At 70.7% G+C, this 57671-nt stretch carries 54 protein-coding genes (1 of these 54 running past the window's edge); 37 read left to right on the top strand and 17 right to left on the bottom strand.

What is annotated here, in order from left to right; all coding sequences use genetic code 11:
* Positions 1–193: 193 nt before the first annotated feature.
* Both GWK61_RS10520 and GWK61_RS10525 read right to left on the bottom strand, forming a co-directional pair.
* On the bottom strand, positions 194–1036 hold the full coding sequence (locus tag GWK61_RS10520; RefSeq protein WP_194907809.1) for a site-2 protease family protein: 843 nt from the start codon (positions 1034–1036) through the stop codon (positions 194–196).
* Positions 1037–1191: 155 nt separating this feature from the next.
* A complete protein-coding gene (locus GWK61_RS10525) occupies positions 1192–3729 on the bottom strand; it encodes a DEAD/DEAH box helicase (RefSeq protein ID WP_194907811.1) in 2538 nt (845 codons plus the stop codon).
* Between the two features lie 158 nt (positions 3730–3887).
* On the opposite strand from GWK61_RS10525, the gene GWK61_RS10530 reads away from it, so the two are divergent.
* Together GWK61_RS10530 and GWK61_RS10535 are read left to right on the top strand one after the other, a co-directional pair.
* Positions 3888–4466, top strand: coding sequence for an HIT family protein (locus GWK61_RS10530; RefSeq protein WP_323747490.1), 579 nt, complete (start codon positions 3888–3890; stop codon positions 4464–4466).
* Between the two features lie 4 nt (positions 4467–4470).
* A complete protein-coding gene (locus tag GWK61_RS10535; RefSeq protein ID WP_194907813.1) occupies positions 4471–4875 on the top strand; it encodes a thiol-disulfide oxidoreductase DCC family protein in 405 nt (134 codons plus the stop codon).
* A 155-nt stretch (positions 4876–5030) separates the two neighbouring features.
* On the opposite strand, the gene GWK61_RS10540 is transcribed toward GWK61_RS10535, so the two are convergent.
* Complete coding sequence (locus tag GWK61_RS10540) at positions 5031–7220, bottom strand: elongation factor G-like protein EF-G2 (RefSeq protein WP_194907815.1); 2190 nt, start codon at positions 7218–7220, stop codon at positions 5031–5033.
* 200 nt (positions 7221–7420) lie between these two features.
* Positions 7421–8101: a FadR/GntR family transcriptional regulator gene (locus GWK61_RS59410; RefSeq protein ID WP_194907817.1), complete on the bottom strand. Its 681-nt coding sequence runs from the start codon at positions 8099–8101 to the stop codon at positions 7421–7423.
* Between GWK61_RS59410 and GWK61_RS10550 the strand changes: the two genes are divergently transcribed.
* The 4 genes from GWK61_RS10550 (at position 8089) to GWK61_RS59415 (ending at position 11444) form a co-directional block, all read left to right on the top strand.
* The gene (locus tag GWK61_RS10550) at positions 8089–8430 is read left to right on the top strand and encodes an alpha-isopropylmalate synthase regulatory domain-containing protein (RefSeq protein WP_194907968.1); all 342 of its coding nucleotides are present in this window, start codon (positions 8089–8091) and stop codon (positions 8428–8430) included. The genes GWK61_RS59410 and GWK61_RS10550 overlap by 13 nt on opposite strands.
* Positions 8431–8578: 148 nt before the next feature.
* Positions 8579–9196: a phosphatidylinositol phosphate synthase gene (gene pgsA, locus GWK61_RS10555; protein WP_194907819.1), complete on the top strand. Its 618-nt coding sequence runs from the start codon at positions 8579–8581 to the stop codon at positions 9194–9196.
* Positions 9193–10260, top strand: coding sequence for a phosphatidylinositol mannoside acyltransferase (locus GWK61_RS10560; protein ID WP_194907822.1), 1068 nt, complete (start codon positions 9193–9195; stop codon positions 10258–10260). Before pgsA ends, GWK61_RS10560 begins: the two co-directional genes overlap by 4 nt.
* Positions 10257–11444 carry a glycosyltransferase family 4 protein gene (locus tag GWK61_RS59415; protein ID WP_194907824.1) on the top strand — a complete coding sequence of 396 codons (1188 nt, stop codon included), beginning with the start codon at positions 10257–10259 and terminating at the stop codon, positions 11442–11444. Before GWK61_RS10560 ends, GWK61_RS59415 begins: the two co-directional genes overlap by 4 nt.
* Before the next feature lie 10 nt (positions 11445–11454).
* On the opposite strand, the gene GWK61_RS10570 is transcribed toward GWK61_RS59415, so the two are convergent.
* The gene (locus GWK61_RS10570) at positions 11455–12162 is read right to left on the bottom strand and encodes a hypothetical protein (RefSeq protein WP_194907826.1); all 708 of its coding nucleotides are present in this window, start codon (positions 12160–12162) and stop codon (positions 11455–11457) included.
* Between the two features lie 37 nt (positions 12163–12199).
* Here GWK61_RS10570 and GWK61_RS59420 point away from each other — a divergent pair, with 37 nt between their 5' ends.
* From GWK61_RS59420 to GWK61_RS10645, 15 genes are all read left to right on the top strand, one after another.
* A complete protein-coding gene (locus GWK61_RS59420; RefSeq protein WP_194907828.1) occupies positions 12200–12721 on the top strand; it encodes a CGNR zinc finger domain-containing protein in 522 nt (173 codons plus the stop codon).
* Between the two features lie 228 nt (positions 12722–12949).
* Positions 12950–13492 (top strand): LemA family protein, encoded by a 543-nt coding sequence (locus GWK61_RS10580; protein WP_194907830.1) that lies wholly within the window; start codon positions 12950–12952, stop codon positions 13490–13492.
* A gap of 209 nt (positions 13493–13701) precedes the next feature.
* Positions 13702–14613 (top strand): pyridoxal 5'-phosphate synthase lyase subunit PdxS, encoded by a 912-nt coding sequence (gene pdxS, locus GWK61_RS10585; protein ID WP_194907839.1) that lies wholly within the window; start codon positions 13702–13704, stop codon positions 14611–14613.
* Positions 14614–14617: 4 nt separating this feature from the next.
* Positions 14618–15232, top strand: coding sequence for a pyridoxal 5'-phosphate synthase glutaminase subunit PdxT (pdxT, locus tag GWK61_RS10590; protein WP_194907841.1), 615 nt, complete (start codon positions 14618–14620; stop codon positions 15230–15232).
* 28 nt (positions 15233–15260) lie between these two features.
* Entirely contained in the window at positions 15261–16016 is a 756-nt protein-coding gene (locus GWK61_RS10595; protein WP_194907842.1) for a YebC/PmpR family DNA-binding transcriptional regulator, read from the top strand.
* A 150-nt stretch (positions 16017–16166) separates the two neighbouring features.
* Positions 16167–16679 (top strand): crossover junction endodeoxyribonuclease RuvC, encoded by a 513-nt coding sequence (gene ruvC, locus GWK61_RS10600; RefSeq protein WP_194907844.1) that lies wholly within the window; start codon positions 16167–16169, stop codon positions 16677–16679.
* Between the two features lie 126 nt (positions 16680–16805).
* The gene (gene ruvA, locus GWK61_RS10605) at positions 16806–17432 is read left to right on the top strand and encodes a Holliday junction branch migration protein RuvA (protein WP_194907845.1); all 627 of its coding nucleotides are present in this window, start codon (positions 16806–16808) and stop codon (positions 17430–17432) included.
* Positions 17433–17491: 59 nt separating this feature from the next.
* Complete coding sequence (ruvB, locus tag GWK61_RS10610; protein WP_194907851.1) at positions 17492–18505, top strand: Holliday junction branch migration DNA helicase RuvB; 1014 nt, start codon at positions 17492–17494, stop codon at positions 18503–18505.
* 294 nt (positions 18506–18799) lie between these two features.
* Positions 18800–19321, top strand: a complete 522-nt coding sequence (yajC, locus tag GWK61_RS10615; protein ID WP_194907859.1) for a preprotein translocase subunit YajC — start codon at positions 18800–18802, stop codon at positions 19319–19321.
* A gap of 169 nt (positions 19322–19490) precedes the next feature.
* Positions 19491–21434 (top strand): protein translocase subunit SecD, encoded by a 1944-nt coding sequence (gene secD, locus GWK61_RS10620; RefSeq protein ID WP_228562073.1) that lies wholly within the window; start codon positions 19491–19493, stop codon positions 21432–21434.
* A complete protein-coding gene (gene secF / locus GWK61_RS10625) occupies positions 21434–22606 on the top strand; it encodes a protein translocase subunit SecF (RefSeq protein WP_194907862.1) in 1173 nt (390 codons plus the stop codon). The genes secD and secF overlap by 1 nt, the downstream gene beginning before the upstream one ends.
* 79 nt (positions 22607–22685) lie before the next feature.
* Positions 22686–23249, top strand: coding sequence for an adenine phosphoribosyltransferase (locus tag GWK61_RS10630; RefSeq protein WP_194907864.1), 564 nt, complete (start codon positions 22686–22688; stop codon positions 23247–23249).
* A 578-nt stretch (positions 23250–23827) separates the two neighbouring features.
* Positions 23828–26536 carry a RelA/SpoT family protein gene (locus GWK61_RS10635; protein WP_438939761.1) on the top strand — a complete coding sequence of 903 codons (2709 nt, stop codon included), beginning with the start codon at positions 23828–23830 and terminating at the stop codon, positions 26534–26536.
* Positions 26537–26612: 76 nt separating this feature from the next.
* Positions 26613–27476 carry a hypothetical protein gene (locus GWK61_RS10640; protein WP_194907868.1) on the top strand — a complete coding sequence of 288 codons (864 nt, stop codon included), beginning with the start codon at positions 26613–26615 and terminating at the stop codon, positions 27474–27476.
* Between the two features lie 456 nt (positions 27477–27932).
* The gene (locus GWK61_RS10645; protein WP_194907870.1) at positions 27933–28490 is read left to right on the top strand and encodes a DUF3592 domain-containing protein; all 558 of its coding nucleotides are present in this window, start codon (positions 27933–27935) and stop codon (positions 28488–28490) included.
* A 342-nt stretch (positions 28491–28832) separates the two neighbouring features.
* Here the strand turns inward: GWK61_RS10645 and GWK61_RS10650 are convergent, their stop codons facing one another.
* Both GWK61_RS10650 and GWK61_RS10655 read right to left on the bottom strand, forming a co-directional pair.
* Complete coding sequence (locus tag GWK61_RS10650) at positions 28833–30077, bottom strand: DUF349 domain-containing protein (protein WP_194907872.1); 1245 nt, start codon at positions 30075–30077, stop codon at positions 28833–28835.
* Positions 30078–30341: 264 nt separating this feature from the next.
* Positions 30342–31166, bottom strand: coding sequence for a peptidylprolyl isomerase (locus GWK61_RS10655; protein WP_194907874.1), 825 nt, complete (start codon positions 31164–31166; stop codon positions 30342–30344).
* Positions 31167–31374: 208 nt separating this feature from the next.
* Between GWK61_RS10655 and GWK61_RS10660 the strand changes: the two genes are divergently transcribed.
* The 5 genes from GWK61_RS10660 (at position 31375) to GWK61_RS10680 (ending at position 36527) form a co-directional block, all read left to right on the top strand.
* The gene (locus GWK61_RS10660; RefSeq protein ID WP_194907876.1) at positions 31375–32070 is read left to right on the top strand and encodes an MBL fold metallo-hydrolase; all 696 of its coding nucleotides are present in this window, start codon (positions 31375–31377) and stop codon (positions 32068–32070) included.
* A gap of 17 nt (positions 32071–32087) precedes the next feature.
* On the top strand, positions 32088–33350 hold the full coding sequence (gene hisS / locus GWK61_RS10665; protein ID WP_194907972.1) for a histidine--tRNA ligase: 1263 nt from the start codon (positions 32088–32090) through the stop codon (positions 33348–33350).
* Positions 33347–35155, top strand: coding sequence for an aspartate--tRNA ligase (gene aspS, locus GWK61_RS10670; protein ID WP_194907878.1), 1809 nt, complete (start codon positions 33347–33349; stop codon positions 35153–35155). Before hisS ends, aspS begins: the two co-directional genes overlap by 4 nt.
* Positions 35156–35270: 115 nt before the next feature.
* The gene (locus tag GWK61_RS10675; protein ID WP_194907880.1) at positions 35271–36029 is read left to right on the top strand and encodes a hypothetical protein; all 759 of its coding nucleotides are present in this window, start codon (positions 35271–35273) and stop codon (positions 36027–36029) included.
* A 27-nt stretch (positions 36030–36056) separates the two neighbouring features.
* Positions 36057–36527, top strand: a complete 471-nt coding sequence (locus GWK61_RS10680; RefSeq protein WP_194907882.1) for a pyridoxamine 5'-phosphate oxidase family protein — start codon at positions 36057–36059, stop codon at positions 36525–36527.
* Between the two features lie 96 nt (positions 36528–36623).
* Here the strand turns inward: GWK61_RS10680 and yczE are convergent, their stop codons facing one another.
* Positions 36624–37472 (bottom strand): membrane protein YczE, encoded by an 849-nt coding sequence (gene yczE / locus GWK61_RS10685; RefSeq protein ID WP_228562076.1) that lies wholly within the window; start codon positions 37470–37472, stop codon positions 36624–36626.
* 93 nt (positions 37473–37565) lie between these two features.
* Here yczE and yczR point away from each other — a divergent pair, with 93 nt between their 5' ends.
* Both yczR and GWK61_RS10695 read left to right on the top strand, forming a co-directional pair.
* Entirely contained in the window at positions 37566–39083 is a 1518-nt protein-coding gene (gene yczR, locus GWK61_RS10690; RefSeq protein WP_194907884.1) for a MocR-like transcription factor YczR, read from the top strand.
* A gap of 25 nt (positions 39084–39108) precedes the next feature.
* The gene (locus GWK61_RS10695) at positions 39109–39666 is read left to right on the top strand and encodes a GNAT family N-acetyltransferase (RefSeq protein WP_323747493.1); all 558 of its coding nucleotides are present in this window, start codon (positions 39109–39111) and stop codon (positions 39664–39666) included.
* A 40-nt stretch (positions 39667–39706) separates the two neighbouring features.
* Here GWK61_RS10695 and GWK61_RS10700 read toward each other — a convergent pair whose 3' ends face one another.
* Both GWK61_RS10700 and GWK61_RS10705 read right to left on the bottom strand, forming a co-directional pair.
* Complete coding sequence (locus GWK61_RS10700; RefSeq protein ID WP_194907888.1) at positions 39707–40375, bottom strand: hypothetical protein; 669 nt, start codon at positions 40373–40375, stop codon at positions 39707–39709.
* A gap of 133 nt (positions 40376–40508) precedes the next feature.
* Entirely contained in the window at positions 40509–41270 is a 762-nt protein-coding gene (locus GWK61_RS10705) for an ABC transporter permease (protein WP_194907890.1), read from the bottom strand.
* Positions 41271–41395: 125 nt separating this feature from the next.
* On the opposite strand from GWK61_RS10705, the gene GWK61_RS10710 reads away from it, so the two are divergent.
* Positions 41396–41860 (top strand): cupin domain-containing protein, encoded by a 465-nt coding sequence (locus GWK61_RS10710; RefSeq protein ID WP_194907892.1) that lies wholly within the window; start codon positions 41396–41398, stop codon positions 41858–41860.
* Positions 41861–41893: 33 nt separating this feature from the next.
* Here GWK61_RS10710 and GWK61_RS10715 read toward each other — a convergent pair whose 3' ends face one another.
* Both GWK61_RS10715 and GWK61_RS10720 read right to left on the bottom strand, forming a co-directional pair.
* A complete protein-coding gene (locus GWK61_RS10715; RefSeq protein ID WP_194907903.1) occupies positions 41894–42565 on the bottom strand; it encodes an ABC transporter ATP-binding protein in 672 nt (223 codons plus the stop codon).
* Positions 42562–43347 carry a GNAT family N-acetyltransferase gene (locus GWK61_RS10720; RefSeq protein WP_194907905.1) on the bottom strand — a complete coding sequence of 262 codons (786 nt, stop codon included), beginning with the start codon at positions 43345–43347 and terminating at the stop codon, positions 42562–42564. The genes GWK61_RS10715 and GWK61_RS10720 overlap by 4 nt, the downstream gene beginning before the upstream one ends.
* A gap of 65 nt (positions 43348–43412) precedes the next feature.
* Here GWK61_RS10720 and GWK61_RS10725 point away from each other — a divergent pair, with 65 nt between their 5' ends.
* From GWK61_RS10725 to GWK61_RS10755, 7 genes are all read left to right on the top strand, one after another.
* A complete protein-coding gene (locus GWK61_RS10725) occupies positions 43413–44804 on the top strand; it encodes a replication-associated recombination protein A (protein WP_194907907.1) in 1392 nt (463 codons plus the stop codon).
* 126 nt (positions 44805–44930) lie between these two features.
* Positions 44931–45356: a DUF948 domain-containing protein gene (locus GWK61_RS10730; RefSeq protein ID WP_194907910.1), complete on the top strand. Its 426-nt coding sequence runs from the start codon at positions 44931–44933 to the stop codon at positions 45354–45356.
* Between the two features lie 8 nt (positions 45357–45364).
* Positions 45365–45664: a hypothetical protein gene (locus GWK61_RS10735; RefSeq protein WP_194907912.1), complete on the top strand. Its 300-nt coding sequence runs from the start codon at positions 45365–45367 to the stop codon at positions 45662–45664.
* A 114-nt stretch (positions 45665–45778) separates the two neighbouring features.
* Complete coding sequence (alaS, locus tag GWK61_RS10740; RefSeq protein WP_194907914.1) at positions 45779–48448, top strand: alanine--tRNA ligase; 2670 nt, start codon at positions 45779–45781, stop codon at positions 48446–48448.
* A 257-nt stretch (positions 48449–48705) separates the two neighbouring features.
* Positions 48706–49233, top strand: a complete 528-nt coding sequence (ruvX, locus tag GWK61_RS10745; protein ID WP_228562077.1) for a Holliday junction resolvase RuvX — start codon at positions 48706–48708, stop codon at positions 49231–49233.
* On the top strand, positions 49233–51311 hold the full coding sequence (locus tag GWK61_RS10750) for an endolytic transglycosylase MltG (protein ID WP_194907916.1): 2079 nt from the start codon (positions 49233–49235) through the stop codon (positions 51309–51311). The genes ruvX and GWK61_RS10750 overlap by 1 nt, the downstream gene beginning before the upstream one ends.
* A 55-nt stretch (positions 51312–51366) precedes the next feature.
* On the top strand, positions 51367–52188 hold the full coding sequence (locus tag GWK61_RS10755; RefSeq protein ID WP_194907976.1) for a shikimate dehydrogenase: 822 nt from the start codon (positions 51367–51369) through the stop codon (positions 52186–52188).
* A 214-nt stretch (positions 52189–52402) separates the two neighbouring features.
* Here the strand turns inward: GWK61_RS10755 and GWK61_RS10760 are convergent, their stop codons facing one another.
* The gene (locus GWK61_RS10760) at positions 52403–53308 is read right to left on the bottom strand and encodes a class I SAM-dependent methyltransferase (RefSeq protein ID WP_228562078.1); all 906 of its coding nucleotides are present in this window, start codon (positions 53306–53308) and stop codon (positions 52403–52405) included.
* A gap of 71 nt (positions 53309–53379) precedes the next feature.
* Between GWK61_RS10760 and GWK61_RS10765 the strand changes: the two genes are divergently transcribed.
* Complete coding sequence (locus GWK61_RS10765; protein WP_194907918.1) at positions 53380–53961, top strand: TetR/AcrR family transcriptional regulator; 582 nt, start codon at positions 53380–53382, stop codon at positions 53959–53961.
* A 1-nt stretch (position 53962) separates the two neighbouring features.
* Here GWK61_RS10765 and GWK61_RS10770 read toward each other — a convergent pair whose 3' ends face one another.
* The 4 genes from GWK61_RS10770 to GWK61_RS10785 form a co-directional block, all read right to left on the bottom strand.
* Positions 53963–55759, bottom strand: a complete 1797-nt coding sequence (locus GWK61_RS10770; protein WP_194907920.1) for a serine/threonine-protein kinase — start codon at positions 55757–55759, stop codon at positions 53963–53965.
* 83 nt (positions 55760–55842) lie between these two features.
* A complete protein-coding gene (locus GWK61_RS10775; protein WP_369125576.1) occupies positions 55843–56796 on the bottom strand; it encodes an ABC transporter ATP-binding protein in 954 nt (317 codons plus the stop codon).
* Positions 56793–57572 (bottom strand): ABC transporter permease, encoded by a 780-nt coding sequence (locus GWK61_RS10780; protein ID WP_194907931.1) that lies wholly within the window; start codon positions 57570–57572, stop codon positions 56793–56795. Before GWK61_RS10780 ends, GWK61_RS10775 begins: the two co-directional genes overlap by 4 nt.
* Positions 57573–57639: 67 nt before the next feature.
* Positions 57640–57671, bottom strand: partial view of an ABC transporter permease gene (locus GWK61_RS10785; RefSeq protein WP_194907939.1) — the 3' portion only. Its footprint extends 763 nt past the window's final position; the window shows 32 of its 795 coding nt (coding positions 764–795); its start codon lies off the right edge, out of view — the gene reads right to left on this strand; its stop codon occupies positions 57640–57642.

The following is a 57671-nucleotide window of genomic DNA, read 5'->3' on the forward strand; positions in this document are numbered from 1 at the left end:
GGCCAGGGCGGCGGCGGTGGCCGCGGCGGCGACCGGCGTGGCGGCGGAAGCAGCGAGCCGCAGGGCGCGCTGGCCGACGCGCTGCGGCGGGCCGGGCTGGCGTAGCGTCGGCGCGACAAGCAGACTCGGCGCCCGCCGTGGACTTCGGTCTGCGGCGGGCGCTCTGCTACTGCTCTACCGTGCTACCGGGCCGTCACCCGTTGACGCTGCCCCAGAACTTGAACAGGTTGTACCCGTAGAAATAGCCGTTGGGCGGCGAATGCGGGGACAAGATGTCATGCGTCCACTGCGCGATGAAGTTCCGGTCCGGCCCGAGCGCGTACAGCAGCGCGAACACGATCAGGATCCCGTACGGCGCGATCTGCGCGCCGATCCGCCGCCAGTCCGCGCTCAGGAAGGGCTCGATGATCCCGTAGCCGTCCAGGCCGGGGATCGGCAGCAGGTTCAATATCGCGCTGGCGATCTGGATGTACGCCAGGAACGTCAGCGCCGACCACAGCGCGGCGTGGTCCGGGACGGTCGGCGTGAAGATAAAGGGCGGCCCCCACGTGCCCAGCACCACGAGCAGCACGATCGAGAACACCACGTTCACCGCCGGCCCGGCCGCCGAGACCAGCGAGTCCTTCCACTTCCCGCGCAGCCGGTGCGACTCGATCGCCACCGCGCCGCCGGGCAGCGGCAGGCCGCCGATCAGCAGGAAGAACAGCGGCAGCACGAACGTCAGGACCGGGTGCCCGTACGCGCGCGGGTCCAGGCGCAGGTACCCCTTGCGCGCCACGGTGTGGTCGCCGCCCCAGTACGCCGCGGCGGCGTGCATGAACTCGTGCAGGCACAGTGAGATCAGCCAGCCGCAGAGGACGAAGATGAACACCCCCGCGCGGTTGCTGCCGTATCCCTTGTACAGGGCGAAACCGCTGGCCGCGAAGCCGGCGAGGAGCGCCAGGAAGATCGGCGAGATGCCGCCGCCGCGCGCCGACTGCGACCAGTCGGGCCGGTATTCGCCGGGCTTGATCAGGCGCAGGTTCTTGCGGGCCATCGGGTCACTCACCTCGGGTTCGGCGGGGTCTTCGTCTCATCGCGGGCCGGTGTTCCTCGACGCGGGCATCGTCGCCGCGCCATCGTAGGTCTTCCAACCGACCAACGATGAAGCATCGCCGAACGATCCCCGCGTACTACCGACAATCCCAGCCCCTACAGCTGACTGACATCCGTCACCGTCACCACGGCGGTCCCGGCCTCGTCGCTGGCGGCCAGGTCCACCTCGGCGCTGATGCCCCAGTCGTGGTAACTCTCGGGATCGTCGAAGATCTGACGGACCAGCCAGAAGCCCGGCCGCCCCTCCGGATTCTCGTCGATCACCAGCAGCTTCGGCCCGCGCGCGTCCGGCCCGGTCCCGAGCTCGTCGTGGGTGTCGAAGTAGTCCTCGATCGCGTAGTACCACTTCTCCGAGTCCCAGCCGGCGGCCGCGTCCAGCTCGCCGAGGTCGTCGTACTTCCGCAGCGCGAACAGCTCGACGCGGTGGAACAGCTCGTTGCGCACCATGACGCGGAACGCGCGGGCGTTCGCGGTGACCGGCGGCGGGCGCTCGTCGAAGTTGTGCGGAGAGACAGCTGCGGTCTCTTCACCCGGGTTGACGAGCTCCTCCCACTCGTCGAGCAGCGAGGAGTCGACCTGGCGCACCATCTCGCCGAGCCATTCGATGAGGTCGTCGACCTCGTCGTTGCGCATCTCCTCGGGCATCGTGTGCTTCAGCGCCTTATAGGCGTCCGCGAGGTAGCGCAGAAGCAGTCCTTCAGAGCGCGGAAGCGTATAGAAGCTCACGTACTCCGCGAACGTCATAGCGCGCTCGAACATGTCCCGCGCCACGGACTTTGGAGCGACCTCATAGTCCGCGACCCAGGGAGAGCTGCGCTTGTAGACGTCATAAGCCGCCTGAAGCATCTCGTCCAGAGGTTTCGGATACGTGACCCTCTCCAGGAGCTCCATACGCTCCTCGTACTCGATCCCGTCCGCCTTCATCTCCGCGACCGCCTCGCCGCGCGCCTTGTTCTGCTGCGCGGACAGGACCTGCCGAGGGTTGTCCAGCGTCGACTCGATGACCGACAGCGCGTCCAGCGCATAGGTCGGCGACTCCGGCTCCAGCAACTCCAGCGTCGCCAGAGCGAACGGCGACAGCGGCTGGTTCAGTGCGAAGTCGAACTGCAGGTCCTTGGTCAGCCGCACGATCCGGCCCTGCTCGTCCACCTGGTCGAGCTGCTCGACGATGCCGGCGGCCAGCAGCGCGCGGTAGATGGCGATCGCCTTGCGGATCAGCTTCAGCTGCGACTTGCGGTCCTCGTGGTTGTCCTCCAGCAGGTGCCGCATCGCGTCGAAGGCGTCGCCGGGCCGGCTGATGACGTTCAGCAGCATCGCGTGGCTCACCTGGAAGCTGGACGTCAGCGGCTCCGGCTCGGCCGAGACCATCCGCTCGAAGCTGGGCTTGCCCCAGGAGACGAACCCGTCCGGCGCCTTCACCCGGACCACGCGCGACAGCTTCTTCTTGTCGCCGCCGGCCTTGGCCACGCGCTTGGAGTTCTCCACCTCGTGCTCGGGAGCCTGCGCCACCACGTACCCGGCGCTGTCGTAGCCGGCCCGGCCGGCGCGCCCGGCGATCTGGTGGAACTCGCGCGCCTTGAGCTGGCGGGTCCGCACGCCGTCGTACTTGGTCAGACCGGTGAACAGCACGGTCCGGATCGGCACGTTGATCCCGACGCCGAGGGTGTCCGTCCCGCAGATCACCTTCAACAGTCCGGCCTGCGCCAGCAGCTCCACCAGCCGGCGGTACTTCGGCAGCATGCCGGCGTGGTGCACGCCGATCCCGTGCCGGACCAGCCGGGACAGCGTCTTGCCGAAGCCCGCGGTGAACCGGAAGTTGCCGATCATGTCGGCGATCCTGGCCTTCTCCTCCTTGGTGCACACGTTGACGCTCATCAGCGCCTGCGCGCGCTCGATGGCCGCGGCCTGGGTGAAGTGCACGACGTAGATCGGCGCCTGGTTGGTCTGCAGAAGCTCTTCCAGAGTCTCGTGCAGAGGCGTCTCGGAGTACGAGTAGTACAGCGGCACGGGACGCTGCCCGGAGGAGACCACCGCCGTCGGGCGTCCGGTGCGCCGCGTCAGGTCCTTCTCGAAGCGCGTGACGTCACCGAGCGTCGCCGACATCAGCACGAACTGCGCCTTCGGCAGCTCCAGGATCGGCACCTGCCAGGCCCAGCCCCGGTCCGGCTCGGCGTAGAAGTGGAACTCGTCCATCACGACCTGGCCGATGTCGGCCTCGGTGCCCTCGCGCAGCGCGTGGTTGGCCAGCACCTCGGCGGTGCAGCAGATGATCGGCGCGTTCGGGTTCACACTGGCGTCGCCGGTCAGCATGCCGACCTTGTCGGCCCCGAAGATGGCGCACAGCGAGAAGAACTTCTCGCTCACCAGCGCCTTGATCGGCGCGGTGTAGAAGGTGCGCTGCCGGGGGTCGTCGCGGTAGCGGGCGAGCGCGGCGAAGTGCGCGCCGGCGGCGACCAGCGACTTGCCGGAGCCGGTGGGCGTGGACAGGATCAGGTTGGCCCCGGTGACCACCTCCAGCAGCGCCTCCTCCTGCGCCGGATAGAGGGTGATCCCCTGCTCGCCGGCCCACGCGCTGAAGGCGTCGAACAGGGCGTCGGGGTCGTCGGTGGCGGGCAGGCGATCGGTGAGGGTCATAGTGGCTTCAACAATATGCGGTCGCCGGGTGAGCCCGGGGCACCCACGGTGAGCTCCGCATCACGAAGAACGGTGTCGCCGCGGACCAGAACGATCTACGGCGGTGATCCTCAGGGCGCTATTCCGTCTCGAAAGCGGCACCGCCTAAGCTTCGTGTCATGACCATGCCCGATTCGCCCAGCGACCCGAACCAGGCGGCCGACCTTCAGGGGCAGGACGGTGTCGGGGAGCCGGACGGCTTCCGGCGGCTGTGGACGCCGCACCGCATGGCGTACATCAAGGGCGAGAACAAGCCGACCGGCCCGGCGGCCGGGGAGGACCCGTTCTGCCGCATCCCGTCGCTGAGCGACGAGGAGGGGCTGATCATCGCCCGCGGAGAGCTGGTCTACGCGGTGCTGAACCTGTACCCCTACAACGGCGGGCACCTGATGGTGGTCCCGTACCGGCACGTGGCGGACTACACGGACCTGACCCTCCCGGAGACCGCGGAGCTCGCGGACTTCACGAAGCGCGCGATGACCGCGGTGCGCGCGGCCTCCGGCGCGCAGGGCTTCAACATCGGTATGAACCAGGGCGACGTCGCGGGCGCGGGCATCGCCGCGCACCTGCACCAGCACGTGGTGCCGCGCTGGGGCGGGGACACGAACTTCATGCCGGTCGTCGGCCACACGAAGGTGCTGCCGCAGCTGCTGGGGGAAACCCGCAAGCTGTTGGCGGACGAGTGGCCCGTAGACTGAGGTCATGGACGAGGGCAGCTTCCCCAAGCCGGTTCTGATCTTCGACGGAGACTGTGGCTTCTGCACGCGCTCGGTCAACGTCCTCAAGCGCCTCCCGATCACAGCGGAGGTGACTCCATACCAGTTCGCAGACCTCGCGGCATACGGGACAACCCCGGAGCGGGCCAACCACGAAGTGTTGTTGGTGGACCCGACAGGCCGGATCCACGGAGGCGCGCAGGCTATTGCGCGCCTTTTGCTTACCGCCGGGGGGATTTACGCCGCGGCGGGCTGGGCCCTGCGCATGCCGCCGATCCGCTGGGTCGCGGCCGGCGTGTACCGCCTGATCGCGAACAACCGCCAGCGGATGCCCGGAGGCACGGCTGCGTGCGCGCTGCCGCCGACGCCGCGTGAGAGTGCGTCGGTCTGAGACGCCGCACCACAACCCTGAAGAGCCCCGCCGGGAAAGACCCGGCGGGGCTCTTTTGTGCTCACGTACTTGTACTCACGGACTGGTCCTCACGGAACTGTCCTTATGGAACCGTCCTCAGGGAACTGCCCGCGTGGAGTCGGAGGACAGAGTCCTCAGTCCTCCTGCTCGACCTCCGCCTTCACCTTCGTCGCCAGCTGCGGCGGCATCGGCTCGTGTCCCAGGTAGTTGCGGGTGAACGTGCCGGTCCCGTGCGACAGCGACCGCAGCTCGATCGCATAGCGCGCGATCTCCACCTCCGGGGCGTCGGCGCGGATCACGGTCCGGCCGTTGTCCCCGGGCTCGGAGCCCGACACCCGGCCGCGGCGCGAGGACAGGTCGCCCATGACCGCGCCCACGTACTCGTCGGCGACCTGGATCTCCAGGCTGTCGACCGGCTCCAGCAGCAGGATGCTGGTCTTGGCCGCGGCGTCCTTCAGGGCCAGCGCGCCGGCGGTCTGGAAGGCCATGTCGCTGGAGTCCACCGAGTGCGCCTTGCCGTCGTACAGCGTCACGCGCAGGTCGATCACCGGGTAGCCGGCCGCGACGCCGCGCTCCATCTGCGCCCGCACGCCCTTCTCCACCGACGGGATGAAGTTGCGGGGCACCGCGCCGCCGACCACCTTGTCCACGAACTCGAAGCCGCTGCCGGAGGGCAGCGGGGTGACCTCGATGTCGCAGATGGCGTACTGGCCGTGGCCGCCGGACTGCTTGACGTGCCGGCCGTGGCCCTTGGCCGCGCCGCCGAAGGTCTCGCGCAGCGAGATGCGGTGCGAGACGGTGTCCACGGCCACGCCGAACTTGTTCTTCAGCCGGTCCAGGACCAGGTCCATGTGGGCCTCGCCCATGCACCACAGCACCAGCTGCCGGGTCTCGGGGTTCATCTCCAGGCGCAGCGTGGCGTCCTCGGCGACCAGCCGGGACAGCGACTGCGACAGCTTGTCCTCGTCGCTCTTGGCGTGCGCGCGGATCGCGATCGGCAGCAGCGGGTCCGGCATCAGCCACTGCTCGATCAGCATCGGGTCGTCCTTGCCGGACAGCGTGTCGCCGCTCTCGGCGTGCAGCAGCTTGGCCACCGCGACGATGTCCCCGGCGATCCCGGCGTCGATCCCGCGCTGCACCTTGCCCAGCGGGCTGGACAGCGCGCCGACGCGCTCGTCGACGTCGTGGTCGGCGTGCCCGCGGGCCTCCTGGCCGTGCCCGGAGACGTGCACCGGGACGTCGGGGCGCAGCGTGCCGGAGAACACCCGCACCAGGCTGATCCGCCCGACGTAGGGGTCGGTCGAGGTCTTCACCACCTCGGCCACCAGCGGCCCCTCCGGGTCGCAGGCCAGCGGCCCCTTCGGCTTGCCCTCCGGCGTGGTCACCGGCGGCACCTCGTGCTCCAGCGGCGAGGGGAAGGCCTTCGCCATCAGCTCCAGCAGCTCGATCGCGCCCAGCGCCGGGGGCGCGGCGACCGTCCCGGAGACGATCGCCGAGTACGGGAGCACCGGGTAGAACGAGCCGCGGGCCACCGCCTTCTCCAGGTCGTCGATCAGCACGTCGACGTCCAGGTCCTCGCCGCCCAGGTAGCGGTCCATGAGGGTCTCGTCCTCGCTCTCGGCGATGATCCCCTCGATCAGGGCGTTGCGGGCGTTCTCCACGCCCTCGCGGTGCGCCTCCTCCGCGTCCCGCTCGGTGCGCTCGCCGTCGGAGTACTCGAAGATCCGCTGGGACAGCAGCCCGATGACGCCGCCGACGTGCTCCTCGTCGTCCAGCAGCGGCAGGTACAGCGGCTGCACGCCGTCGCCGAAGATGCGCTGGCAGATCAGCACCATCTCGTCGAAGTCGGCGCGCGCGGAGTCCAGCTTGGTGACCACCACGGCGCGCGGCATCCCGACCGCCGCGCACTCCTCCCACAGCAGGCGCGTGGAGCCGTCGACTCCGTCGGCGGCCGACACGACGAACAGCGCGGCGTCCGCGGCCCGCAGCCCGGCGCGCAGGTCGCCGACGAAGTCGGCGTAGCCCGGGGCGTCCAGCAGGTTGATCTTGATCCCCTCGAACTCCACCGGGGCCAGCGCCAGCGCGACCGAGCGCTGCTGGCGCTGCTCGACCTCGTCGAAGTCGGTGACGGTGGTGCCCTCCTCGACCCGGCCGGGACGGTTCACCGCGCCGGTCGCGGCCAACAGCGACTCGGCGAGCGTGGTCTTGCCGGCCCCGGTGTGGCCGACCAGGACCACGTTCCGGATCCGCGCGGGCCGGGAGGGCGTCGTCACCCTGCCGGCGGCCCCGGCGTGGCCGCCCTGTCCGCCTGATTTGTCCGCCATCGAGCGTGCTCCTTTTCCTGTGTCAGGGCGGCTCTTCTCTGAGCCGGAGCCGATCTTGTCATGACACTGGGGTAGCGGTTGTACCAGCTGTACATACTTCGTTACCCGGCTGTTCCTTGCAGCCAACTCCTATATGCGACATGCCACAAGGGGGCGGGGCCCGAGCGGTTCACGGGCTGTTCACGGGTCGCACCGGTTGGTCACGGGATCCGGCGCAGGGGAGTCGAGGTGATCTCCTCGGAGACCACGGTCTCGGCCCGGTCCGGGTTGCCCTCGGCGACCGCGGCGACCAGGGCGGCGTGCGCGGCGTGCCCGAGGTTCTCGTCGGCCCGGCCGCTGCGCCGGACCAGGTCGGTCAGCGCCTCGCGCAGGGTCGGGACGAACTGCTCGAACAGGGCCGTGAGCACCGGGTTCCCGGCGGCCGCCACCACGGCCGTGTGCAGGGCGACGTCGGCCTCGATGAACTCCTCGTCGGAGCGGCGCGCGGCCCGGGTCCGGCGCTCCAGCGCGGCCTCCAGCGCGGCGGCGTCGGCCGGGGTGCGGCGCTCGGCGGCCAGCCGCGCGGCGCGGGTCTCGATCATCATCCGGACCTCGTAGAGATCGGCCAGCGAGGCTTTGCGCAGGTGGTCGGCCAGATCCGTCCGGGACTCGGTGGCCAGCACGAACACCCCGGCACCCTGCCGCGGCTGGAGCAGCCCCTCGCCGGCCAGCGCGCGGATCGCCTCGCGGACCGTGGAGCGGCCGACGCCGAGGGAGCCGGCCAGCGTGGTCTCGCCGGGGAGCTTGGTGCCGACCGGCCAGGACCCGCCGGTGATCTGCTCGCGCAGCTGCGCGGCGGCCTGCTCGACGAGCGGGGTGGGCTGGATCGATCGGAGGGTCACGGGGCCACCACCGGGTCGCGGCGACCGTGGTCACCGCGGGCGGCAGCGTGATCCCGGTGTCGGGGTCCGGGAACGGGCCAATGTCCGCGCTGACCGTGGCGCTGGGCAAGGCCGGGATACGGTTCGACATCCTCGACTACTCCGAACACGCGGTCTCCGAGGGCGCCGTCGCGGTGGCGGCCTGCTACCTCCGCTCGCGGGTCGACGGCCGCGAGGTCTGGGGCGTCGGCATGGACACCTCGGTGCTCACCGCGATGGTGCGGGCCGCTGTCTCAGCGCTCAACCAGGGGCTGGATCGGGGTGGTGAGAGGGTGCCCGACCTGGCCTGATGATCCGTTCGGAGGCGCCGGGTTCGCAGGGGGAAACCCGGCCACCGCGGGTCGGCGGGAGCGGCCGGACCCCTATGATGGCCTCGCGGTCGGCTGGCCGCGGTACAGACGCCCCACCGATCCCCACGTACCCGATTTTTGGACGGTCATGCTCAACCGTTACGCGCGTGCCTTCTTCACCGCCGTCTTCACCCCGACTGCCAAGTTCTTCCTGAAGATGAAGATCAGTCCGGACGCGGTGACGCTGGTCGGCACGCTCGGCGTGATCGCCGGTGCGCTGTGTTTCTACCCGCGGGGGTCGTTCTTCGTCGGGACGGTGGTCATCACCGCGTTCGTGTTCTCCGACCTGGTCGACGGCACCATGGCGCGCATCCTGGAGCGCACCGACAAGTTCGGGGCGTTCTGGGACTCCACGCTGGACCGGCTCGGGGACGCCGCGATCTTCGGCGGGCTGGCGTACTGGTTCGCCCGCGGCGGGAACCAGCCGGTGATGTTCGGGCTCTGTCTCACGATCATGGCGCTGGGCGCCGTGGTGTCCTACGCGCGGGCCCGAGCCGAGGGGCTCGGGGTGAACGCCAACGTCGGCTACGTCGAGCGCAGCGAGCGGCTGGTCGGGTCGCTGGTGGCGACCGGGCTGTCGGGGCTGGGCGTGCCGTACATCCAGGCCGTCACGCTGTGGGCCATCGCCGTCGGGTCGTTGGTCACGCTGGTTCAGCGGGTGCTGCTGGTTCGCAAGGTACTGCTCAAGGGGGAGGCGGTCGCGTGAGCGCGGGGAACGCGGGGGGCGTCAAGGAACGGGTCGTCAGCTGGGGCTACGGCGCGGCGTGGACGATAGTGAAAGTGCTGCCGGAGCGCACCGCGTACCGGCTGTTCGACGTCATCGCCGACCGGCTGTGGTCCCGGCGCGGCAGCCAGGTGCGGCAGCTGGAGAAGAACCTGCTGCGCGTGCTCGGCAAGGACACGCCGGAGGCGCAGCTGCGCGCGGTGTCGCGCCGGGCGATGCGCTCGGCGCTGCGGCAGTACTGCGAGCAGTTCCGCATTCCGACGTGGAGCCGGGCGCGGATCATGGACGGCGTCGACTTCCCGCCCGAGGACATAGGGCGTTTGAAGGAGGCCCTGGCCTCCGGGCGCGGCGTGATCATGGCGCTGGGGCACACCGGCAACTACGACCACGCCGGGGTCTGGCTGGTGAACTTCATGGGCGAGGGCTTCACCACCGTCGCCGAGCACCTGAAGCCGGAGTCGGTGGCGGAGAAGTTCCTGGACTACCGGCGCGGCCTGGGCATGGAGGTGCTGCCGCACGACGGCGGGCCGTCGGTGTTCGGGACGCTGGCCCGGCGGCTGCGCGCGGGCAAGGCGGTGGCGCTGGTCGCCGACCGGGACCTGAGCGCCAACGGGGCGCAGGTGACGATGTTCGGCGAGGCCACGCGGATCGCGGCGGGGCCGGCGGCGCTCGCGGTGCAGACCGGGGCGGTGCTGCTGCCGGTGCAGCTCTGGTACCCGTCGTATGGACGGATGAGCATAAGGGTGCGCCCGGAGATCCCGGTTCCGGAGGACGGGAAGCGGCCGGAGAAGGTGGCCGTCATGTGCCAGCAGCTCGCGGACAACTACGCCGAGGGGATCGCGGCGCATCCGACGGACTGGCACATGATGCAGAAGTTCTTCCTCGCGGATCTGGACCCGGCCAAGGCGCCGAAGCCGAAGCCTGAGCCTGAGCCGGCCGAGTCGTTGCCTGCTGAGTTCTCTGAATCGACCTCTGATTCGACCCCTGAACCGCCCTCGGAACCGTCCGCTGAATCCTCTGCATCCTCCTCCGAGGAGGCGTCGTGAAGATCGGCGTGGTCTGCCCCTACGCGTGGGACATCCCCGGCGGCGTGCAGAACCACGTCCGGGACCTGGCCGTGCACCTGATCCGGCTGGGCCACGAGGTGTCGGTGCTGGCCCCGGCCGACGACGAGGCCTCGCTGCCGGCGTACGTCACGCACGCCGGGCGGGCCGTGCCGGTGCCGTACAACGGCTCGGTGGCGCGCGTGAACTTCGGCTTCCTGTCCGCCGCGCGGGTGCGGCGCTGGCTGCACGACGGGGCGTTCGACGTGCTGCACGTGCACGAGCCGTCCTCGCCGAGCCTGTCGATGCTGGCGTGCTGGGCCGGCTCCGGCCCGATCGTCGCCACCTTCCACACGGCCAACCCGCGCTCGCGCGCCATGACGGTCGCGTACCCGATCCTGCAGCCGACGCTGGAGAAGATCAGCGCCCGCATCGCCGTGTCCGAATACGCGCGCCGCACCCTGGTGGAGCACCTGGGCGGCGACGCGGTGGTGATCCCGAACGGCGTGGACGTCGGCTTCTACGAGCGCGCCGAGCCCAAGGCGGAGTGGCAGACGCAGCCCGGCCAGGGCGGCACACTGGCGTTCATCGGCCGCATCAACGAATCCCGCAAGGGCCTGGCGACACTGCTGGAGGCGTTCCCCGAGATCGCCGCGGCCCGCCCCGGAGCCCGCCTCCTGGTCCTCGGCGGCGGCGACATCGACGAGGTCTCGGCCTTCCTGCCGGACGCGGTCCGCGGCCAGGTGGAGTTCCTGGGCCGCCTCTCCGACGAGGATAAGGCCCGGCTGCTGTCGAGCGTGGACGTGTACGTAGCCCCCAACCTCGGCGGCGAGAGCTTCGGCATCATCCTGGTCGAGGCGATGTCCGCCGGAGCCCCGGTCCTGGCCAGCGACCTGGACGCCTTCGGCCTGGTGCTCCAGGGCGGCGCGCTGGGCCGGCTGTTCCCGACCGGCGACGCGCACGCCCTGGCGAAGGACGCGATCGAACTCCTCGACGACGCCACCGAGCGCGCCCGCCTGTCCGAGGCCGCGGCCCTCGCGGTGCGGCGGTACGACTGGTCGGTGGTGGCCGCGGACCTGCTGGCGGTGTACGAGATGGTGACGACGGACGCGGCTTCGCTGGCGCGCGCCGCCGAGGCGGAGGCGGCGGTCGAGGCTTTGGGCGCGCGCGAGGTGCTGGAGCCCTGAGGCGGGTCCGTCAGTCCTCGAAATCCTCGGTGCTGCCGGTCCGCCCGCCGAGCAGCCACGGGATCCGCATCTCCGCGGCCGCCGCGAGGTAGATCTCGATCAGCTCGGCGCGCTCGGGGTCGTCCTCGGGCAGCTGGGATGCCAACGTGGCCTGCGCTGCGGCGATGTACGGCCGGGCGGCCAGGGCGGCGCGCAGGTTCAGCGATCGTCGCAGCATCCGGATCCGCTCGGCGGGCTCCTCGCGGGCCGCCAGGTGGCGGATCGCGATGGACTCCAGGGCCGCGTCGCCGTGCTTCACGCTGAACTCGAGCGCGGTCTCGAAGTGCGGGGCGGCCGCGGCCGCGTCGCCGTCGATGTTGTCGAGCAGGCAGCCCCAGTGGAACTCCGTCCAGGCGCGCGTGGAGTCGTCGCCGTCGCGGAGGGCGTCGCGGTAGCCGGCCTCGGTGGCGGCGCGGTCGTCGGGGCGGGGGTCGCGGTTGAAGAGCAGGCGGCTGTAGGCCAGGCGGGCGCGCAGGAGGTGGGCCGTCGGCGTGTCCTGGTCGAGGGCGGCGACCGCCTGTTCGGCCTCGTCCTGGCCGGTCCACTGGAACATCCAGCGCTCGAAGGCGATCTCGGCCCTCAGCTCGGGTTCGGTGTCCGGGGCCAGCACCGCGAGCGCGGCGTCCCAGTCCCCGAGCAGCTGGAGGCGGCGGGCTATGTAGGCGGTGTCAGTTATCATGGCGCCTACAGTAGGAATTGATGATGTAGGCGGTCAAGTGCAATACGGTGACTACATAGGGAACGTGACCCGGCTGGCCGTCGAGCTGGCCAACACCGGCACCCTGGACCAGGACGGCGAACTGGTCGCGGCCTTCTTCGACCAACACGAGGTCACGCCGCCGGCCGACGGCGCCTACGGCGGCCTGCCGGCGCTGGTGTCCACGGCGCTGGCCCAACTCGTCGACGGCGCCGTCCCCGACGCGGTCCACCGGCTGCTGCGCGACTACCCGCCGGAGATGCACCTCTCCGACCACGACGGCCTCGGCGGCTGGCACATCCACTTCAGCCGCAACGGCGCCCCCGCCGAACGCTGGCTCGGCCAGCTCGTCGCCGCCAAGCTGGCCCTGGTCGCGGCCGGGGACCCGGCGGTCACCCTCGGACGCTGCGCCGCCGCCGGCTGCGGGAACTACTTCGTGGACCAGTCGCGCAACCGCACGCGGCGCTTCTGCGGCAACGCCTGCGCGAGCCGCACGACGGTGGCCGCCTACCGGGCGCGGGCCGGGGCCGCGCAGGATTGAGCGGGGGAGAGTCCCCACCCACCACGGGGGCACACCACCTCAAAAGCGGTGTGCACTGAAGCTTCGACCAGCCTCGAACCCACCCCGGGCGTGTCGCAAGGCATCGCGTCTCAAGTTGCTGCGAACGGGTGCGTCGGAGTCATCCCGCAGCCTCCGAAGGCCCCGCCCGCCGCCGCAGCAGCAGCCGCGCCCACCTCAAACGCTCCGCGCCCACTAGGCTGACCCACCGTGTCCGTCCTCGTCTACGCCGCAGCGGTGGTCCTGCTCATCGGCGTCTACCTCAGCTGGACCGCCAACCGGCTGGACCGCCTGCACACCCGCCGCGACGCCGCCTGGGCCGCGCTCGACGCGCAGCTCGTCCGGCGCGCCTCGGTGTCCCTGGACCTCGCGGCCTCGCGGCTGCTCGATCCGGCCGCCTCTATCCTGCTCGACGACGCCGCGCACACCGCGCGGGACGCCGCCGCCGACTCCCGCGACCTCGCCGAGACCAACCTGACACGGGTGCTGCGCGACGTCTTCGAAGACCCCAAGGAAAGCCTCGCGCTCAAGGAGCGGCCCGGCGGGGGCGCGCTGCTGCTCGAGCTCGACTCCTCCTGCCGGCGCGTGCAGCTGGCGCGGCACTTCTACAACGACGCCGTCCGCGTCACGTGGGTGCTCCGGCGGCAGCGGCTGGTGCGGTGGTTCCGGCTGGCCGGGCACGCGCCGTTCCCGGACACCTTCGAGATGGACGACGAGGAACCCGTCGGTTTGCGCGGGATGGCCTCCACCTAGCGGTAAGGTGTAAGGGGCGCGTTGTGTGTAAGGGGCGTCACGGACCTGCGGTGATGACGTTCCCCGTCCGACACAAGCCGCCTCACCGTCCACTCCCGCATCCTGACCTGGCCACATTGTCAGGTGGATCACACTTGCGCGCCCTCTAGGATGGTGCATCGGGAGCAGTCCGCTCATCATCCGATAATCCTTCCCTTGTGAGGTCATCCGTGTCCGTGAACGAGAACACCGCGCAGGCTCCGGAGATCGGTACCGCCCGCGTCAAGCGCGGCATGGCCGAGATGCTCAAGGGCGGCGTGATCATGGACGTCGTCAACGCCGAGCAGGCCAAGGTCGCCGAGGACGCCGGCGCGGTCGCGGTCATGGCGCTGGAGCGGGTGCCCGCCGACATCCGCAAGGACGGCGGCGTGGCCCGGATGAGCGACCCCGACATGATCGACGGCATCATCGAGGCCGTCTCGATCCCGGTCATGGCCAAGGCCCGGATCGGCCACTTCGTCGAGGCCCAGGTGCTGCAGGCGCTCGGCGTGGACTACATCGACGAGTCCGAGGTGCTCACCCCCGCCGACGAGACCCACCACATCGACAAGTGGGCGTTCACCGTCCCCTTCGTCTGCGGCGCCACCAACCTCGGCGAGGCCCTGCGCCGGATCGCCGAGGGCGCGGCGATGATCCGCTCCAAGGGCGAGGCCGGCACCGGCAACGTCGTGGAGGCCACCCGGCACATGCGCCAGCTGCGCGCCGACATCCGCAAGCTGACCACGCTGGACGAGTCCGAGCTGTTCCTCGCCGCCAAGAACCACCAGGCCCCGTACGAGCTGGTCAAGGAGGTCGCGCGCACCAGCAAGCTGCCGGTCGTGCTGTTCACCGCCGGCGGTCTGGCCACGCCGGCCGACGCCGCGATGATGATGCAGCTCGGCGCCGAGGGCGTGTTCGTCGGCTCCGGCATCTTCAAGTCCGGCGACGCCCCCAAGCGCGCCAAGGCGATCGTCGAGGCCACCACGCACTACGACGACGCGGACCTGATCGCCAAGGTCTCCCGCAACCTCGGCGAGGCGATGGTCGGCATCAACATCGACACGCTGCCGGACGAGCAGCGCTACGCCTCCCGCGGCTGGTAACCCCATGGGGGACAGCGGTACCAAGACGATCGGCGTGCTCGCGCTGCAGGGCGACTTCCGCGAGCACGTCGCGTCGCTGACGGCGGTCGGCGCGAACACCGCGCCGGTGCGCCGCCCGGCCGATCTGGACGCGGTCGACGCGCTGGTCGTGCCCGGCGGGGAGTCCACCGCGATGTGGAAGCTCGCCACCACGGCCGAGATGTTCGTCCCGGTGCGCAAGCGGATCGCCGACGGGATGCCGGCCTTCGGCACCTGCGCCGGGATGATCATGCTGGCCGACCGGATCACCGACGCCGCCGCCGGTCAGGAGACCTTCGGCGGGCTGCCGATCACCGTGCGGCGCAACGCCTTCGGGCGGCAGACCGAGTCCTTCGAGGAGCCGATCGGCTTCGACGGAATCGGAGAACTGACCGGCGTCTTCATCCGCGCGCCGTGGGTGGAGGAGCTCGACGAGGGTGTCGAGGTGCTGGCACGCGTCACCAGTGGCCCGGCTATCGGTAGGATCGTCGCAGTCCGGCAGGGAAACCTGCTGGCGACGTCCTTCCATCCGGAGCTGACCGCGGACCACCGGGTCCACGAGTACTTCGTGGCCATGGTGAACGACCGCGACGCAGCCTGAATGAATTCGTAGTTAGGGAGCAGGGGTAATGTCCGGCCACTCCAAATGGGCGACCACCAAGCACAAGAAGGCGGTCATCGACGCCAAGCGCGGCAAGCTGTTCGCCCGGCTGATCAAGAACATCGAAGTCGCGGCCAAGACCGGCGGCGGAGATGTGACAGGTAACCCCACGCTCTTCGACGCGGTGCAGAAGGCCAAGAAGAACTCGGTCCCGGCCGACAACATCGACCGCGCGGTCAAGCGCGGGTCCGGTGCGGAGGCCGGCGGCGCCGACTGGCAGACCATCATGTACGAGGGCTACGCGCCGAACGGCGTGGCGGTGCTGATCGAGTGCCTGACCGACAACCGCAACCGCGCCGCCTCCGAGGTGCGGGTGGCCATGACCCGCAACGGCGGGTCGATGGCCGACCCGGGCTCGGTGTCGTACATGTTCGCCCGCAAGGGTGTCGTGATCGTCCCCAAGGCCGGCAGCCTGAGCGAGGACGACATCCTGCTGGCGGTGCTGGAGGCCGGCGCCGAGGAGGTCAACGACCTCGGCGAGTCCTTCGAGGTGGTCAGCGAGGCCGGGGACCTGATCCCGGTGCGCACCGCGCTGCAGGGCGCCGGGATCGACTACGAGTCGGCCGAGTCCTCCTTCCTGCCCTCGGTGCAGGTCGAGCTGGACGAGGACGGCGCGCGCAAGGTGTTCCGCCTCATCGAGGCGCTGGAGGACAGCGACGACGTGCAGAACGTCTACGCCAACTTCGACGTCTCCGACGAGGTCATGGAGAAGATCGACGCCTGACAAGGCGGCATATGTGCATATGTGGGAGCCGGATCCGCGAGCGTGGGCCCGGCTCCCTCATTGTGTCCCCCCGCGCCACTAGGCTTCCCTGAACAAGAGAACTGCTGTTTCAGGCGACATCTCAGGGAACGAAAGGTCGGTCGGTCGCGCGTGCGGGTGCTGGGGGTCGATCCGGGACTGACGCGGTGCGGCGTGGGCGTCGTCGAGGGCACGCCCGGACGGCCGCTGACGCTGGTCGGGGTCGGCGTCATCCGCACCCCGGCGAGCATGGACCTCTCGCGGCGGCTGCTGGCCATCGAACAGGGGCTGGAGGCGTGGCTCACCGAGCACCGGCCCGAGGCGGTCGCGGTGGAGCGGGTCTTCAGCCAGCACAACGTCAGCACCGTGATGGGCACCGCGCAGGCCAGCGCGGTCGCGATGCTGGTGGCCGCGCGGCACGGGCTGCCGGTGGCGCTGCACACGCCCAGCGAGGTGAAGGCGGCGATCAGCGGATCCGGACGCGCCGACAAGGACCAGGTGGCCACGATGGTGGCGCGGGTCCTGCGGCTGGCCGAGCCGCCGAAGCCGGCCGACGCCGCCGACGCCGCGGCGCTGGCCATCTGCCACATCTGGCGGGGGACGGCGCAGAACCGGCTGGCCGCGGCGATCGCGAAGCAACGATGAATAGCAGTAAGCAACGATGAGCAGCAGTGAGCAGCAGTGAGCGGCGTTAAGCAGCAGTGAGCACACTCGGCAGTGAGCACACTTATGAGCGACGAGCTATGAGCACAGCACAGTGAGGAGTGGCGCGTGATCGCCTTCGTGTCCGGCCCGGTGGCCGCGGTGAACCCGACCAGCGCCGTGGTCGAGGTCGGCGGCGTCGGCATGCTCGTGCACTGCGGCCCCGGCACGCTGGCGGCCCTGAGCGTCGGCGAGAAGGCCAAGCTCTTCACGGCGATGGTGGTCCGCGAGGACTCGCTGACCCTCTACGGCTTCGCCACCGACGACGAGCGCGCCGTGTTCGAGCTCGTGCAGACCGCCAGCGGCATCGGCCCGAAGGTGGCGCAGGCGATGCTGTCGGTGCACGCCCCCGACACGCTCCGGACCATCTTCATGACCGGCGACGAGGCGGCGCTGACGCAGGTCCCGGGCATCGGTAAGAAGGGCGCGCAGCGTCTGCTGCTGGAGCTCAAGGAGCGCCTGGGCCCGCCGACCGGCGCGGTGCCGGGGCAGGCGCAGAACGGCTGGAGCCGCGCGGGCCTGGGCTCCTGGCGCATCCAGCTGCTGGAGGCGCTGACCGGCCTCGGCTGGTCGGCGCGCGAGGCCGACGACGCGGTCACCGCGGTCAGCCCGCTGGCCACCGAGCAGGAGGCGGCCGGGCAGACCGTACAGTTGGGGCCGCTGCTGAAGGCGGCTCTGCGGACGATGAAGAAGTAGTGGGGCTCAGCTGATCTGATTCGTCGGCGAAGCCGGCATTTGTCATAAAAGAGGAGCTCGTGGAACAGGAAACCGAACGCCTCGTCTCCGGCGCCGCCGTCACCGGCGACGTCGAGGAGCAGGCGGCCGACGCGGCGCTGCGGCCCAAGCGGCTGGCCGAGTTCGTCGGGCAGCCCAAGGTGCGCGACCAGCTGTCGCTGGTGCTGGACGCGGCACGGATGCGGGAGGCTGCGCCGGACCACATCCTGCTGTCCGGGCCGCCCGGGCTGGGCAAGACCACGCTGTCGATGATCATCGCCAACGAGCTCCAGGTGCCGATCCGGATCACCTCCGGGCCGGCCATCCAGCACGCCGGCGACCTGGCGGCGATCCTGTCCTCGCTGGCCGACGGCGAGGTGCTGTTCGTCGACGAGATCCACCGCATGTCCCGGCCCGCCGAGGAGATGCTCTACATGGCGATGGAGGACTTCCGGGTCGACGTCATCGTCGGCAAGGGCCCCGGGGCCACCGCGATCCCGCTGGAGCTGCCGCCGTTCACGCTCGTCGGGGCCACCACGCGCTCCGGGCTGCTGCCCGCGCCGCTGCGCGACCGCTTCGGCTTCACCGCGCACCTGGAGTTCTACTCCGCCGTCGACCTGGAGCACGTCGTCAACCGCTCGGCCCGGCTGCTGAACGTGCGCATCGACGCCGACGGCGCGAAGGAGCTCGCCGGGCGCTCGCGCGGGACCCCGCGTATCGCCAACCGCCTGCTGCGGCGGGTCCGGGACTACGCCGAGGTCAAGGCCGACGGCGCGGTGAACCTGGAGATCGCCAGGGCCGCGCTGGACGTCTACGAGGTCGACGAGCGCGGCCTGGACCGGCTGGACCGCGCGGTGCTGCACGCGCTGCTCAAGCTGTTCGGCGGCGGGCCGGTCGGGCTGTCCACGCTCGCCGTGGCGGTGGGGGAGGAGTCCGAGACGGTCGAGGAGGTCGCCGAGCCGTTCCTGGTGCGCGAGGGCCTGCTGGCGCGGACGCCGCGGGGGCGGATCGCGACCGCCGCGGCCTGGGCGCATTTCGGGCTCAGTGCACCCTGATCCGGGGCTGGCCGTCAATACCCGTTTGATATCGGGCATATCACGCGAACCGGCGGCACATCACCGGTCTCATCGTTCCCACCAGGCGACTTGCGGCCCTGCAGGCTCCCATGGTTCACAAGTTCCGGATGATTTCGACTACGTTGGGTCACGGGAACCGGCCGTAGGCCCCGGACCGTTGTTCGGGGCGTATCCGCTCGCATAAACTCCCGCGAGTCGGGCGGTGCCCCCCACCGCCCATCAGCGACCGCCCGGCCCGGCGCCGGCGGTCTTCAACAAGGACCAGCGACACCTATGGGATCTCCCGTTTTCCTGATCTGGATCGTCCTGATCGGGGCCATGTTCTACTTCATGATGATCCGTCCGCAGAAGCGGGCCCGGGCGCAGCAGTCCGACATGCTGCAGCACCTGCAGCCCGGCGCGTACGTGCGGACCACAGCCCAGATCATGGGCACCATCGTCGAGGTCGGTGACGACTGGGCCATCGTGGAGACCACCCCGGGGACGCGCATCAAGTTCGGCAAGCCCGCCATCGTCGGCATCATCATGGAAGACGAGGACGTGCCCGAGGGCGAGGACGCCGAGGACGCGCCGACCCCCGGCGGCATCGGCGACGCCCCGCACGGCCTGCAGGACGCCATCCCGGCCCAGGACGCCGTGCCGGCGCAGGACGCGAAGCCGGCCGACGCCGATGACGCCGATGACGCCGTGAAGTCCGAGACCGACAAGTCCGACACCGCGAAGTCCGACGCCGAGCCGGCCGATTCCGAGGGCTCCGCCGAGGAGGTCAAGGACGCCGAGCCGGCGAAGTCGTGACCCCGGTCCCGACTTGGCTCGCCAACACAAAAGGTTTCCTCAACGAAAACCTGTAAGGTCGCACCGCCGCCACGGACTGTGAACCCCGGTCCGGGTGGCGGGGCGGCGTGGGGTGTGACCGACGCGCCGTCGCCGGACACGACACGACACGAAGAGACGGACGAATCCCTTGGCCGGATCGAAGGCTCCGCGGTCCCGGAACCGCAAGACGAGCCCATGGACCCCCCTGACGGCGCTGGCCGCCGTCATCATGGCGCTGGTCGGCACCATGATCGGCACCGGGCACCGCACGCCCCAGCTCGGCATCGACCTCGCCGGCGGCACCACGATGACCATGACCGCCCAGGGCAAGACCCCGGCTTCCGGAGACATGGACACGGCGCTGCAGATCATGCGGAACCGCGTCAACGGCCAGGGCGTGTCCGAGGCCCAGGTGACCAAGCAGGGCAACAACTCGATCGAGATCGACCTGCCCGGCAAGAACTCCTCGGACCTGCTCAGGGAGCTCGGCCAGACCGCGAAGCTGTACTTCCGCGTGGTGGTCTCCGACCCCACCCAGTACGGCGTCCCGCTGCGGCAGAGCCTCACGCCGAACACCCCGCAGACCTCCACGCCGAGCCCGTCCGGGACCGGCACGCCGTCCGGGTCCGGCTCCAAGGCGTCCAGCACGCCCTCGTCCAAGGGCAGCAGCAGCGGCGCCACGTCGTCGAAGCCGAGCACGTCCTCGACTCCGTCCACGCCGACCGGCACCGCGACGTCCACCCAGCACCGGGTCGCCGACTCCGGTCTGAAGGACGCCACCCCCAGCACCACCCCGAGCTCCCCGAGCGGCACCGCGACCGCGACCGCCAGCTCCAAGAGCTCGGCGTCCACGCCCTCGACCCCGCCTTCGACCCCGGCGGCGAACCCGTCCTCGGGCGCGCCGAGCGCGTCCCCGAGCGCCCCGGCCACCGCGCCGGACGGCACGGTCAAGCAGACCACCCCGAGCCAGGACACGCTGTTCCTGTACGAGACCATCGACTGCACCAAGCCGCCGTCGGACCTGGGCAGCAAGTTCCCCGCCAACGCGTTCGCGGTCGGCTGTGACTTCACCTCCCACGTGCCGTACCTGCTCCAGCCGGCCGACGTGGACGGCAAGGACCTGACGAGCGCCTCGGCCAACGCGGTCACCGCCGGCGGCCAGAACGCGTTCCTGACCGGCCAGTGGGAAGTGGACCTGTCCTTCAACGGCAAGGGCGCCACGGACTTCGGCCGCGTCACCACGCTGCTGAACGGCAACGGCGGCGAGTTCGCCGTGGACCTGGACGGCGTCGTCTACAGCGCGGCCACGGTGACGACCCCGATCACCGACGGCAACGCGCGGATCACCGGCACCTTCTCCCAGAAGCAGGCCGAGAACCTGGCCAACGTGCTGAAGTACGGCGCGCTGCCGATCACCTTCGACCAGGGCGACGTCTCGCAGATCTCGGCCTCGCTGGCCGGCAACCAGCTCACCGCCGGCCTGGTCGCCGGCGGGATCGGCCTGGTGCTGGTCGTCGCCTACCTGATCGCCTACTACCGCGGTCTGTCGCTCGTGGCCGTGGCCTCGCTGCTGATCTCCGGGATCCTCACCTACTCGCTGGCGAGCCTGCTCGGCCCGGCGATGGGCTTCCGGCTCTCGCTGGCCGGCGTCGCGGGTCTGGTGGTCGCCATCGGCATCACCGCGGACTCGTTCGTCATCTTCTTCGAACGGCTCCGCGACGAAGTCCGTGAGGGCAGAACCCTGCGAACGGCCGTGGACCACGGCTGGGTCCGGGCCCGGCGCACCATCATCTCCTCGGACTTCGTGTCCTTCCTGGCCGCCTTCGTGCTGTACGAGGTCTCGGTCGGCACGGTGAAGGGCTTCGCCTTCACCCTGGGTCTGACCACCCTCCTGGACATCGTGGTGGTCTTCACCTTCACCAAGCCGATCGTCACGCTGCTGGCCCGCCGCAGCTTCTTCAACGACGGCCACCCCTGGTCCGGGCTGGACCCCAACCGCCTGGGCGTGAAGAAGTCGCCGGGCATCCGCCAGACGGTCGTCGACCGCCGTGCCGCCGCCCGCCGGGGCTCCGCGGAAGGGAATGAAGCCTGATGTCCGCCCACAACAGCTGGGGCAACCGCCTGTACCGCGGCGAGGTCGCCTACGACTTCATCGGCAAGCAGAAGCGCTGGTACACCATCTCCGGCGCCCTCCTGCTCATCTCGGTCGTGTCCCTGGTGGTCTTCGGGCTGAACTTCACCCTGGACTTCCGGGGCGGGTCGCAGTTCGACATCAAGTCGTCCACGGCCAGCACCCAGACGATCACCGACCACGTCGGCGCCATCGTGAAGGACCCGCAGGTCTACAGCTCGAGCAGCGCCGACGGCCGGCACGTCATCGTCAAGACCACGCCGCTGAGCAGCGACCAGCTGGCCAAGGTGCGCGAGGCGATCGCGACCGACGCCGGCCAGAAGGACAAGCCCGACGCGGTCACGGTGCAGCTGGTCTCCGGCTCCTGGGGCCACGAGATCACGCAGAAGGCGATCGAGGGTCTGATCGTCTTCGTGGCGCTGGTGATGCTGTACCTGGCGGTCTTCTACGAGTGGAAGATGGCGCTGTCCGGCATCGTCGCCCTGATCCACGACCTGGTGATCACCGCCGGCATCTACGCCCTGATCGGCTTCGAGGTCTCCCCGGCCACGGTCATCGGCTTCCTGACGATCCTGGGCTACTCCCTGTACGACACCGTCGTGGTGTTCGACAAGGTCCGGGAGAACACCAAGGGCCTGGGCACGACCAAGACCGACCAGAGCTACACGCAGGCCGCCAACCTGGCCGTCAACCAGACCCTGATCCGCTCGCTGAACACCTCGCTGATCGCGCTGATCCCGGTGGCGTCGCTGCTGTTCGCCGGCACGGTGGTCAGCGGCGGCGCGGGCGTGCTCCAGGACCTGGCGCTGGCCCTGCTGGTCGGCATCGCGGTCGGCACCTACTCCTCGATCTTCATCGCGACGCCGATCCTGGCCGACCTGAAGGAGCGCGAGCCGGAGATGCGCACGCTGAAGCGCAAGGCGTCCGGGTCGCAGGCCAAGGCCGCGGCGCGGGCCGAGCGCAACGCCGTGCCGACGCAGGACGACCGGCTGGGCGCGGAGTACCCGGGCGACCCCGAGGACTTCGAGGCGGCCGGGGCCGGCGAGCCGGCGCGGGACGTGCCGCGCGGTCCGCGCAACCAGCCGGTGCGCGGGGACCGGGGCCGGAACCGGCCCAGCGGCAAGCGGCGCTGACGCTTTCACCTGCTCCGACCTGCCCGCACCGCCTCGGCGCGGGCAGGGGGCGGTGATCGCACAGGGTAAGCTCACCGGAGTGAGCTTCCCCGAAAACCCCAGTGGCGGGGACCTGTCCAAGGTCCTCGCCACTCGCATTCTCGACGTCCCCGACTTCCCGAACCCGGGGGTCGTGTTCAAGGACATCACTCCGCTCTTGGCCGACCCGGAGGGCTTCGCGGTGGTGGTCGGGGCGATGGCCGAGCTGGTGCGCGCGGCCGGGGCCACCCGCGTCGCGGGGCTGGAGGCGCGCGGCTTCATCCTGGCGGCCCCGGTGGCGCTGGCGGCGGGTGTCGGGTTCGTGCCGGTCCGCAAGGCGGGCAAGCTGCCGCGCGAGACGTACCATGAGGACTACCAGCTGGAATACGGAACCGCGGCCATAGAGGTGCACCGCGACGCCTTCCAACCCGGCGAGCGCGTGATGGTCGTGGACGACATCCTGGCCACCGGCGGCACCGCGGTGGCGGCGGCGAACCTGGTGCGCGACGCGGGCGCGGAGCCGGTGGGACTGGCGGTGCTGATGGAGCTGGCCTTCCTGCACGGCCGCGAGCGCTTCGCCGCAGCCGTCCCGAACGCCGGGATCCACCCGCTTCTGGTGGTCTGAGCGGCGGTCTGACTGATGGTCTGAGTGGTGGTCTGACCTGGCTGTTGCGCCGACTGGGAAACAATGCCCGGGCAGCGGTCGTTACACTGGGCGAACCCACTAGGCGAGAGGGGTCGCGCTTGGCGACGAAGGAGCAGGTCGGGACGACGGCCGGGTCCGGCGCGACCGGCGGCGGAGACGCCGCGGCGAACGGGACCGCGAACGGCACGGCCGCCACAGGCAACGACGCTGCTGCGAAGTCGGGGAAGACCGGCCGGGGTAAGGGCTCCGGGTCCGGTGGCGCGGGCAAGACCGGCGCGCCTGCTACCCCTGCGCCTGCTACTGCCGCGGCCCAGAACGGCGCCACGACGGCTGCCGGGGAGCCGCAGGGGTCGGGGCAGGGGAAGCCTCAGGCTCGGGCTCCGAAGGCCGCTACGGCTCCGGGTGGATCTGGCGCCGCTGCGGCGGGTTCTTCCGCCACGCCGATTGTGCCTGCGCCGACTGCCGGTGCTGCTTCTGCCGCGAACGCCTCAGCTTCTTCCGCGCCGGCGGCCGCTGCTGCCTCCTCGCAGACCTCGCCATCTTCTTCAGCGCCGACTGTGCCCGCCCCGGCGGCCTCTGCTGCTTCTTCCGCGCCTGCCTCGGCTCCTGCCGCTGCTGCTTCCTCGCAGACCTCGCCGCCTTCTTCTGCGCCGGCGCCCGCAGCTTCCTCTGCCCCGACCGCACCGCCTTCTTCCGCGCCGGCTGTGCCTGCACCGGCGCCTTCTGCCGCGACTGTCTCAGCCGCCTCCGCCGTGCCCGCGCCGTCTTCTTCCGCACCGACAGCTGCTTCTGCAGCGGCCCCCGTGCCGACTCCGCCGGCTGGATCCGCACCGCGTGCCAAGTCGGCCCCGGCATCTCCCACCTCAGCCGTGCCCACACCGCCTTCCGCGGCCCCCGCGCGCCTGAGCTCGGCCTCCCTCCCCGCCGCGCCGCCGGTCCCGGCCGCCGCGGCCGGCGTCAAGTCCGGCACCTCCTCCCGCCCCAGCTCCAGCCGCGTACGCGCGCGCCTCGCACGCCTGGGCTCCGCGCGCAGCGGCGGGCCGCCGGTGGTCCTGGAGCCGCTGTTCAAGATCATCCGGGCCAACCACCCGAAGGCCGACCTGAAGCCGGTCGAGCAGGCCTACGCCGTCGCCGAGCGGCATCACCGCGGCCAGCGGCGCAAGAGCGGCGATCCGTACATCACGCATCCGCTCGCCGTCACCACGATCCTGGCCGAGCTCGGCATGGACGTGCCGACGCTGTGCGCCGGGCTGCTGCACGACACCGTCGAGGACACCGACTACACCCTCGACATGCTGCGCGGCGACTTCGGCGACACCGTCGCGCTGCTCGTGGACGGCGTCACCAAGCTGGACAAGGTCAAGCTCGGCGAGGCCACGCAGGCCGAGACCGTGCGCAAGATGGTCGTGGCCATGGCCCGGGACATCCGCGTGCTGGTCATCAAGCTCGCCGACCGGCTGCACAACATGCGCACCATGCGCTACATGAAGCGGGAGAAGCAGGAGAGCAAGTCCCGCGAGACGCTGGAGATCTACGCCCCGCTGGCGCACCGGCTGGGCATGAACACGATCAAGTGGGAGCTGGAGGACCTGGCGTTCGCCATCCTCTACCCCAAGATGTACGACGAGATCGTGCGCCTGGTCTCCGAGCGCGCGCCCAAGCGCGAGGAGTACCTGAGCCAGGTCATCGACGCGGTGCACGGCGACCTGCGCGAGGCCAAGATCCGCGCCACCGTCACCGGCCGGCCGAAGCACTACTACTCGGTCTACCAGAAGATGATCGTGCGCGGCCGCGACTTCGCCGACATCTACGACCTGGTCGGCATCCGGGTCCTGGTGGACTCGGTGCGCGACTGCTACGCGGCGCTCGGCGCCATCCACGCGCGGTGGAACCCGGTCCCCGGCCGGTTCAAGGACTACATCGCGATGCCGAAGTTCAACATGTACCAGTCCCTGCACACCACGGTGATCGGCCCCGGCGGCAAGGCCGTGGAGCTGCAGATCCGCACCTTCGCGATGCACCGCCGCGCGGAGTACGGCGTCGCGGCGCACTGGAAGTACAAGGAGGACGCCGTCGAGGGCGTCCGCAAGCCGACCAACGGCGCCGGCACCGCCAACCCCGGCGGCGACATGGCGTGGCTGCGGCAGCTGCTGGACTGGCAGAAGGAGACCGCGGACCCGAACGAGTTCCTGGACGCGCTGCGGTTCGACCTGTCCACCGCCGAGGTCTACGTCTTCACGCCCAAGGGCATGGTGATGGCGCTGCCGTCCGGCTCGACCCCGGTCGACTTCGCCTACGCGGTGCACACCGAGGTCGGCCACCACACCATCGGCGCGCGGGTCAACGGCCGCCTGGTCCCGCTGGACAGCAAGCTGGACAACGGCGACGTGGTGGAGATCTTCACCTCCAAGGCCCCGAACTCCGGCCCCTCGCGCGACTGGCTGGGCTTCGTGGCGTCCCCGCGTGCTCGCAACAAGATCCGCCAGTGGTACACCAAGGAGCGCCGCGAGGAGGCGGTCGAACAGGGCAAGGACCAGCTCGCCAAGGCCATGCGCAAGCAGGGGCTGCCGCTCCAGCGCCTGATGACCTCCGAGTCCCTGGCCACCGTCGCCCACGACCTCCGCCACGCCGACATCAGCGCCCTGTACGCGGCGATCGGCGAAGGCCACGTCTCGGCCCAGCACGTCGTCCACCGCCTCCTGCACCTCCTCGGCGGCGAAGAAGGCGCGACCGAGGACCTGGCCGAGGCGACCGTCCCGGGCAACATCGAGAAGCTGTCCCGCCGCGGCCAGGCCCGCCCCGCCGGCGACCCCGGCGTCCTGGTGAAGGGCGCCGACGACATCTGGGTCAAGCTGGCCCGCTGCTGCACCCCGGTCCCCGGCGACGACATCGTCGGCTTCATCACCCGCGCCTCCGGCGTCAGCGTCCACCGCGCGGACTGCACCAACATCGAATCCCTGGCCGCCCAGCCCGAACGGATGGTGGAGGTGTCATGGTCGCCCGGAGGGGCGTCCATGTTTCTCGTCGCGATCCAAGTCGAGGCGCTAGACCGGTCCAGGCTCCTCTCAGACGTCACCCGCGTCCTGTCGGACCAGCACGTCAACATCCTGTCGGCTTCGGTCACGACCAGCCGGGACCGGGTCGCGATCTCGCGCTTCACCTTCGAGATGGCCGACCCCGCGCATCTGGGCGCGGTGCTGAAGGCGGTCAAGGGCGTTGAAGGGGTGTTCGACGTCTATCGGGTGACGAGCGCCAAGCACGCGTGAGTTTGTTCGCACTCTTTCGTGTGAAGCGGGACGGAAAGACGGATTCGCCGCAAAAGCCCTGATTATCGTCGCGGACATGGTCGGTTCCTCGCACGAAGCCCTACATCGGATCTTCCAACACGACTCGGAGCTGCTCAGCAAGACGTTTCGGACGTTAGGTCTGGCATTACCCACGCCCGACGTGGTGTCGGTCATCTCCGGCGACGTGACGGAGATCCGGCCGCTGGAACGGCGCATCGACACTCTGCTGCGCTGTGACACGGCGGACGGTCAGGCGTACCTGGTGCTCGTTGAAGCACAGCGGAGCTGCGACAGCGACAAGCCCTACTCCTGGATGTACTACCTCGCGTACCTGGCAGACAGATACAAGTTGCCTGTTTTGCTACTCGTGGTCTGCCAGGATCGTCGCGTCGCACAGTGGGCGTCCCAGCCGTTCAAGCGTGGGGCCGGGTCGTGGGCTGCGCTGACGCTCCGCGCCCTTGTCGTCGGTCCGCACAACGTGCCAGCTGTCGTAGATGAGGAGGAGGCACGACGCGATGTTCTCCTCACGGTGTTTTCCGTACTAACCCACGCGAATGACGAGGACGTCGATGCGATACTGGGAGCACTGGCCTCGGCACTGAAGACCATGGAAGACGAAGACAAGGCCTTCGACCTGGCCGAACTTACTCTCGTCGGGGTGGATGGCACCCCGGCCGGCGCGATCTGGAGGCAGATGATGGCGTTGGACACGTCGTTTTACCGCTCGTCGTTCTCGCGGCAGCTCCGTGCCGAGGGTGTCTCTGCGAGCGTGCTCCGCGTCCTGGACAAGCGGCGCGTGACGCTGACGGACGAGCAGCGTGCCCATATCGAGGGATGCATCGACCGCGAGCAGCTTGACGAGTGGCTCGATCGCGCCGTGACCGCGACGAACGCGTCCGAGGTCTTCGACGCCGACTGAACCCGGACAGGCGGGCCTGGCTGGCGCTAAACCTCAACTCGCGAACCTCAAGTCCCGAACCTCAACTGCCGAACGTCACGTCCGTCGGCCCGACTCCGTCCGCGACTGAAGCTGTTCGTCGGTCGGGGCGGGGGTCGGCGAGCAAGGTACCGGCGGCGAGGTCGGCGCTCATACCGGCCATGTTCCCGATCATGCGTTGTGGGCTGCGGCTGCCTGCAAAATCGTGCATTATGCCCCTCGTGAAAGACAGTTTCCGTGAGCGGTCACATGTCTTGGACTGGGCAATACCTTCGTCAATACTTCGAGAACAGAACATCGCGCGTGATCGCTCACAGGCCAGAACCCCGACCGCCCGACGCACCGACTATCGGTGAGGCGTTTCGGGCGATAGCAACGTTTTGGGCAAGCGCACGATTCGGGCTACAACCGGGACGCCGTGATCGCTAGGGTGTGCGGGTGCGGAGTCGAGTCCCGGCGCGGATGACGTTGTCCCCTGCGCGCAAGGGGTTGATCGCGATGGCGGCGGCGCATTTGGCGACGTTGGCCGGCCTGCTGATCGCCGGGCAGTGGGACCGGGCCTCGCTGTGGGTGGTCGCCGGGGGGTTCGGGGTGCTCGCGGTCGGGCTGCCGTGGATGCTGGTGGCGCTGTGCGTGGACTACGTCGTGGACCCGGCCGCGTGGCGCCGGACGGTCGTCGTGGAGGGCTTCGCGACCAGTGCGGGCTACACCGTGCCGCCGCACCCCTCGGACGAGAGCTATGTCCTGCACCGGGTCTACGAGTTCACGACGCTGCGCGGTGAGACCCGCCGGGCCGGCAGCCGGGCCACGTTCCCCGAGGCGCCGGACGGCCGCATCCGGCTGCGCTACGACCCCCGGCACCCGAGTCGGATCTGGCCGGCGCGGATCGCCCCCGGGACGGCTGCGGCCGGCGCCGTCGTCGCGGTGCTGATGCTCACCGCGGCCGCCTTCGCGTTGGCCGGCGCCGTCGGGTTCGGGCTTCAGACCTGGGCATAGCGGGCGCGGTGGGTGAGGTGGACTCAACCCCCGGCGCTCAGCGCCGATGAGCCTGTTACGGGACAACCCCTAAAGGCGCCAAAACCCTTGCCCCACAGGCCGATCCGGGCGCCCTCCCGAAGGAAGACGCCCGGATGGAAAGAACCAACTCGCAGATACCAACCGCAGATACCAACCTCAGGCCGTGAACTCCGCCAGCGCTTAGGCCGCAGACTCCGCCAGCCTCAAGCCGTGAGCTCTGCCAGTCCTCAGGCCGTGAACACCGCCAGCCCTCAGGCCATGAACTCCGCCAGCCTCAAGCCGTGAACGCCGCCAGCCTCAGGACGCGAACACCACCAGCCCTCAAGCCGTGAACTCCGCCAGCGCCTTCTCCGCCTCGGCCAACCACTCCTGCCGAGCCGCGATCGAAGCCTCGGCCTCCGCCGCCTTCTTCTCCTGCCCGGCCGCACGCGCCTTGTCCGCCTGTACCCGCAGCTTGTCCAGCACGGCGCGCAGCTGCTCGACCGTGGCCTCGGCGCGGGCCCGCTTCTCCGGGTCCTTGCGCGAGTGCTCGGCGGCCTCGGCGTCGGCGATGGCGCGGTCCACCGTGTGCAGGCGGCCCTCGATGCGCTGGCGGGCGTCGCGCGGGACCGGGCCGACGGCCTCCCAGCGCTCGTTCAGCGAGCGCAGCGCGACCCGGGCCGCGCGGTGGTCGGTGATCGGGAGCAGGGCCTCGGCCTCGACCACCAGGATCTCCTTGGCGGCCAGGTTCTCGCGCTCGGCGCCGCTGCGCTCGTCGAGTACCGCGTTGCGGGCTGCGAAGAAGGTGTCCTGGGCGGCCTTGAAGCGCTTCCAGAGCTCGTCCTCGACGTCGCGCTGCGCGCGGCCGGCGGTCTTCCACTCGCTCATCAGGTCGCGGAAGCGGCCGGCGGTGGAGTTCCAGTCGGTGGAGTCCTGCAGGGCCTCGGCCTCGGCGATCAGGCGCTCCTTGTGCGCGCGGATCTCCACGCGCTGGGCGTCGAGCTCGGCGAAGTGCTGCTTGCGGCGCTTGGCGAAGGCCGAGCGGGCCTGGGACAGCCGGTGCCACAGCTCGTCGTCGGTCTTGCGGTCCAGGCGCGGGGCGGCCTTCCACTCGTCCAGGAGGACCTTCATGCGGTCGCCGGCGACCCGCCACTCGGTGGACACGGCCAGCCGCTCGGCCTCCTCGGCCAGCCCCTGCTTGGCGCCGCGGGCCTCGGCCTGCTGCTGCTCGCGCACCGCGCGGTGCTCGGCCTTGCGCTGCTCGGCCAGCTCCACCAGGCCGTCCAGCCGGGCCAGCAGGCCCTCCAGGTCGCCCACGGCGTTGGCGCCGGAGATGGACTCGCGGAGCTTGCCGATCTTGTCCAGGGCGTCCTTGGGCGACGGCGCGGACGGGCCCGACTGCTTGAGCCGGTTGGCGATCAGGTCCACCTCGACCTTCAGGCCGTCGAACTTGCGCTGGTAGTACGCCAGCGCCTCGTCCGGGGACCCGGCCGCCCACGAGCCGACCTGCCGCTCGCCGTCGGCGGTCCGGACGTAGACGGTGCCGTCCTCGGCGACCCGGCCCCAAGCCTCGGTTGCCTCGCCCACGATGAGCCTCCAAGTTCTGCTGGACCGGGGTGTCTGAGGACCGGTCCGCCACAATTAAGCTGCACGGATCCGGGTTCCGGTCGTCCAGTGGGACACAATAGCGCGGACCGTCCCGGTGAGGGGACGGCCCGCGTCACGTTCCGGAATCGAACCGCTGTTCCGCCCCGGCGTCCCGGGCATGCCGGAAGACCACCGCGGCGACACGCTGGAAGTGCCGCGGGAACACCGGGGCGAACACTGCGACGACCGGGGTCTCCCCCTTGTTTACTTGATCGTCACGCTCTTGATGGTGACCGTCTGCTTCGGCTTGCCGTCGCCCTGGCCGTTCGAGTCGTCCTCGCCGGCCGCGGCGATCTTGGTCACCACGTCCATGCCGGAGGTCACCTTGCCCCAGGGGGTGTAGTTCGCCGGCAGCGGGGAGTCCTTGAAGACGATGAAGAACTGGCTGCCGTTGGTGCCCGGCCCGGCGTTCGCCATCGCGATGGTGCCGGCCGTGTAGGTGGCGCCGGTCAGGTTCTCGTCCTGGAACTGGTAGCCCGGGCCGCCGCCGCCGGTGCCGCTCGGGTCGCCGCACTGCAGCACGTAGATCCCCGAGGTCACCAGGCGGTGGCAGGTGGTGTTGGTGAAGTAGCCCTTGCCGGCCAGGTACTTGAAGGAGTACGTGGTGTACGGCGCCTTCGTGGTCAGCGCGTCGAAGGAGAGGTCGCCGGAGTTGAACGAGATCGTGGCGCTGTACGGCTTGGCCGCGTCGGCCGCGTTGTACGTCGGCACGCCGACGTCCTTGGACGCGTTGCCGGTCTTCGTGTAGCCGATCTTCTCCGGGCTGGAGCTGGTGGGCGCCGGCGTCGTCGGGGAGCCCGAGGGCGTGGAGGACGCCGACGTCGGCTTGGAGTTGGCCGAGCTGTCGGTCTTGTTGCCGCCGGAGGTCGCGATCGCGACGCCGACTCCTATCCCGACCACCGCGACCGCGGCCACGGCTGCTGTGATCTTGTTGCGCTTCTTGGCGGCCTCCTGCTGCTGGGCCAAGCGGGCCTGGACGCGCTCGTAGCGGGCGCGCTCCAGCTCTCGCTGACGGTCCTTGCTGGTCACCGATTCGCCTCCGGATAGTGGGTCGACCCTGGCGGCCGAGGTCGTAGCAGATCCACAGTGTGATCCGAGCTTTCAGCGGCACAGTGTACGGTGCGTTCCCTAGAAAACACCTGTGAGCTTCCAATGAGTTCGCAAAGGGACCGGGGCCGCCGGTAACCTGCGTAGGGAAATCTCCAACCGCATCGACCGAACTGAGTGTGGGGCGCGCGTGCTTGTCGCCGGATTCCCAGCCGGAAGCCTGGGTGCGAACTGCTATCTCGTGGCGCCCGGAGCCGGTGAGCAGTGCGTGATCATCGATCCCGGTGAGGACGCCGCCGCCGGGGTCGAGGAGGCGGTCCGGGAGCACAAACTTCAGCCGGTGGCCGTCCTGCTGACCCACGGCCACGTCGACCACACGATGAGCGTCATCCCGGTCTGCGGCGACTACGGCGTCCCGGCCTACGTCCACCCCGACGACCGCGGGATGCTCACCGACCCGCAGAGCTGGCTCGGCATCGCGCCGGGCACGCCGATCTTCGGGCGGTCGAAGTTCGTCGAGCCGGACGAGGTCCGGGAGCTCACCGACGGCGTCGTGCTGAGCCTGGCCGGTCTGGAGATAACGGTCGACCACGCCCCGGGCCATACCAAGGGCTCAGTGACGTTCCGGACTCCCGAGCAGCAGGACATCCCGAAGGTGCTCTTCACCGGGGACCTCCTGTTCGCCGGAGCAGTCGGCCGCTGGGACCTCCCCGGCGGCGACCGCGACGAGTTGCTGGCGTCACTGGCCCGCGTCTGCCTGCCGCAGCCGGACGAGACCGTCGTCCTGTCCGGCCACGGCCCCCAGACCACGATCGGCCGCGAGCGCGCCACGAACCCGTTCTTGACGGAGGCCGCGCCGCAGCAGATCACCCCCCGCGGCTTGTAGGGATGTCCACGACCATCATGACCAAGTTCCAGAACGCCCCCGGCACCTTCGACCTGCTCCCGCCGGATTCGGCGGGCTACCTCGGCGTGCGCGAGGCGATGTCCGCGCCGCTGCGCCGGGCCGGCTACGGCTACATCGAGACGCCCGCCTTCGAGTCGACCGCGATGTTCAAGCGCGGCGTCGGCGAGAGCACGGACATCGTCACCAAGGAGATGTACTCCTTCACCACCCGCGGCGGCGACGACATCACCCTGCGGCCGGAGGGCACGGCCTCGGTGCTGCGCGCCGCGCTCCAGGCGAACCTGATCCGCGGCAGCCTGCCGGTGAAGCTGTGGTACTCGGGCTCCTTCTACCGCTACGAGAAGCAGCAGCGCGGCCGCTACCGCCACTTCTCCCAGGTCGGCGCCGAGGCGCTGGGCTCGGAGGACCCGGGGCTGGACGCCGAGCTGCTGATCATCGGCGACGACATCTACAAGGGCCTCGGCCTGACCGAGTACACCTTGCTGCTGAACTCCCTCGGCGACCAGAAGTGCCGGCCGGCCTATCGGGAGAAGCTCCAGGAGTTCCTGCGCGGGCTGGACCTCGACGAGGAGACCCGCAAGCGTGCCGAGATCAACCCGCTGCGCGTGCTCGACGACAAGCGCGAGTCGGTGCAGAAGCAGCTCACCGACGTACCGCTGATGAGCGACAACCTCTGCGACGAGTGCAAGGCGTACCACGAAGAGGTCCGGCGCCTGCTCACCAAGGCCGGCGTCGCCTTTGTCGACGACCCGAAACTGGTCCGCGGCCTGGACTACTACACCCGCACCACGTTCGAGTTCGTGCACAGCGGCATTACCGGCTCGCCGACCGCGATCGGCGCCGGCGGCCGCTACGACGGCCTGTCCGAGGACCTCGGTGGGCCGAACCTGCCCAGCGTCGGCTGGGCGCTCGGCGTGGACCGGACCGTGCTGGCGTTGCAGGCCGAGGGCCGCGCGGTGCCCGGCGGCGAGCAGCTGGAGGTCTTCGCGGTGCCGCTCGGCGACGAGGCCCGCGAGCTGCTGTTCGAGCTGGTGACCATGCTGCGCCGGGCCGGCGTCGCGGCCGACTTCGGCTACGGCGGCAAGGGCATGAAGGCCGCGATGAAAGCCGCCGACCGCTCCGGCGCGAAGTACGCGCTGATCCTCGGCGAGCGCGATATCGCAGAGAACGTCATTCAGATCAAGGAACTGGCGACCGGTGAGCAGGAGTCCGTCTCCCTTGCTGACATCGTCACGACGATTCAGGAGTCAAGACTGTGATCCGCACCCACGAGGCGGGGACGCTCCGCGCGTCCGACGCCGGCACGACCGTCACGTTGGCCGGGTGGGTCGCCCGCCGGCGCGATCACGGGGGCGTCACCTTCCTGGACCTGCGTGACGCGTCCGGCTTCGTGCAGGTCGTGGTGCGCGAGAGCGAGTCCGTGCACGACCTGCGCAACGAGTACTGCGTCGTGGCCACCGGCGAGGTGCGCGTGCGCCCCGACGGCAACGAGAACCCGGACCTGCCGACCGGGCAGATCGAGGTCGTCGTCGACACCGTCGAGGTGCTCTCGCCGGCCGCGCCGCTGCCGTTCCCGATCGACGAGCACAAGAGCTCGAACATCAACGAGGAGATGCGGCTGAAGTACCGCTACCTCGACATCCGGCGCGAGCCGATGGCGCGGGCGCTGCGCATGCGGTCCAAGGCCACCAAGGTCATCCGGGACGTCATGGAGGAGCACGGCTTCCTCGACGTCGAGACCCCGACGCTGACCCGCTCCACCCCCGAGGGCGCGCGCGACTTCCTGGTGCCGGTCCGCCTCCAGCCCGGCACCTGGTACGCGCTGCCGCAGTCCCCGCAGCTGTTCAAACAGCTGCTGATGGTCGCCGGCCTGGAGCGCTACTACCAGATCGCGCGCTGCTACCGGGACGAGGACTTCCGCGCCGACCGGCAGCCGGAGTTCACCCAGCTGGACGTCGAGGCCTCGTTCGTGGACCAGGAGGACATCCTCAAGGTCGGCGAGGCGATCGTGGCCGCGGTGTGGAAGGAGACGCTGGACGTCGAGATCCCGCTGCCGCTGCCGCGCATGAAGTACCACGAGGCGATGGACCGCTTCGGCTCGGACAAGCCGGACCTGCGCTTCGGCCAGGAGCTCACCGAGCTGACCGAGTACTTCGCCGGCACCGGGTTCCGGGTGTTCCAGGCCCCTTACGTCGGCGCCGTGGTGATGCCCGGCGGCGCGGCCCAGACCCGCAAGGAGCTGGACGCCTGGCAGGACTGGGCCAAGGCGCGCGGCGCGCGCGGCCTGGCCTACGTGGTCATCGACGCCGAGACCGGCGAGCTGCGCGGCCCGGTCGCCAAGAACCTGTCCGAGGCGCACCTGGCCGGCCTGGCCGACAAGGTCGGCGCCAAGCCCGGCGACGCGGTGTTCTTCGCCGCCGGCAAGCGTTCCGCCTCCCAGGAACTGTTGGGTGCTGCTCGCTTGGAGATCGGCAAGCGCGGCGAGCTGATCGACGAGAGCGCCTGGAAGTTCCTGTGGGTCGTGGACTTCCCGATGTTCGAGCCGATCGAGGACGCGGCCGGCGAGCAGACCGGCTGGCACGCGGTGCACCACCCGTTCACCGCGCCCACCGCCGAGAGCCTGGACAGCTTCGACAAGGACCCGGGCTCGGCTCTGTCCAACGCCTACGACATCGTCCTCAACGGCACCGAGCTCGGCGGCGGGTCGATCCGTATCCACCGCAAGGACGTGCAGGAGCGCGCGTTCAACGCCATCGGCCTGTCGCAGGAGGAGGCGCAGTCGCAGTTCGGCTTCCTGCTGGAGGCCTTCAACTACGGCCCGCCGCCGCACGGCGGGATCGCCTTCGGTCTGGACCGCCTGGTCGCGCTGCTGACCGGCGCGGACACCATCCGCGACGTGATGGCCTTCCCGAAGACCGCCACCGGCGGCGACCCGCTGACCGGCGCGCCGGCGCCGATCACCCCGGCGCAGCGCAAGGAGGCCGGGGTGGACGCGGTGTACGAGCCCAAGGGCCAGGCCAAGGAAGCCAAGGAAGCCAAGGACGCGGCGCCGGTCAAGGCGTGACGGCGGGTCGGTTTGAGCACGTGACGCCCAGCGTCTGAGAAGTGGGCGAGGGCGGGCCGGGAGTGATCCCGGCCCGCCCTTGTCGCGTGTCGGCGAACCCTGATTGGATGGTCCCATGGCTGCGGTGACCGGGGTTCTGACCGATTACGCGCGCGGGGAGGCGTCGGAGAGCGACGTGGTACGCGCCCTACTTGCCCACGACGGCTGGTACGCCCCGATGATGTGGCTCGACGAGGTGTTCCCGGACCGCAGGGTCTACGACAGCATGATCCCGACCCCGGCCCTCGGCCAGGCGCCGGCTCCGGGGCGGCTGTGGGTCTTCACCGACGCCGATCAGGTGAACGCCGCGATCGAGGCCGGCTCCGCCTTCGCCGCGGCCGGCGGCCCGGTGCGCGGCGTGGAACTGTTCGGCGCGCTCGGCACCGGCGTGTCGGAGCTCCAGGTGAACCCGGCCGGGGCGGTCGAGCACGGCTGGTCGCTCGGGATCGACGACGCGGTCCTGGACTTCCTGGACCGCTGGATCGCCGCGCTGGAGGTCGAGACGGCGCTCACCGACAGCGGCGAGGACCTCGGCGAACGGCTCGCCGGCTTCGAGCACTACGTGGTCCCGGTCGACGACACCGGACGGCCCCGCGTCGTGGCCTTGCTCAAGCCGCCCGGCAACTACGTCATGGCGTTCACCGCGCCGGACCTGTACGCCGCGCACCAGAAGCGCGATCCCGGGGTGACCGGAGCCGCCGACATGGCCGCCTCGGCGCTGTTCCGGCTGGCCGACTACGACGGCGTGGACGGCGTGGTCCTGGACATGAACGAGTCGGACTCCTTCATCCTGCCCAGGACCCTGTGCGACGCCGTGCTGAAGCTGATCGCATAGACGTCTGTGGCTGTTTATCTTGGCCCCATGAATGATGTCGCTGGTGTACACGTCCTCCCGGACCCCGCCACCGAGTTCGGCCAGACTGTCCGCCGCCGCCTGGCCGAGGAAGAGATCGTCTGGCTGGTCACCGTCAACTCCGCCGGCGTGCCGCAACCGAACCCGGTGTGGTTCCTGTGGGTCCCAGACGAGGACGACGAATGGGGCGACGGCAGCTTCCTGATCTACCACTCCGACACCGCGGCCCGGCTGCGCTCTATGAAGGAGCGGCCGACGGTCGCGCTGCATTTCGACGGCGGCGTGCACGACCTGGAGGTGCAGGTCTTCACTGGGGACGTCGAGATCCTTGAGGGCCACCCGCCGATCGGCGAGATCCCCGAGTTCGTAGCGAAGTACACGGACCGGGCCGCGCGCTACTTCGGCAAGACGGTCGCGGAGGCCATGGAGAAATACTCGGTGGCGACGCGGATTCGGCCGCGCAAGGTGCGGGGGTTCTGACCGCACTTCAGTGGACAAGACCGGAGCGCGTCCCCCAAGGCCCCACCAAGGAAGACGCGCTCCGGAGTCCGGTATCTCTCAGCAGTTCTCTGATGCTCAGCAGTTCTCCGAGGCCAGGCTTCCGGCGGCCACCAGGCGGCGCTTCTCCGGCTTCGCCGTCCGCCCTGCACTGCCGTCATCGTCCTTCGCCTTGATCGCCAGCAGCGGGATGAACCGGTGCGCCAGCGGCCCGATCAGCAGCGCGTAGGCCGCGGTGCCGATGCCCACCGTGCCGCCCAGGAGCCAGCCGGTGGCCAGGACCGCGACCTCCATCGAGGTGCGGACCACGCGGATGGAGTGGCCGCGCGCGGCGTAGCCGGTCATCACGCCGTCGCGCGGGCCGGGGCCCATGCCGGCCCCGATGTACGCGCCGGTGGCCGCGCCGTTCAGCACGATCCCGGCCAGCATCTCGCCCCAGCGCAGCCACCAGGCGTGCGGGCTCGGCATCCAGGCCATCGCGCCGTCCATCGCCAGGCCGACCACGACCACGTTGCTCAGCGTGCCGAAGCCGGGCTTCTGCCGCAGCGGGATCCAGAACAGCATCACCGCCACGCCCACCAGGATCACCGTCGTGCCGACCTGCAGGCCTATGTGCTTGGCCAGGCCCTGGTGGAACACGTCCCAGGGGTTGGCGCCGAGCCCGGACATCAGGATCATGCCGTCGCTGACGCCGTAGAGGATCAGCCCGAGCTGGAGCTGGACCATGCGGCGCGCGCGCCGCTCGCGGGGAATCGAAAGTACAGAGCTCAGCGCCGAGAGCCAGGCCAATCCGGCTCGGACCAGGTCGCCGATCGGCAGCGGGTCCGAGATCCGCTGCTCGTGGCGCCCCAGTAGGGCGCGCTCGGCTTGGTCGCCGACTACCGGGGCCAGGGTGGACGTGCCCTGCGTCGACACCGTGCTGGTCATGCTGGCCTCCCTCAGGATTGCCCTTGCGGGCCACTTCCATCAGGATGGAACCTCAAGTGGCCTTCCGTGTAGGGCCAATCAAGGGAGGGTGGCATGGCAGCTCCGCTGGAACTGGCGACGACCGACCGCTCGGTGGGCAGCACCCGGCTGGCGCGGCTGGTCCGCGACGTCTCGCATCTGGGGGCGGCCGATCCGGCCGGCGACACCGACCGCCGCCCCGCCTACCGCGCGCTGGCCCAGAGCGTCAGGTGCCTGATCCTCGACGGCCGCATCGCGCTGCGGACCCGGGTCCCGGCCGAGCGCGACCTGGCCGCCGCCCTCGGGATGAGCCGGACCACCGTCACCGCCGCCTACGACCTGCTGCGCGAGGACGGCTTCCTGGAGAGCCGGCGCGGCTCGGGCACCTGGACCACGCTGCCGCCGGGAGCCGGCCCGCAGGTCTCCGGCGGCTGGCTGCTGCCGGCCCAGCCCGGCTCCGCCGAGGTCGCCATCGACCTGTCCTGCGCCTCCTTCGGCATGCCCGGCGAGCTGATGGCCGAGGTGCTGGCCGAGGTCGCGCCGACGATCGCCGCCCTGACCACGGACACCGGCTACTACCACGCCGGCTGGCCGGAGCTGCGCGAGCTCATCGCCGAGCGCTACGTCGAGCGCGGCCTGCCGACCACCCCGGACCAGATCGTCATCACCTCCGGGGCGCAGCACGGCAACGTGCTGGCGCTGGGCCTGCTGTGCGGGCCGGGGGACCGGGTGGTGGTGGAGAGCCCGACCTACCCGAACAGCGTCGAGGCCATGCGGCGGGCCCGGCTGCGGCCGGTGCCGGTGCCGGTCGGCGAGGACGGCATCGAGTCCGACGTGCTGGCCGCGCAGCTGCGGCAGGCGGCGCCGCGGGTGGCGTACCTGATCCCGGACTTCCAGAACCCGACCGGCACGCTGATGTCGCCGGAGCGCCGCGCCGAGGCGGCGGAGGCCGCGCGCGCCGCCGGCACCTGGATCATCAACGACGAGACGGTCTCGGACATGGCCCTGGACGTCCCGTCCCCGGTCCCGTTCCCGGCCTCGGTCTCGCGCGCGGCGGCCGAGCAGGTGATCTGCGTCGGCTCGATGTCCAAGAGCCACTGGGGCGGCCTGCGGATCGGCTGGATCCGGACCACGCCGCGGATGGCCACCGAGCTGGCCGGGCAGCGGGTCGCGATGGACATGGCGGGCTCGGTGCTGGACCAGATCATCGCCGCGGCGCTGCTGCGGCGCGGCGGGGGCTTCGTCGAGGAGCGGCGGGAGCGGCTGCGGCGGCAGCGGGCCGTGCTGGAGGAGGCGCTGGCCGCGGAGCTGCCGGACTGGTCGTGGCGCCGGCCGGCCGGCGGGCTGTCGCTGTGGGTGGACCTCGGCGAGCCGTCGTCCTCGGAGCTGGCCGACCGGGCCGCGGCCTTCGGGGTGCGGCTGGTCGGCGGGCCGCAGTTCGGGGTGGACCCGGGGACGTTCGAGCACCGGGTGCGGATCCCCTACACGCTGCCGGAGCAGACGCTGCGGGACGCGGTGCGGCGGTTGGCCGCGGCGTTCCGGTGCGAGGCCGCGCTGCCGCCGGTATCGGAGGAAAACCGCTGGGTGGCCTGAGCGCTCCTGGGCGATGATCGGCGGTGTGGACACCTATCTTGAGACCGAGCGGTTGCTCCTGCGCCCCTTCACCGCCGACGACGCCGAGCTGCTGATCGAGCTGGACAGCGATCCGGCGGTGATGCGGTATCTGAGCGGTGGGAAGCCGACCGCGCCGGAGGACATCCGGGAGCGGATCCTGCCGCGGATCATCGCGGGCGTGCAGAAGTGGGACCACAAGCTGGGCTTGTTCGCCGCGCAGGAGAAGGACGGCGAGGCGTTCATCGGGTGGTTCTGCCTGCGGCCCAAGGCCGACGGGCCGTTGGACGAGGCGGAGCTCGGGTACCGGCTGCGGCAGGCCGCGTGGGGCAAAGGCTATGCCACAGAGGGCTCAGAGGCGTTGGCGCGCAAGGCGTTCACCGAACTCGGGGTGCGGCTCATCTGGGCAGAGACGATGTTCGTGAACCGCGGGTCGCGCAACGTGATGGAGAAGCTGGGGATGCGGCACGTGGAGACGTACTTCCCCGAGCTGGAGCCGATCGAGGGCTCCGAGCACGGGGAAGTCCGCTACGAACTGACCGCGGACGAGTGGGCCGGGAGGTAGCCGGGCGGCGTCTTGGATACTGCCCCGCATACCGGTCCGATCACTGTCCGCTGCTGCCAGACCCGGCCGGGACGGTGATGGTGCCGGTGAAGACGTCGAAGTAGAGCGCCGCCGACACCCCGAGGCCGACGATGCCGAGCGCCAGGGCACCCCAGGTCAGGGCGCGGACCCAGGTCGGCGCCGGGTGCTTGGCGAAGAACTCGCCGACGAACAGCGTCCCGGCGGCGACCAGCATGGCGGCCACCGCGAACCAGATGCCGACCAGCGCGGTCTTGTGCCACGGCTCGGTGTAGCGCTGCTTGATGATCGCGTCGGCGGCGGAGTTGGCGGTGTTGATCTGCCCGATCAGCTGCTGGCGCTGGGACAGGATGTCGCCCACCCAGCTGCCGCCCATCGAGGTCAGGGCCAGGCCCGCGGCGACGATCGCGCCGGCGCCGGCGGCGATGCCGGAGCCGGTCTTCGCCTCGTCCAGGGCGAGGTCGCCCGGGTCGAGGTAGTCGTCCTCGTCCTCGACGAGCTCGGGGATGATCTCGTCGGCGACGGGGGCAACCTCGTCGGCGGCGGACGGGGCTTTGGCGTCGGCCGCGGCCTCGGTCTTGGCCGCGGTCTTGGAGTCGGCCTTGGTGTCGACCGTGGCGTCGGTCTCGACCTCGAGGACGGCGTCGCCGTCGGCGGCTTCGACGCTGTCGGTGCTGCTTGGCGTAGTCATGGGAGTGGAGCTTAGGCATACCAGCCTGAGAGCGCGATTAACGGACGGCCGCTATTGAGCATCGGACTGTGTTCGAATCCCGCGCGCCGCCGCCCGAAACCCGGCTGACCTGCACTCCCGCGCGCCGCCGTGGTCAGCGCAATTGCTGGGCCGGAGTGAACAACATCCGCTGCCCGAGCTCGGCGGCGGCCAGCGCGGCCATCACCGCGGCGGCGAGCAGCATGTACATCACGACGATCTGGTAGCGGATGGCCACCTCCGGCGACACCCCGGCCAGGATCAGACCGGTCATCGCCCCGGGCAGACTGATCAGCCCGACCACCTTCGTGGAGTCCAGCGTCGGGATCAGAGCGGTCCGCAGCAGCTCCCGCCGGTGCGGCGCGAACGCGGCGGTGGCACTGAGCCCGAGCGACAACCGCGCCTCGATGGCGGCGCGCTGACCCTTCGCCTCGGCCACCATGCGCGCCAGCGTGACCCCGGTCGCCGCCATCGCCCCGCTCACCACCATCCCCCCGACCGGCACCACGACCCGCGGCGTGGTCTGGATGACGCCGAACGCCATCAGCACCCCCATCGTCACCGCTGCGGCGACCGCCACGGCGGCGGTGGCGACGTACCGGGCGTGCCGCAGCCCCTTGCCCCGCCGCCCGGCGACCTGCCCCGCGATGACCACCATGACGGCCAGCCACGCGAACCCGCCGGGCAGCCCCGCGTGCTTGAACAGGAAGAGCAGCACCGCCCCGACCAGGAACAGCTGCACCCCGGCCCGCACCGCCGCGACCACGACCTCACGCGCCAGGCCCAGGCGCTGGCGCCAGGCGATGAGGACCGCGAGGCCGACCAGGCTGACGGAGAGGGCGACTCCGGTCCATTCGGGTACCGCGGGGCTGCTCATGCCGCGATCTTAGGGGGCGGGTCGGACAGGTCGGAGGTCGGCGCTGGAACTTTCAGGCGACCCGGATCCACCCGCTGCGAATTGGCCGGGGCGTCACGGCGGCGGAGGCCCCTACCTTGAGCGCCATGAGCGAAGTCATCGGCGAAGGCGCCCGGCTCGATCTGCCGAACTGGCAGATGGTCGTCAAGGTCGGCGCGGCAGACACCAACGGCGCGCTGACCGTCATCGAGGGCGTGTTGCCCTCCGGTCATCCGGGCCCCGCACCGCACATCCACGACGGCCACGACGAATGCTTCGTCCTGCTCGAAGGCCGCATGCGCTTCCGGGTGGACGCCGGATACCGCACGGCCGAGGCGGGCGACACAGTGTTCGCCGGTCGCGGACTCGCCCACGGTTTCGCCAACCCCTATCCCGAGTCGGCGCGCTACGTCGTCATGCTCACGCCGAGCGGATACGAGGACTACTTCGCCGAGCTCGCGGCCCGGATCGCCGAAGTCGGGCAGATGCCCGACCCAGACTGGACGGCGGCGCTCATGGCGCGGTACTCAACGCGGCCGGTGCCGGTAGTGGCCGATATCGACACGACCTGAAAGCCCGATCTACCGCCGCTGTACGCCGCCCGCCTAAGCATCCGCGTTCACATACTCGACCCCTGCGACCGGCCCGCTCTCCACCAGCTGCCCCTTCCGCAGCACCAGCGCGTCGTCGGCCATCCGCCGCACCTGCGCCGCGCTGTGGCTCACCAGGATCGCCGTCAGCCCGCCGCCGAGCAGCCCGCAGAGTGTTTCCTCCACCGCCGTCGCGGCCTCCGGGTCCAGCGCCGACGTCGGCTCGTCCAGCAGCAGCACCTCCGGGCCCACCGCCAGCGTCCGGGCCAGGCAGACGCGCTGCCCCTCGCCGCCGGACAGGCCCTCGGTCGGCCGGTCGTAGAACTCCTCGGCCAGCCCGACGCGCTTCAGCAGCCCCAGCGCCTCGTCGTCGGTCAGGTTCGGAGCCCCGACCCGCAGCTCCTCCGGCACCGTCGTCGTCACCAGCACCGGACGCTGCCCGACCAGCCCCACCCGCCGCCGCAGTTCCAGCACGTCCAGCGTGTCCAGCGGCGCGCCGTCCAGCAGCATCGTGCCGCCGCTCGGATCGTCGAGGCGGTTGAACAGCCGCAGCAGCGTCGTCTTGCCCGCGCCGCTGGGGCCGACCAGGGCCGTGCAGCGCCCCGGGGCGATGGTCGCCGTCACCCGGTCGATGATCAGGTGCCCCTCGCGCTGGACGGACACCTCGCGCAGATCGAACCGGCTCACGCCTCGAACCTCCCGCTCATCATCTGGTGCGTGGTACGGAATCCGAGCCGCGCGTAGACGCGCCGCGCCGGCTCGTTCGGGTGCCAGTGGCCGAGGGCGCAGAAGCCGTCGCCGTTCGCCAGCGAGCGGCGGGTCAGCCAGGCCGACACCGCCGCGCCGAGACCCTGCCCCCGTGACTCCGGCCGGGTCCCGATCGAGGCCAGGTAGCCGTTGCCGCCGTCGCGGCGGCAGTAGGCGCCGCACGCCAGCAGCACCCCCTCCGCGTCGCGCACCACGCCCCACGCCTGGATCGCCTCCCAGCCGGGCTTCGCCGAGTGCGAGGGGTTCGCGACCTTCAGGAAGCCGGCGATCTCGGCGTCGGCCGCGGGGGAGGGCAGCATCTCCGCGACGCGCTCCTCGCCGGGGATCGCCGGCAGCTCGACGCCCCAGGCCGGGTCGAACGCCATGAAGTCCCAGGTCTCCGGCTCCGAGAAGTCGTACGCCGCCATCTCGGTGCCGCGCGGCACGGAGAAGCCGTACGGCCGCCGCGGCAGCGACTCCAGCGCGTGCCGCAGCAGCGCGCCGGCCGTCTCCGGCGTGCCGATCACAGTCAGCCAGTCGACCAGCCCGGGGCCGTCCGCCGACCCGCCGAAGGCGAAGCCGCCGTCGGCCGCGACCCAGCCCACGCCCTGCTGCTCCAGCGACTCCTCCGGGGCGGCGTCGGAGCGCAGCAGGTGGTCGTCCCCGGCGACCGCGAACAACTCCTCGGCCGACTCCACGCGCCGTATCACGGGTTCCGTCATGGCGATCATTGTGACGGACTGCTCTGACGGACGGCTCTGTCAGCCCGGGGCGCTAAGGTCATGACGTGGAGCAGCTGGACTTGTTCGAGGAGGCGGGCACCGAGAAGGCCAAGAGCTCGGCCCCGCTGGCCGTGCGCATGCGCCCCCGGACCCTCGACGAGATCGTGGGCCAGAAGCACCTGCTGCGATCCGGCTCCCCGCTGTGGCGGCTGGTCCAGCAGGGCGACGGCGTCACCGTGCCGTCCTCCATCCTGCTCTGGGGCCCGCCCGGCACCGGCAAGACCACGCTGGCCTACGTCGTGGCCAACGCCACCGACCGCACCTTCGCCGAGCTGTCCGCGATCAACGCGGGCGTCAAGGAGGTCCGGGCCGTGGTCGACCGGGCCAAGCGCGAGCTGGGCATGTACGGCCGCGAGACGCTGCTGTTCCTCGACGAGATCCACCGCTTCTCCAAGGCCCAGCAGGACTCCCTGCTGCCCGCCGTGGAGAACCGCTGGGTCACCCTGGTCGCCGCGACCACCGAGAACCCGCACTTCTCCGTCATCTCCCCGCTGCTGTCCCGCTCGCTGCTGCTGACGTTGCAGCCGCTGACCGAGGACGACGTCCGCGAGGTCGTCCACCGCGCGCTGGCGGACGAGCGCGGCCTGGCCGGCAAGGTCACGCTCCCCGAGGACTCCGAGATCCACCTGCTCCGCATCGCCGGCGGCGACGCCCGCCGCGCGTTGACGGCCCTGGAAGCCGGGGCGGCCGGGGCGCTCGCCGCGGCCAAGGGCGAGGTCCCCGCCGAGCTCACGCTGGAGCTCCTGGAACAGGCGGTCGACCGGGCCGCGGTCCGCTACGACCGGGACGGCGACCAGCACTACGACGTCGCCAGCGCCTTCATCAAGTCCGTGCGCGGCAGCGACGTGGACGCCGCACTGCACTACCTGGCGCGGATGGTCGACGCCGGCGAGGACCCGCGCTTCATCGCGCGCCGCCTGGTGATCTCCGCCAGCGAGGACATCGGCATGGCCGATCCCAGCTCGCTCCAGGTCGCCGTGGCCGCCATGCAGGCCGTCTCCTTCATCGGCTGGCCCGAGGCGCAGATCACGCTGGCGCACGCCGTCATCCACCTGGCCCTGGCGCCGAAGTCGAATTCCGCCGTGAAGGCCATCGGCGCCGCGCTGGAGGACGTGCACAAGGGCCTGGCCGGTCCGGTGCCGCCGCATCTGCGTGACGCTCATTACTCCGGAGCCCAGTCCCTCGGGCACGGGAAGGGCTACGTCTACGCCCACGACGTCCCCGGCGGCGTGGCCGCGCAGCAGTACGCGCCCGACGCCGTGAAGGACCGCCGCTACTACGAGCCCACCAGGCACGGCGCGGAGGCCCGCTACTCCGACGTCTACGACCGTGTCAGGGCCATGCTGGGCGGTACCGGCTCCGCCAACGACCCCGCCCCCGGCGGCGAAGCCTCCTGACACGCCGACGGGGCGACGCCGTCGAGCCCCGTGCCGCAGAGCTCCCACCGCGCGATAGGGTGCTGTCTCCAAACGTAAAGCGTTTCGTCAATACCTATACCTATAACAAACTTCAGGGAGTCCCTGGTGTCCGCTGGCGCGATTGTCGGACTGGTGTTCGCGATCTTCTTCGCGATCGGAGTGTGCTTCTTCGCCTTCGTCCTGGTCCGCGTGGCCGAGGTGCTGAAGGAGACGACCAAGCTGGTCGCCGGCATCACCCAGGAGACCGTCCCGCTGCTGAACGAGATCACCGACACCGTCAAGAACGGCAACGCCCAGCTGGTGAAGGTCGACCACATCACGGACAACGTCGAGACGATGTCGAAGAACGTCTCCGGACTGGTCTCCACCGCCACCTCGGCGATCGGCGGACCGCTGGTGAAGGTGGCCTCCTTCAGTTATGGGGTGCGCGCGGCCATCACCTCGCGCAAGAATGAGGACGTGGCCAAGCGGGTCAAGGCCGAGCTGAAGGCGGACCGCAAGGCCCGTCGCGCCGACAAGAAGAAGGGATGACGCCTCCGATGTTCACAGGAACTGTGCGCCGCCTCTTCTGGGTGTCCATGGGCGCGACCGCGGGTGTGCTGGTGTTCCGCAAGGTCACCGCGACCGCGAAGGAGCTGACCCCGGCCGGCATCGCCGACCGGGCCGCGATCTCCGGCGGCGGTCTGCTGGACTCGGTCAAGGAGTTCTTCGAGGACGTGCGCGAGCGGGCGCACGACCGCGAGGAGGAGCTGAACGTCGCGCTGGGCATCGACGTGCCGCCGACCACCGACCGTGATCCGGAAGGTGACGGTTCCTCCAAGAAGGCGCGAGCTATCTAGGGCCGGTCGCCGCCCTGCTCGGCCGAACCGGCCCACCCCGACGCCCCGTCAATACTCGCGGCGCCAGGGTCGTTGCCCGACTCGCGCCGCATTTCCTAGAAGGCTGACAAGCTCATGGATTCCGCGGAGATCCACCGCCGCTGGCTCGACTTCTTCCAGAAGAAGGGCCATACGGTCGTCCCGTCGGCGTCGCTCATCTCGAACGACCCGACCACCCTGCTCACCATCGCGGGCATGGCCCCGTTCAAGCCGTACTTCCTCGGCGAGCAGCCGGCGCCCTGGCCGCGCGCGACCTCGGTCCAGAAGTGCGTGCGCACGCTGGACATCGAGGAGGTCGGCAAGACCACCCGGCACGGCTCGTTCTTCCAGATGTGCGGCAACTTCTCCTTCGGGGACTACTTCAAGGAGACCGCCATCCCGATGGCGTGGGAGCTGTGCACCACGCCGGTCTCCGAGGGCGGCTTCGGCCTGGACCCGGACAAGATCTGGGTCACCGTCTACCTCGACGACGACGAGGCCGAGGAGATCTGGAAGAAGACCGGCTTCCCGGCCGAGCGCATCCAGCGCCTCGGGATGAAGGAGAACTACTGGTCGATGGGCGTGCCCGGGCCCTGCGGCCCGTGCTCGGAGCTCTTCTACGACCGGGGCCCGGAGTTCGGCGAGGCCGGCGGCCCGGCGGTCAACGACGAGCGCTACATGGAGTTCTGGAACCTGGTCTTCATGCAGTTCGAGCGCGGCGCGGGCGGCGACAAGGGCGGCTTCCCGATCCTCGGCGAGCTCCCCAGCAAGTCCATCGACACCGGCCTCGGCCTGGAGCGTCTGGCGACGATCCTGCAGGGCGTCAACAACCTGTACGAGATCGACACCTCGCGGGCGATCCTGGACAAGGCGGCGTCCATCGCGGGCGTGACCTACGGCCGGGACACCAAGAACGACGTCTCGCTGCGCGTGGTCACCGACCACGTGAAGACCGCGACGATGATGATCGGCGACGGCATCACGCCGGGCAACGAGGGCCGCGGCTACGTGCTGCGCCGCCTGATGCGCCGCGCGATCCGCAACATGCGGCTGCTCGGCGCGCACGGCGCGACCATCAAGGACCTGACCGAGACCACCATCGAAGCGATGGGCCCGGCCTACCCCGAGCTGGTCGCGGACTCCTCGCGCATCGTCGCGGTGGCGGTCGCGGAGGAGACCTCCTTCCTGCAGACGCTGCGCACCGGCTCGGCGATGTTCGAGACGGTCGCGGACGAGGCGAAGAAGTCCGGCGGCACCGTGTTCTCCGGCGACCAGGCGTTCAAGCTGCACGACACCTTCGGCTTCCCGATCGACCTGACCCTGGAGATGGCCTCCGAGGCGGGCCTGAGCGTCGACGAAGAGGGCTTCCGCCGCCTGATGAAGGAGCAGCGGGACCAGGCGAAGGCGGACGCGCGGGCGAAGAAGACCGGCCACGCCGACATGTCGGCGTACCGGGAGCTGCTGGACACGGCGGGCCCGTCGGCGTTCACCGGCTACCACGAGGTCTCCTCCGAGGGCCTGCTGAAGGCGATGCTGGTCAACGGCCAGGTCGGCAGCTCCGCGCAGCCGGGCGACGAGGTGGAGCTGGTCCTGGACCGCACCCCCTTCTACGCCGAGGGCGGCGGCCAGCTCGCGGACCACGGCCTGATCCGGCTCGGCAACGGCGCGCTGGCCGAGGTCGTGGACGTGCAGAAGCCCGTCGGCGACCTGATCGCGCACCGGGCGATCGTGCGCGACGGCGAGGTCGTGCTCGGCAGCGAGGCGTGGGGCGAGGTGGACACCGCGCGGCGCGCGGCGATCTCCCGCGCGCACACCGCGACACACATGGTTCACAAGGCGTTCCGCGAACTGCTCGGCGAGACCGCGACCCAGGCCGGTTCGGAGAACTCGCCCGGCCGCTTCCGCTTCGACTTCGCCTCCCCGGGCGCGGTGCCGCACTCGGTGCTGGCGGACGTCGAGCAGCGGGTCAACGAGCTGCTGATCGACGACCTCACGGTCACCGCGCAGGTGATGAGCCAGCCCGAGGCCAAGGCCATGGGCGCGATGGCGCTGTTCGGCGAGAAGTACGGCGACCGGGTCCGCGTGGTCTCGGTCGGCGAGTGGGCGCACGAGCTCTGCGGCGGCACGCACGTGGACAACACCGGCCGCCTCGGTCTGGTGAAGCTGCTCTCCGAGTCCTCCATCGGCTCCGGCGTGCGCCGCGTGGAGGCGCTGGTCGGCACGGACGCGTACAACTTCCTGGCGCGCGAGCACGTCCTGGTGGCGCAGCTCGCGGAGGTCGTGAAGGCGCGGCCGGAGGAGCTGGTCGAGCGGGTCGGCGGCATCATGACCAAGCTGCGGGACGCGGAGAAGGAGATCTCCGCGCTCAAGGCGGGCCAGCTGCTGCAGATCGCGGGCTCGCTCGCGGACGGCGCGGCCGACGTGCACGGCGTCGCGGTGGTCACGCACCAGGCGCCGGACGGCGCGTCCGCGGACGATCTGCGCAAGCTGGTGCTGGACGTGCGCGGCCGGCTCGGCACGCGCCCGGCGGTGGTCGCGGTCGCGGCCGCGGCGGGGGAGCGGCCGGTGGTGGTCATCGCGACCAACGAGGGCTCCCGGGCCTTGAGCCTGAAGGCGGGCGAGCTGGTCCGCTCGGCGGCCAAGACCCTCGGCGGCGGCGGAGGCGGCAAGGACGACGTCGCGCAGGGCGGCGGCACCGACGTCACGGCGATCCCGGCGGCGCTGGAGGGCGTCGGCCGCGCGGTGGCGGAGAAGGTGGCCGCGTAGCGCGCGGAGGAAGTACGGGAAGCCGGGACGCGTAGGGCGCGTACGCTTTTCGGACGGCTTTTCGGACGGCTTCCGGGCCCGGGACCGGTCTTCGGTCCCGGGTCCTGTCACGGACGGTGATTCGTACCTTGTCATGCGGTGTCCGGCAAATCGGTTTATCGGCGCCGGAGGCGACAGCGGAGGCCGGAACCGGGTACGGTCACGGACGCGTCACGGTTGGAGTGGGCCGTGCCCGGACGGATGGAGGACCGCGGATCATGGAACTACCGGAGGTCCCGGAACCGTCTCCGCATCCCGTCCCGCAGCGCGAGATGCGCCGGGGCGTGCGGCTGGGGGTGGACGTCGGCACGGTCCGGATCGGCGTCGCCTCCTGCGACCGCGACGGCCTGCTCGCCACCCCGGTGGAGACGGTGAAGGCCGAGCCGCGCCGGGGCTCCCTGGACCGCCTGGCGGCCCTGGCCGCTGAGTACGAGGCCTTCGAGATCGTGGTCGGCCTGCCGCGTTCGCTGTCCGGCGGCGAGGGCCCGGCCGCGGCCAAGATCCGGGGCTACGCCCGGGATCTGGCCCGCCGCCTGGGTCCGCGGCGGCCGGTCCGGCTGGTCGACGAGCGGCTTTCCACGGTCACCGCGACCCAGGGGCTGCGCGCCTCGGGCGTCAAGGCCAAGAAGGGCAGATCGGTGGTAGACCAAGCGGCCGCCGTGGTTATCTTGCAGAACGCACTTGATGCCGAACGGATGTCCGGACGTCCGCCCGGCACGATGGTCCAGCTGGAGGACGGCAACTGATGAGCGACGGCGATTGGCGATACGGGGGCGACGCGCCTCAGGGGCGGGGCCGCCGGAGGGCCGATGGACAGCCGTCGGATCCGTATGACCAGGATCCGTCGTCGTACGAGCAGCAGCAGGGCCAGCAGGGTCAGCAGCAGTCCGGTTACGACCGCGGCTACGGCCAGCAGCAGGGTTCGTACGGTCAGCAGGGGTACGGACAGCAACAGCAGGGTGCTTACGGCCAGCCGGGGCAGCAGGCCCCACAGGCTCCGCAGGGCCAGGCCGGCCAGCAGGACCAGTACGGTCAGCAGCGTGGCTACGGCCAGCAGCAGCGCGGGTACGGTCAGGCGGGTCAGGCGGGCCAGCCGGGCCAGCCGGCCGCGCCGATCCCGGGCCAGCAGGCGCAGCCCGGCGCGGGCACCCGCGGCTACGGCCAGCCGCCGCAGCAGGGGCAGTACGGCCAGCAGGCGCAGGCGCCGCAGGGGTATGGACAGCAAGGGCAGCCGGGCCAGCCGGGTCAGCCGGGCCAGCAGGCGCAGCCGGGTTACCAGCAGCCCGGCTACGGTCAGCAGGCGCCGCAGGGCTACGGCCAGCCGGCCGCGCCGGCGGACGCCGGCGCCGGCGTCCCGCGCGGCGGCCGCCGCGCCGCCCGCCCGGGCCCGAAGGTCGTGCAGAGCGAGGTCATCGACCCCTACGCGCAGCCGTCGCAGGACCCTTACGGCGCCGGCCGGGCCACCACGACCGCGGCGGAGCCGTACACGGACGACGGGTGGGGCGACACCGGCACCTCGGCCCCCACCGACGACGGCTACGCCGAGCACGGCAGCGAGGGCTGGGACGACGGCGGCCGGGCCGGCCGCTCGCGCGGCCGCCGGGGCGGCCGGGGTCGCCGCGGCGGCGGCGCCGAGGAGGAGTACGGCCAGAGCGGCTACGAGCAGGGCTACGACCAGGGCGGCGGCGACTGGGGCGACCAGGACGGCTTCTTCGAGGACCAGCCCCCGCGCCGCCGCGGCGGCAAGCTGCGCGCCTGGGCGCCGCTGTTCGTGCTCGTCGGCATCCTGAGCCTGTTCGGCGGCTGCATGTACGCCGGCTACTCCTACTACAAGGGCAAGTACGGCCCGGCCCCCGACTTCACCGCCGCGGCGAACTGCACGGCCGCCGCGAAGGTCCCGGTCGACATCCCGCGCGGCGCGACCGGATCGCAGATAGCGAACGCCCTGTTCACCGCCGGCGTGGTGAAGAGCACGCGGGCGTACGTCAACGCGGCGAACCAGAACCAGGGCTCCTCCGGCATCACCGCCGGGACCTACTCGATCTGCCCGTCGCTCTCCGGCTCCAACGCCGTGCTGGAGCTGTTGAAGAAGTCGAACCTGTCCGACGCCTCGCAGATAATCGTGACTTCCCACGAGTGGGGCAAGGACGTCGTGGCAAGCATGATCGACAAGCGCAAGTGGAAGCAGGCCGACTTCGACGCGGCGATCTCGGGCAACACGATCGGCCTGCCGCCGTGGGCGGTGGACTCCACCACCCACAAGCCCACGATCGAGGGCATGCTCGAACCGGGCACCTACTCGCTGACGTCGGCCGACACGCCGAAGAGCGTGCTGACGCAGATGGTGGCGAACCGGATGGCGTACCTGAACCAGATCAACTTCGTGGCCAAGGCCGCGACGCTGACCTGCGGGACCGCCAAGTGCACGCCGGAGCAGGTGCTGACCGTCGCCTCGATCGCCGAGGGCGAGGTCACCGACCCGACCGACGGCGCCCGGGTCGCCGAGGGCGTCTACGCGCGCCTGAAGGCCAACGACCCGCTGGGCGTGGACTCCACCGCGCTGTTCGTGATCGGCCACCTCGGCCCCGGCAAGCTCCCGAGCGCGGCCCAGGTCCAGGACGCCACCAACCCGTACTCGACCTACGCGCCGCACCACGGCCTGCCCCCGACGCCGGTCTACCTCACGTCGGACGACATGATCAAGGCCGCGCTGGCGCCGACGCACGAGGGCGACTACTACTGGTGTGTCACCGCCACCGGCACGAACTTCTACACCAAGTACCAGCAGAAGCAACGCGACAAGGCCTGCTCCACTTCGCAATGAGGACCTTCGCAATGAGCACCGTCACAGTGCGGACCTTCGCAGTGAGGAACCCGACCTGATCCGCCACGCCGCCGTCCTCGGCAGCCCGATCGCGCACTCGCTGTCCCCGGTCCTGCACCGGGCCGCCTACGCCGCGCTCGGCCTGACCGACTGGACCTACGACGCGCACGAGGTCGACGAGGCGTCGCTCCCGGCCTTCCTGTCCGGCCTCGACGCCTCCTGGGCCGGCCTGTCCCTGACCATGCCGCTCAAGCGCGCGGTGATCCCGCTCCTCGACGAGGTGAGCGCGACAGCCCGCGCCGTCGAGGCGGTGAACACAGTGCTGTTCGCCCCGGACGGCTCCCGCACCGGCACCAACACCGACGTCCCAGGCCTGGTCAACGCCCTGGCCGAGCGCCACGTGACCGAGGCCGCCTCGGCCGCGGTACTCGGCGCCGGCGCGACGGCGTCCTCAGCCCTGTCGGCCCTGTCCGGCATCGCCAAGAGCGAGGTCGAGGTCTTCATCCGCAACCACGCCCGCGACCCCGAGGTCCACGCGATCGCCGAAGCAGTCGGCACCCCAGTCCGCATCCGCGACTGGCACGAGGCCGCAGCGGCCTTCGAGTGCGAACTCGTGATCAGCACCACCCCCGCCGGCGCGACCGACACCCTCGCCGCGGCGGTCCCGACAACCCCCGGCACCCTGTTCGACGTGCTTTACCACCCCTGGCCGACCCCACTCGCCGCCGCCTGGACGGCGCACGGCGGCGCCGTGCTGGGCGGCCTGGACCTGCTGGTGCACCAGGCGGTGCTACAGGCGGAGCTGATGACCGGCCGGGTCCCGGCGCCTCTGGCGGCGATGCGCAGTGCTGGGGAAGCGGCTTTGTCTGCGCGCTGAGGTCCGATCGCGCCGACGGCGCTGGACCGGCCGGGCGCTGGCGGCGATGCGAAGCGCGGGGCAAGCAGCTTCGTCTGCGCGCTGAGGTCCGGTCCTGGTGGCAGCTCGCTGGAGTAGTCCTGGGGCGAGGTGATCTTCGCGTGGGTGTCGCTATCCAGCCGGAATCGTATGTCCGCCTCAGGTGCTTCAGTTGCCTGAGCCGTTTCAACTGTTTTTAGCTGTCGGCCCGGACTGCCGTGACTGTCACAGTCGCATACTCCACCGCGAACTCCCCGCCGACCGCGTCCACCTCCGCGCCGATTGCCTCCTGTAGTGCGGCCACCTGATCGCGGGGCAGCAGTGCGTGGCCGCCGAAGGTCGGGAAGAGGTCCACCCACTCGGCGCTGGTGTAGGTGCGCTGCCACTCGTCGCGCCACTGGTCGGCGGGTTCGAAGCCGGCCTCGTGCAGGCGCTCGGCGGTGCTGGCCAGCAGCGGTGCGTAGATGTTCTTGCTGAATTGGGCGCCGCCGGTCCGGAAGGTCGGCATCTGCGGTTGGAGGTCGGCGTAGACCTTCGCGAATGCCTTCGCGAGGTCCGGCGGCAGCTGGAAGGCGTTCCAGAACAGCGCGATCCGTCCGCCGGGCCGTACGACGCGCGCGGCCTGTGCGGCGCCTGCCGCCGGATCGACCCAGTGCCAGGTCATGGCGGCGGTCAGGGTGTCGAAGACGCGGCCGGCCGGGTCCCAGTCCTCGAACTTCGCGATCTCGACGCGCAGGCCGCGCTCGGCCGCGAACGCCGCCATGCGCTCGTCCGGCTCGACGCCGGTGACCTCGCAGCCGGCGGCCTGGAACTGCCGGGCGGCGATGCCGGTGCCGCAGCCGACGTCCAGCACGCTGCGACCCGGCCGGTCGGCCACGATGCGCTCGATCAACGCACGCGGGTAGCCCGGCCGGGCGCGGTTGTAGCGCTCGGGGTCGTCGCCGAAGGACTCGGCGATCGGCTTGTCGGCAAGCGATTTGTCAGTGATCGGCTTATTGGCGAGCGGGTTGTCAGTGATTGGCATGTCGGCGATCGGCTTGTCTGCCTGCGGAATCGGCTCGCTGGGCTGCTCAGGCGGGGTGCCTCCGACTATAGTGACCATGTGCCCACTCTAATGGGCGCCTGCCCACTCGTCCAGGAATCGCCGCCGCAATCGTTGAAGGGACCCCGCCGTTGCCCACCGGCATCGCCATCCGCGACCCCCGCCAGCAGCTCTTCGACGCCGCCGAGCGGGTCCTGCTCGGCGCCGGCCCGGCCGCGCTGACCAGCCGCGCGGTCACCGACGAGGCCGGCGTGGCCAAGGGCGTGCTGCACCGGCACTTCGCCGACTTCGACGCCTTCCTCGCCGACTACCTCATCGAGTGCGCGCGCCGCGTGACCGACCGGGACGAGCGCCTGCGCGCCCGCGCCGGGCAGGGCGATCTCGCCGACAACCTGGCCGAGGCGCTGACCGACTTCTTCGGTTCGGTGGCGCAGCACGTGCTGGCGCTGGTGACCTTCCGCGACGGCCTGCGGGCCCGGCTGCGCGCGGCCGGCGTCCCCGGCCTGCCAGTGCTGACCGAGGGCACGCGCATGGTCGTCGGCTACCTGGAGGCCGAGCGTGCTCTGGGCCGGCTGCCCGCCGGGTTCGATCCCGAGCTCAAGACGCTGATGCTGATCGGGTCGACGCAGCTGGCCGCCGCCGGGCGCGACGACGGACCGCCGGCCTTCAGCGAGGTCCGGCGGTTCGTCGTCGAGGCGTTGGGCCTGGGGTAATTCAGCTAGTAGCGCCGGTGGTGTTGCCGGACGAGCTGGTGGGACCGCTGCTGCTGCCGCCGCCGCTCGGCGTGCAGCTGATGTCCACGGACCCGGCGCTCGTCGTGCCCCCGGGCGTGCCCGGCGCGCTCCAGGTGATGTCGACCGTGCCGGAGAGCCCCTTCTGGGCGCGCTGGTCGTCCCAAACTTTGAACTGATCTGTCACGGAGCCGTCGTGCGCGGTGATCGTCGCGCCGCCGGCGCCGCCGCCGACCACATGCCAGTGATAGGTGATCGGCACCGTGCCGCCGGCCGGCAGCCCGCCGACGGTGAACGTGACCGTCCCGGTCGGCAGATCAGCGGGCGGACACGGCCCGCTGTACTTGCCGTTCGCCATGGACGCGCTGGCCGAGATGGTCACCGCGACGCTCGGCGTCGTCGTCGGCCCGGTGCTCCCGGGCGGCGTGCTCGGAACCGTCGTCGAGTGCGGAGGCGGCGGCGGATAGCTGGGCCACGGTCCCGGCGAGCCCAGACTCGACAACGGCAGGCCGATCGGCGTCGCCGACGACAGCGGCGCCGTGACCGTCGTGGTCGCGGACGCCGGCGTGGTCGGGCCGCTGGTCGCCGACTTCGCGGAGGAACTGCTGTCCGCGCTGCTCGAACCGGGCGTTGGCGCGCCTCCCGCCGCCAGCCCCGGCGACGCGTCGTCGGTCACCGACGACGAGTCGGTGGGCGTCACGACCAGTTGCCCGGACGGCCCGGTAGCCGCCGCCGCGTGCTTCCCGGGAGAGAACGCCACGGCCGCGACCACCGCGCCGATCACCGCGATCGCGGCTGCGGCGAGCCCGGCCTTGGTGCCGCGCCCCATCCCCTCGCCGTCGTCGCCCAAGAGGCCGTGCGAGAGGTCTTCCTCGTACCAGATGGTCTGACCGGCTGACGTCCCGGCTATCGCGTTATCCGCGGGAAGCGCCGCTACCAGTGCGGCCAGCTCCTGCCGCCCGCGCTCCTCCCACTCCAATCCGTACTCCACGACCGCAGCCGCTTCCAGCTCCGCGAGGAAGTCCGCTGTGTCGCCAGGCCGCTCCACCGGGGTCTTGGCCAACCCCTGAGCCAGCAGCGGCCGCAACGCGGCGGGCACGTCGGCCACGGGTATCGGCGCCGCGCGGTGCAGCGTCTGCAGCTCGAACACGGAATCCGCCGCGTACGGCACGCGTCCCGTCAGGCATTCGTAGAAGGTCGCCGTGACCGCGTACATGTCGGTCACCGACCGCGGCGTCGCCCCCTCCCACAGCTCCGGCGCCATATAAGAAGGCGTACCGGCCGCCGGCATCATCGCCTCGGTCCGCACGGCGAGGCCGAAACCGCCCACCTTCGCGACCCCGTCGCTGCCGATCACCACGTTCGACGGCTGGTAGTCGCGGTGCACGACGCCGACCTCCTGCGCCGCGCCGAGCCCGGCCAGCGACGCCTTCATCACCGCGAGCGCCGCCTCCGGCGTCAGCGGCTTCAGCGGGATCGAGGTCGTCAGCACCCTCCGCAGTGCCGCGCCCTCCACCGCCTCGCTGATCAGTGCGATCGCGGTCGCGGTCGCCACCAGCTCGCGGACCCGCACCACGTTCGGGTGCTCCAGGCCCGCGAGCCGCGCCGCCTCGTCGCGGAAGCGCTCCCGGAACGCCGGGTCCGAGCACGGCTTGGCGCCCGGATACGTGATCGTGACCCGGTCGCCGCTCGCGTCGTGCACGGCCTCGACGACCCGGCCGGTCTCCCCAGTGCGGAGTACCCGGGTTTCGGTGTACCCGGGAACCGTCCATCCGGCCAACGCGCCTCCCAGAAAAGTCGTTACAGATCTTTATTTGGTGAATACAGATCAGCAGCCACGCCCGAGATTGCGCGGTTACCGTATCAGCCTGTGTACAGGTTGCGAATAACCTCTTCGATGTCTGCGTCCCGGATGGAGACGTCGAGCAACTCGTAGCGGCCCGCGATCGCGGCCACCAGAGCCGCCGCGTTCGCCTCGGCGGGGAACGCCAGCCACTGCCGCGCGCCGTCCACGCGCGTCACCTTCGCGCCCGGGACGTCGATCGCCGGGCCGGCCGCGGCCAGGTCCACGACCAGCGTCCGGTCCGGGGCCACCCGGGCCCGCAGCGCGGTCAGCTCGCCGTCGTAGGCGACGGTCCCGTGGTCGATGACCACGACCCGGCGGCACAGGCGCTCGATGTCGTCCAGGTCGTGGGTGGTGAGCACGATCGTCGTGCCCTGTTCTCGGTTCAGCTCGGACAGGAACTCGCGGACCACGGCCTTGCTGGTGACGTCCAGGCCGATCGTCGGCTCGTCCAGGTAGAGCACGGCCGGGTCGTGCAGCAGCGCCGCGGTCAGGTCGCCGCGCATCCGCTGGCCGAGGCTGAGCTGGCGCACCGGGGTGTCGAGCAGCGGCTCCAGTTCGAGCAGGGCGACGTAGCGCTTGAGGTTGGCGGCGAAGCGCGCGTCCGGGACGGCGTACATGCGGTGCAGCAGCGCGAAGGAGTCGCGCAGCGGCAGGTCCCACCACAGCGTGGTGCGCTGCCCGAAGACCACGCCGATGCGCCGCGCCAGCTGCTTGCGGTCCCGGATCGGCTCCAGCCCCGCGACGTGCAGCTTCCCGGCCGAGGGCGACAGGATGCCGGTGAACATCTTGATGGAGGTGGACTTGCCCGCGCCGTTGGGCCCGATGTAGCCCAGCAGCTCGCCCTCGGCGACGGACAGGTTCAGGTCGCGGACCGCCTCGACGGTGGTCCGCTCCCGTTTCAGGCGGCCGGCCTTCTTGCGCAGCGTGTAGGTCTTCGACAGGTTCTCGGCTTCGATGAGCACGGCGGTCAGCTCCCGGTGGATCGGTGGTGGCGCAGGGCGGCGCGCCAGGCGAGCAGAGCCAGGCCCCACAGGGCGGCGGCGAACAGCGGCCCGGCGAAGCGCAGGAAGGAGGGCGTGCCGAGCGGGTCGGCGTGGCCCAGGACGTAGAGCGTGGGCTGCCAGTTCACGTAGGCCAGCGGGAGACCGAAGGTCAGGAACAGCATCAGGTTCCGGCCGTACAGGGACAAGGGGTACGACGTCATGAACTGGCCGCCGTAGGTGACGCTGTTCATCACCTCCGAGGCGTCCGCAGCGACGATCTGGAAGGCGCCGACCAGGATCCACACCGCCCCGAAGACGGCCACCCCGACCAGCAGCGTGTAGGGCACCATGGCCACGCGCAGCAGCGTCCAGTGCACCGGCGCCCGAGCCACGCCGATCGCCAGCGCCGCGTACGCCGGGACCAACGGCGCCAGCCGCCGCGGTGTGAACTGGTCGGCGAAGACCTGCGGCAGCACCCCGACCGGCCGGACCAGCAGGCTGTCGAAGGTGCCCAGGCGGATGCGGTCGGCCAGATACTCGGTCCCGGTGAACAGCAGGTCGCTGGTGAAGAACGCGGCCTGCGCGGTCCCATAGAGGTACAGGGCCTCCGAGAGGGAGAACCCACCGAGTGAGTGGACGTTGCCGAACACGACCAGGATGCCGAACAGCTCCAGGCTGGCGGTGAGGAGGGAGTTGACCATCATCAGCACCATGGAGGCGCGGTACTGCAGAGCCGCGCGCGCCCACATGCGTGCCGTGAACATATAGGTCGCCACGACCCCCGGCGGCCTCTGCTCGAAGCGGTGGTCAATCCTGTGTTCAAGATGCGGCTCAGCCACCCTGGACCACCACCCGGTGCCGCG

The organism is Catenulispora rubra, from assembly GCF_015356825.1.
Lineage (GTDB): Bacteria > Actinomycetota > Actinomycetes > Streptomycetales > Catenulisporaceae > Catenulispora > Catenulispora rubra.

What these genes read in the sequence shown, in the direction of transcription:
- pgsA (WP_194907819.1), top strand. Translation starts at nt 8,579, where the DNA reads ATGCTCAACCGTTACGCGCGTGCCTTCTTCACCGCCGTCTTCACCCCG.
- GWK61_RS10520 (WP_194907809.1), bottom strand. Translation starts at nt 1,036, where the DNA reads ATGGCCCGCAAGAACCTGCGCCTGATCAAGCCCGGCGAATACCGGCCC.
- hisS (WP_194907972.1), top strand. Translation starts at nt 32,088, where the DNA reads ATGACCAAGTTCCAGAACGCCCCCGGCACCTTCGACCTGCTCCCGCCG.
- alaS (WP_194907914.1), top strand. Translation starts at nt 45,779, where the DNA reads ATGGATTCCGCGGAGATCCACCGCCGCTGGCTCGACTTCTTCCAGAAG.
- yczR (WP_194907884.1), top strand. Translation starts at nt 37,566, where the DNA reads ATGGCAGCTCCGCTGGAACTGGCGACGACCGACCGCTCGGTGGGCAGC.
- GWK61_RS10700 (WP_194907888.1), bottom strand. Translation starts at nt 40,375, where the DNA reads ATGACTACGCCAAGCAGCACCGACAGCGTCGAAGCCGCCGACGGCGAC.
- GWK61_RS10705 (WP_194907890.1), bottom strand. Translation starts at nt 41,270, where the DNA reads ATGAGCAGCCCCGCGGTACCCGAATGGACCGGAGTCGCCCTCTCCGTC.
- GWK61_RS10640 (WP_194907868.1), top strand. Translation starts at nt 26,613, where the DNA reads ATGGTCGGTTCCTCGCACGAAGCCCTACATCGGATCTTCCAACACGAC.
- yczE (WP_228562076.1), bottom strand. Translation starts at nt 37,472, where the DNA reads ATGACCAGCACGGTGTCGACGCAGGGCACGTCCACCCTGGCCCCGGTA.
- pdxT (WP_194907841.1), top strand. Translation starts at nt 14,618, where the DNA reads ATGGGGGACAGCGGTACCAAGACGATCGGCGTGCTCGCGCTGCAGGGC.
- secF (WP_194907862.1), top strand. Translation starts at nt 21,434, where the DNA reads ATGTCCGCCCACAACAGCTGGGGCAACCGCCTGTACCGCGGCGAGGTC.
- yajC (WP_194907859.1), top strand. Translation starts at nt 18,800, where the DNA reads ATGGGATCTCCCGTTTTCCTGATCTGGATCGTCCTGATCGGGGCCATG.
- GWK61_RS10595 (WP_194907842.1), top strand. Translation starts at nt 15,261, where the DNA reads ATGTCCGGCCACTCCAAATGGGCGACCACCAAGCACAAGAAGGCGGTC.
- GWK61_RS10750 (WP_194907916.1), top strand. Translation starts at nt 49,233, where the DNA reads ATGAGCGACGGCGATTGGCGATACGGGGGCGACGCGCCTCAGGGGCGG.
- GWK61_RS10710 (WP_194907892.1), top strand. Translation starts at nt 41,396, where the DNA reads ATGAGCGAAGTCATCGGCGAAGGCGCCCGGCTCGATCTGCCGAACTGG.
- GWK61_RS10760 (WP_228562078.1), bottom strand. Translation starts at nt 53,308, where the DNA reads ATGGTCACTATAGTCGGAGGCACCCCGCCTGAGCAGCCCAGCGAGCCG.
- GWK61_RS10680 (WP_194907882.1), top strand. Translation starts at nt 36,057, where the DNA reads ATGAATGATGTCGCTGGTGTACACGTCCTCCCGGACCCCGCCACCGAG.
- GWK61_RS10530 (WP_323747490.1), top strand. Translation starts at nt 3,888, where the DNA reads ATGACCATGCCCGATTCGCCCAGCGACCCGAACCAGGCGGCCGACCTT.
- GWK61_RS10735 (WP_194907912.1), top strand. Translation starts at nt 45,365, where the DNA reads ATGTTCACAGGAACTGTGCGCCGCCTCTTCTGGGTGTCCATGGGCGCG.
- GWK61_RS10675 (WP_194907880.1), top strand. Translation starts at nt 35,271, where the DNA reads ATGGCTGCGGTGACCGGGGTTCTGACCGATTACGCGCGCGGGGAGGCG.
- GWK61_RS10780 (WP_194907931.1), bottom strand. Translation starts at nt 57,572, where the DNA reads ATGTTCACGGCACGCATGTGGGCGCGCGCGGCTCTGCAGTACCGCGCC.
- GWK61_RS10525 (WP_194907811.1), bottom strand. Translation starts at nt 3,729, where the DNA reads ATGACCCTCACCGATCGCCTGCCCGCCACCGACGACCCCGACGCCCTG.
- GWK61_RS10570 (WP_194907826.1), bottom strand. Translation starts at nt 12,162, where the DNA reads ATGATAACTGACACCGCCTACATAGCCCGCCGCCTCCAGCTGCTCGGG.
- GWK61_RS10540 (WP_194907815.1), bottom strand. Translation starts at nt 7,220, where the DNA reads ATGGCGGACAAATCAGGCGGACAGGGCGGCCACGCCGGGGCCGCCGGC.
- ruvX (WP_228562077.1), top strand. Translation starts at nt 48,706, where the DNA reads ATGGAACTACCGGAGGTCCCGGAACCGTCTCCGCATCCCGTCCCGCAG.
- GWK61_RS10535 (WP_194907813.1), top strand. Translation starts at nt 4,471, where the DNA reads ATGGACGAGGGCAGCTTCCCCAAGCCGGTTCTGATCTTCGACGGAGAC.
- GWK61_RS10720 (WP_194907905.1), bottom strand. Translation starts at nt 43,347, where the DNA reads ATGACGGAACCCGTGATACGGCGCGTGGAGTCGGCCGAGGAGTTGTTC.